Raw genomic sequence first — 48,618 nt, 5'->3', positions numbered from 1 at the left:
GGAACCCACACTCCAACTCAGCGCATAACCCACCCCGAAGGACACAAAACGATTACACCACTCCACAGGACTTGACCTCTGATGGTGGACGTGAGCGCGAAAAAGTTCGCCCTGCACGCCTAAAACACCCCAAAATCGGCGTTTTTGCGCTTGCTGGGAGAACTTTTTCGCGGAAGAGCCGCTGAAGGGGCTGTGCTGGGAGAACTTTTTCGCGGAAGAGCCACTGGAGGGGCTGTGCTGGGAGAACTTTTTCGCGGAAATGCTGCTGGAGGGGCGGTGCTGGGCGAGTTCTTTCGCGCCAATCGGCCCTGCGCCCAGGTCTTGTAGGCGACGTGGCGCACGAGGCTGGCTGCGGTGGGGGTTTTGCAGCATTAGAAGCTGGTTGGCGGCGTGTCGCCGGCGTGTCGTACCTCTAATGACGCCATTTCCCCCGTTTCGTGGCGGCCCGGCCGCGCCGAGCGCGGCAAGCGCGCGAGCGCCCTCTCGGCGGACTTCACCCCAGAGGGCGCGCAGGCGTTCTTCGACTACCACCAGCAGCAGAAGGAGAAGGAACATGAGCGCAGCGCTCGACAGGCTGAAGCAGCAGAACGAGCGCGAGCAGTCGTAGCAGCAGCTCGGCAGTCCGGAGACGATGGAGCTGTTGACCTCGATCCTCGCCGCCGTCGAGGCGCAGAACACGAGGATTGCCACGCCGGCCGAACAGCAGAAGAAGCTCGCGGGGTTCGTGAAGGTCATGGACGAGGAGACGACGAGGCGGGCGGAGCGGATCATCGCCGCGACGGCGAAGCTGGAGGCGCGACAGCTCTGGTCCGCCGCCACCGCGATGTGCCTCGTTCTCCTGCCGGTGGCCGTGGTCATCGCCGGTCTTTGGATGGGCATCGCCGGGCTCATCATGGGTGTTCAGTGGGCGCTGGACGTGGACGGGAGCGTGTGGCTCGGCATCGGCCGGTGGCTCGTGGTCGGCGCTGGCCTCGCCGGGGCCTGCTACGGGCTCTTCGTGTCCGTCCGCTGGGTTGCGGGTCTCGTGGAGACCTGGAAGGGCCGCAGGATGCCGAAGTGGCCCCGCTGGCGCAAGAGGTGATCACGCCTCACGAGGGCAAGCGCGCGCAGCGCGTGCGGCAGCGCGACAACTGGAGATTAGGTCAGCGACTGCTGTATAGTTCAGCGCATGCTGACCATTGCTTCGCGTCTCGACGTCATGAACCGGCTCGGCCGGGCCATGGCCGACCCGACGCGTTCCCGGATCCTGATGTCCCTGCTTGACGGCCCGAGCCACCCCGCCGTGCTCTCGCGCGAGCTGGGGCTGACCCGATCGAACGTGTCCAACCATCTGACCTGTCTGCGCGACTGCGGCATCGTGGTCGCCGAGCCCGAGGGGCGGCAGACCCGCTACGAGATCGCCGACCCGCACCTGGCCGCGGCGCTGACGGCACTGGTTGATGTGACCCTCGCCGTGGACGAGAGCGCGCCGTGCATCGACCTGGCCTGCTCGGTGCCGGGCTGCTGCGCCGCGAGCAGTTCGGGGGGCGCCTCGTGAGCGCCGCCTGCGGCTGCGACGAGCCGATGACCAGCCCCGCGGACGAGGCAGAGGAGACAGAGCGCCCGTGGTGGCGTGATCCCGGCCTGGTCGTGCCGATCCTCTCCGGCGTCGCGTTCGGCACCGGCCTGGCGCTGGAGTGGTCGGGGCTGCACATCGCGGCGCTGGTCGCGTTCTGGGCGGGCCTGCTGCTGGGCGCGTACACGTTCGTGCCCGGTGCGATCCGGAATCTCGTTGTGAAGCGCAAGCTCGGGATCGCGCTGCTGATGACGATCAGCGCCGTGGGCGCGGTGATCCTCGGCTACGTCGAGGAGGCGGCCGCGCTGGCATTCCTCTTCTCGATCGCCGAGGCCCTGGAGGACAAGGCGATGGACCGCGCCCGCGGCGGGCTGCGCGCGCTGCTGAAGCTCGTGCCGGAGACCGCGACCGTGCTGCGCGACGGGACCTCCGCCTCGGTCCCGGCCAGGGAGATCGCCGTCGGCGACGTGCTGCTGGTCCGCCCTGGCGAGCGGGTCGCGACCGATGGGCTGGTCCGCTCGGGCCGGTCGAGCCTGGACACTTCGGCGATCACCGGTGAATCGATCCCGGTCGAGGTCGCGCCCGGAGAAGCGGTGTCGGCGGGCGCGATCAACAGCGCCGGCGTGCTGGAGGTCGAGGCGACCGCCGCGGGCACCGACAACTCGCTGACCACGATCGTGGAGCTGGTAGAGCAGGCCCAGGCCGAGAAGGGCGACCGAGCCCGGATCGCTGACCGGATCGCCCGCCCGCTGGTGCCCGGCGTGATGATCCTCGCCGTCCTCGTCGGCGTGCTCGGGTCCCTGCTCGGTGACCCGGAGACCTGGATCACCCGCGCCCTGGTCGTCCTCGTCGCGGCCAGCCCCTGCGCGCTGGCGATTGCGGTGCCCGTCACCGTGGTCTCCGCGATCGGCGCGGCGACCAAGTTCGGCGTCGTCATCAAGAGCGGGGCTGCCTTCGAGCGCCTCGGCGGTATCCGGCACCTGGCCGTGGACAAGACCGGCACTCTGACCCGCAACCGGCCCGAGGTAACTGCCATCGTCGCCGCCCATGGGTTCGATGACGCGCAGGTGCTTGCTTGGGCTGCCGCCGTGGAGCAGCACTCGACGCACCCACTCGCCGCCGCCATCGCCGCCGCGGGCCGAGGAACCCCGGCCGCGCAGGACGTGGCCGAGGAGGCCGGGCACGGCATCGGCGGCCTGGTCGACGGCCGCAGGGTGGCGGTGGGCAGTCCGCGCTGGATCGACGCCGGTCCGCTCAAGGCCCGGGTCGAGGACCTGGAGGCCGAGGGGCAGACCTGCGTGCTCGTCACCGTCGACGGCTTCCTGGCCGGGGCGATCGGCGTCCGCGACGAGCTGCGCCCCGAGGTCCCCGAGGTCGTGCGGACCCTGCGCGACCAGGGCGTCGAGGTGAGCATGCTCACTGGCGACAACTCCCGCACCGCTGCTGCGCTGGCGAAGCTGGCCGGGATCGGCGACGTGCACGCCGAGCTGCGTCCCGAGGACAAGGCTCGTATCGTCGCCGGGTTCTCGGAGACGTCGCCGACCGCGATGATCGGTGACGGCATCAACGACGCGCCCGCCCTGGCCGGGGCGACCGTGGGCATCGCGATGGGCGCGACCGGCTCCGACGCCGCGATCGAGTCCGCCGACGTCGCCTTCACCGGCCACGACCTCGGCCTCATCCCGCAGGCTCTGCGCCACGCCCGCCGCGGCGGCAGGATCATCAACCAGAACATCGTTCTGTCCTTGGCGATCATCACTGTGCTGCTGCCGCTGGCGATCACCGGCGTGCTCGGCCTGGCAGCGGTCGTCCTCGTGCACGAGGTCGCCGAAGTCGTCGTCATCGCCAACGGACTGCGGGCTGCGCGTGCCCGCAAGCAATAGGTGTTCCGTCCAACGCCATAACTCAGACATGCGCTACGAGAACCCTCTCTACCTCGCCGAGTAGCCGGTCCCGTGCGGTTCGGTGACTGGGAGTAGGCGACTCGGTTATCGCATCTTGTCGGCTGTGATCGGGAGGGATGTGTCAAGAGTCGATCAGCGCCTCGTCATTAAGCCGGGGTGGGGGTATTGGAAAGCCCCACCCCGGTTTCACTTTTTGTGTGTGCTGACATACACTGGTCGGACACTATCCAAGCAAGACGATGAGGTCTTCACATAATGGCTCGACGCTCCAAGGGCGCGGTGTCAATCAATCCGCGCTCCGCTCAGAATATGTCCACGCGACCGGCAGATTTCTCGAAGAAGAAGCAATCAATTAGCCCGGCCAAGGTGTTTGGCGCCGTTGCGGCGCTGGCGTGCATAGTGACCTGCCTGTTCGTGCAGCTGCCCGGCCTGGACGTGGCCGGTACGCGCATGTTCGGTATCTTCCTGGCGGCGATTCTGCTGTGGGTGACGGAGGCGGTGCCCCTGGCGGGCACGGCGGTCCTCGTCATTTTCTTGGAGGTCTTGTTCATTTCGGACCATGCGCTGCTGAGCGTGGGTGAGGGTGCTCCGGCGTACACGAAGTTCTTCGGTGCCCTGGCCAACCCGGTCATCATCCTGTTCTTGGGCGGCTTCATGGTGGCTGACGGTGCCGCCAAGTACAAGCTCGATCGCGCCCTGTCGGCGGTTCTCCTCAAGCCCTTCATGGGCAAGCCGCGCCTGACGGTCATGGGCGTCATGCTGATCACCGCGATCATGAGTATGTTCATGTCGAACACGGCGACCACGGCGACGATGTTCGCCGTCATGATGCCCGTCATCATGGCTCTGCCCGAGGGCAAGGCGCGCACCGGCATCGCCCTGTCGATCCCCGTGGCCGCGAACGTCGGCGGCATGGGCACGCCGGTCGGCACGCCCCCGAACGCGATCGCTCTGGGCGCGTTGGAGAACGCGGGTGTGAAGGTGACCTTCCTGCAGTGGATGCTCGCGGCCGTCCCGCTGATGCTGGTGCTCCTGGCCCTGTCGTGGGCGTTCATCGCGTGGCGCTACATCCCCACGGACGCCAAGTTCAACATCGACACGTCGGCTCGCTTCGAGAAGTCGCGCAGCGCGATCATCTTCTACTCGGTCGCAGGCCTGACGATCCTCCTGTGGATGACGGAGTCGCTGCACCACATTTCCGCCAACGTCGTTGGCTTCCTGCCGGTCGTGGTCCTCCTCATGACGAAGGTCATGAGCGGCGACGACCTGCGCGCCCTCGACTGGCCGGTGCTGTGGCTGGTCGCCGGTGGTATCGCGCTGGGCTCGGGCGTGTCCGCCACGGGCCTCGACAAGTGGATGCTCGGCTCGATCCAGTGGGCCTCGATCCCCGGCGTCCTCCTGATCTTCGTGTTGGCTCTCGTGGGCTGGGTGACCTCGAACGTCATCTCGCACTCGGCGTCCGCGAACCTCTTGATCCCGATGGGTATGGGCCTGGCGACGACGGTGTCCACGAGCGCCGCCGAGATCGCCATCGTCATCGCCCTGGGCTGCTCGCTCGGCATGTGCCTGCCGATCTCGACCCCGCCGAACGCGATCGCGTACTCGACGGGCACGACTCCGACCCGCGAGATGGCGATCGTCGGCATTGTCGTCGGCGTCATCGGCATCATTCTCCTGGCGTTTGTTGCGCCGCTGACATGGGGATTCATCGGGGTGATGTGACGTGTCCGGGGACGAGGCCATGGCTGGTTCGGGGGACGCGCGCCCCCGGCCGGGGCTGGCCCACGGGTGGACGCAGGGGCCCGCGGCGGAGGATGCCTCGGTGCTGGCCCGTACGGATGTGCGAGCCGGCGGTCACCGAGTCGGCCACCCGATTCACCTGCTGGTGTGCGGCGACGATTCGCGGTCAATTGCAGCTCCCGTCACGAGGGACTTGGCGCACGCTTTCCCGGGCCTGTGCTTGGACCGCGTTGACGGGATCGAGGATCTGGCCGCATATGACGCGAGCCTGAATCCGGGCGATCATGTGCTCATGGGCCTGGTGACCTCTGAGGTCGCCGATATTGATGCGCTCATTGATCGGGCGGGGACGATCCCGGCGCTGCGTCGCATGCAGTGGGTCGTGGTCACGGATCGTTCGGAGCACCGAGACCTCGTGCGGTGCATACAGTCGGACGCGCTCGCTTCGGTGTTGAAGTCCCCGTGGACGGTGCCGCTGCTGGCGGGTCAGGCGTATTCGACGATGGTGCGCTACCTGCGCGGGTGCGGCTATTCGGAGAGGCAGATCCGCTCGCTGATCGCGGACCCACCGCCGTTCGCCGTGCAGGGCCCGCTCCTGGAGGGCTTGGACCGCGACGAGCACGAGGTCGTCATGGAGCTCCTCGCCGGCGTCGAGCGCGTGCTCGGCCAGCGGCCTCGGCTCATCGTCCCCGAGGGGATCCAGCTGGTGACCCAGGGCGAGCCGGTGGGCGCTGTCTACCTGGTGCTCGACGGGCAGGTGTCGCTGCACAGGGATTCGGCGCAGGGCGAGGTCTTGGCGCACCTGGCGTCGTCGGGCCCGCTCATCGGCCTCGTGTCGCTGGCCCGCGCGGAAAACGCGTTCTTCACGGGCGAGACGGCGACGGAGGTGACGCTTGTGCGCCTGACGACCGAGCAGCTCCAGATCGTCATCTCCGAGGACCCGTCGATCGGCGCGACCCTGACGGCGCTCGCGATCCGCTCGCTGACGCGCCGCCTCATGCGCGCCGAGGACCTTCACCTGCAAAACGCGATGCTCGCCGAGGACCTCGAGGCCCAGAAGGAGGCCCTCGCTGCCACGCTCGAGGACCTGCGCGCCACCCGCGCCGAGCTGGTCGAACGCGCGCGCTTCGCGATGCTCGGCGAGCTGAGTGCCGGCATCGCCCACGAGCTCAACAACCCGGTGACCGCCCTCGTGCGCGCCGCGAAGCACCTGCACGAGGATGTCGACGCGGCGCTCGCGGCCCCGGCCACGGCCTCGTCGAGGGAGGCGATGGCCCGAGCCCTCACGGCGCCGCCGCGCTCCACGTCGGTTGAGCGCGCCCTTATGAAGGAGCTGCTGCCCGTCGTCGGTGACCGCACGCTCGCGCGGCGCCTCGTGCGCGCGGGGGTCCAGGGGGCGGACGGCGCGCGTGCGCTCGCGCAGATACCGGGCGGCATCGACGCGTACGAGGCAGGGGCGCGCCTGGGCGGGTCCCTGCGCTCGGTGCTCGCCGCGGGCGATCGTGTCATCGAGCTCACCCAGTCCCTGAAGGGATACGCGCGCCCGGACGCCGAGGATCTGAAGCCGGTGGACGTGCGCGAGGGTATCGACGATGTCCTGCGGCTCACCGCCCACAGGGTGCGGGGTATTCGCATCGACTGCGACTACGAGGATGTGCCGCCCGTGCGCGCGCATCCGGCGAAGTTGCAGCAGGTGTGGACGAACCTCATCGTGAACGCGGCCGAGGCGATTGAGGATGAGAACGCGGACCTGGTCGCGGCAGCCGAGGCCTCGGGCGGCGTGCCCGAGCTGCCCGCGCGCGGCGAGGCCGAGGCCCGCATCCGCATCACCGTGCGCCCCACGCCCGAGGGCGTGAGCGTCACCATCCACGACAACGGCCCGGGCATCGACCCGGGAATCGTCGACAAGATTATGGAGCCCCACTTCACCACCAAGGCGGGGCGCGTCCGATTCGGCCTGGGCATGGGCATGTCCATCGTCCGAAGCATCATCGCCGATCATGGGGGCACCCTCGCGATCGACTCTCACCCGGGATCCACGATCATGCGGATCTCGCTGCCCGCCCAATCACACGAGGAGGAATCATGACCCTGACAATCCTGTCCCTCGAGGACGAAGCAGACGTGCGCGACGCGCTCGAACGCGATCTTGAACAGTTCTGGGACAAGATCCGGCTCGAAGTCGCCGAGGATGTCGACGACGCGTGGGCCGTCATCGACGAGATCGTCGAGGACGGGGACGAGCTCGCGCTGGTGCTGTCCGACCACCGTCTGCCCGGAAAGTCGGGCGTGGACTTCCTCGTGGAGCTCATGAAGGACGAGCGCTTCGGTGCGACTCGGACGGTCCTGGTCACCGGTCAGGCGGACCAGTCCGACACGATCCGCGCGGTGAACCAGGCGGGCCTGGACTACTACATCGGCAAGCCCTGGAACCCCGACGAGCTGCGCACAGTCGTGCGCGACCAGCTCACCGAGTACGTCCTGGAGACCGACGTGGACCCCCTGCCCTACGTGAGCGTGCTCGACGGCGTACGCATCATGGAGGCGATCCGCTAAACGGTATGCAAAGGGCCGCCGCGCTTGCCTTCATCGGTGAGCGCGTCGGCTCTTCGTGTCAGCAGTGGGCGTCTCAAGATGTCGGCTCGCACGACCACAAAGGGAGCGACTGCCAGTTATCTGGCGTGCCAGTCGCTCGCAGGGGGACAACGTCGGTGGCGGGGAATGTAGCGAGGACTGAGGGGAGGGCGGTTCCATCTCCCAGACCCATCGTGCGGGTGAGGTATTGGACGAGCGTGAGCTGATCGAAGCACTTGTTATTCTCGGCAGATAAGCCGACAATTCCGAGATCATGAGCGTTGCTGGGCAGCTTCGCTTTCCGCAGTGTTCTGTTAAACAGGCGTCCCTGGTGTGCGCAGATATTGCGGAGAATCCTGAGATTGTCGAGCCAGGAATTGACCTGTGATCGACTTAAGTGTAGAGAGTCAGCGATGCTGTCTTGGCAGTGAATTGGTGCCATTTCGAATAGCAGGGCAAGCTGTCCCCATTCAAGGATGTGAACTGCTACCCATATGGGCAGTTTACTTGCGTATTCACATTTATAGTGTTTGATGAAATCCTCTTGTGATCGACGGAGATTTCTATTGTAGGAGATAATCCATTTTCTATACTTATCGGTTTCGTGATTGTTTTCCTTATTGAAACCTGAGGGGCCTAGCTGAGGGGATGCAAGGTGGAGATAGGGGTCCTCTTTGCCAAGGGCGTAGCCGATGAGTGCACGTAATCCAACTTCGATCCGTGAGAGTTCTTGAAAAGTTGTCGCACGAAGTCGCTCATCGAATCTGTAGAGCGCTAATACCTGTTCTAGGTTTGTTTCGGGAGTGAATTGATCAGAGCGTGTCCGGCTCTTCCTATCGTATTGGCGAAAAGGGTATGAGTAGCCGGATAGTCTGTAGTAGCTGATTGACTCGAGTGCTTTCCGCGCTGTATCAATGTCATCGATGATCATTCCGCGTGATCGTAATATATCGATCTGTTCATCGATAGTTCGAAAAGGCTTTTCCATGGTTATGCGCCCTTGCATAGAAGAAAACCGGCCCTGGACCTTTCGGCGGAACCGGTGTTGATGACGATATTGTATCGTCCATTGGAGCCTTATGTCAATCAGGCATAGTTGTTCGGTGCCTCATAGAGGGCTATCACGCGGTGTCGCTGCTCGTGCCCTTCGCAAAAGAGAAGACCGGCTCTGGATCCCCGTGGTGGGGTAAGAGCCGGTTCTGGTAGCTGCCATTATAGGCGGCCCTTGCTGCGCGTGTCAGCCCTGGGGCTGCTCGCCCGGGTCGTTGCACATCGTGATGCCCTCGAAGCCGGCGGCGCCCAGCACCTGGAAGATCTCGTCGAGGAGGACCATCGGCTCGGCCGTGCCCGCCGCGAACTCGGGGTGGCGGATCTCGATGGCAGCCATGCCGCGCGGGTCCGTGACTGGCTCGGTGTCGAACTTCTCCGACAGCAGACGGTTCGCCTCCTCCAGGTCGGCGGGGGATCCGAACGCCCAGGTCACGGCCTTGTTGCCCGCACCCGTCGGCGTGCGATGAATGTACATGCGCGTCATGAGAATGTGGCGGCCGTAGCGCGGGAACATGTCGCCCACGCGGGTGAACAGGGCGATGTCGGCCAGCTCCCCGCCCAGCGACGAATCCACGAGCGCGTACGCGTACGCTCCGATGCCGCGCAGGGTGAGCGCATCCGCGAGGAGACCCATGACCTCGTCGTCGAAGGGCTCGGGCTGGAAGTACACGCCCTCGCCGACCTCCGGCGCGTCAGGGTCGAGCAGCGTGATGTTGAAGCCGGCGTCCGCCAGCGCATCCCGCACGAGCGCAACGTTGTGCTCCGGGAAGGGGTGCAGCGCGGCCGCGTTCGCGGCGATGCGCTCGATAAACACGTAGGTGGAAAAACCAAGCTCAGCCATGCGCCCATTCTAAGCGCGCGGCCAGCCGGGTATGCGACGAGGCCGTGGTCCCCCGGTCGGCGCCGGTCACCACAGCGCGAGGGGAGGCCACGGCCTCGTCAAGGAAGGAGAGTCAGCGCAGGCACAGGCCCTGCTCGTGGAGGACCTCCATGATGGGGGAGACGTGCGCGCCGCCCACGCCGATGTTGGTGGCGACCAGGTGGGTGAAGGACTCGAGGCGCGAGCCCGAGCGCAGGTCGTAGTACTCGGTGACCTCGCGGTCGTAGTCGGCCAGAGTCTCGGTGTAGGACTCGACGCGCGGGTACGTGTTCTTCGCGGTCATGACGGAGAGGGGCATGCGCGGCTTCTGGCCGGGTTCCTGGTCCGGGTGGCCGACGAGCAGGCCGACGATCGGGAACGTGAGTTCGGGAAGCTGAAGCACCTTCACGACCGGGCGCGGATCGGCGAGGATCGAGCCGAGGTAGACGGTGCCCAGGCCCATCGACTCGGCGGCCACGACCACGTTCTGCGCGGCCAGGAGCGCGTCCTCGAGCGCCGTGAGGAACAGGTTGAACGAGCCCAGGGCCTCCGAGGAGACGCCCTGCTCCGCGCGGATGCGGCTGTTGCGGTACAGGTCGGCGACGAAGATGAACAGGTCGCCCTTCGTGCCGCCCACGTAGGGCTGGCCGGAGGCGGCGCCGATCGTCTCGCGCACCTGCGGGTCGGTGATGTGCAGGACCGTGCAGGACTGCAGGAACGAGGACGTGGCGGTATGACGAGCCACATCCATCAGCGTGGTGACCTCTTCCTCGGTGAGGGGCTGGTCCTTGTAGGCGCGGATCGTGCGGTGCGCGAGCTGGCTCGCAATCGTCTCGTTTGTCATGCGTTCATTCTACGATTGGGGGCGTGAAACAGATAGAGCCTTTCGGTCCTTTTGCGCTGGCCTCAAACGTCACCCCCGTTGCCGTCCCCTCCCCGGCCGGCGAGCTGAGCGGCCTGCTGACCGGCCCGAGCGCCCCCGGCCTCGTCGACGGCACACCTGCTATCTCAGCGGCGTCGGCCCCGGACGCGGCGGGAGAGAACCGCGCGCTCCTTGTCCCCGGCTACACGGGCTCCAAGGAGGACTACGCGCCCGTCCTGCCCTTCCTGGGCGACGCGGGCTGGGACGTCCTCGCCTACTCGCAACGAGGCCAGGGCGGGTCCGCCGCACCCGCTGGCCTGGGCGCGTACGGGATGAGTGACTTTGTCAATGACCTCATCGCCGTCGCCGAGGCCTGGGCCGGGACCTCGGGCCGCGTGCACCTCGTGGGCCATTCCTTCGGCGGCATCGTCGCGCGCGCGGCCGTCATCGCGCGGCCCGACCTCTTCGCCTCCGTGACCCTCTTCTGCTCGGGTCGGGCCGTCTACGACTGGATGAACACCCTGCCTATCCTCGACCCCCTGCCCACGGGTCCCGGCGCGCGCGAGCAGGTGCTGCGCACCTACTTCCCCGACATGAAGTTCGACGAGCCGGGCGTCGGATGGGCGGAATTCCAACGCGTTCGCGCACTGGACACGGCCTCGGAAAACCTGGTGGGCATCGCCCGCATCCTCTCCCAGCTGCGCCCCGACACTCCCGCGCTCGCGGCCACGGGCGTGCCCGTGCACGTGCTGTACGGGGATCAGGACGAGATCTGGCCGCCTGCCTGGTACGCCGAGGAGGCCTCGGACCTGGGTGCGCGCGAGAGCGTCATCCGCGGTGGCGCGCACAGCGCCCAGCTGCAGTTCCCGCAGCAGTGGGCGGAGTTTGCCACCTCGTTCTGGGCGGATGTGGAGTCGGGGGCGCTGGTCTGGTCCATGTGATGCTCGAGGGTGTGACATCGTCCCAAAATCGCGCTTTGTGGCGAGTGCGTGTGAGTATGGATGCTTAGTATGGTGTTTATGAACAAGCGTTCCATCCTTACAGCAGTGCTGGCGCTCGGCCTGGGCATCTCCGCCCTGACCGGCTGCGCCACCGATTCCGATTCCGCTCACTCCTACGTGACCCCGAAGGACGTCAAGACGGTCGAGCGTCCCATCGCTCAGATCGACGAACACGGCATCAAGGTCCCCGAGAAGCGCGACCTGAAGATCAAGCTGGCCGACTCCGACAAGGCCACCAAGTGGAAGATCGAGGTCTCTGACCCCACGGCCCTCGAGGTCGGCAAGTCCGAGAAGAACATCGTCACCCTGCACCCGCTGCGTGCGCTGGGCGAGGACGACGCCCCGGTCACCGTGAGCCTGACCGATCCGGACGGCATCACGACCGACTTCAAGGTGACCATCACCGAGGGCGCCAACTGATTCCATACTGACAACGCTTCGGGCCCAGGATCTGCGGATCCTGGGCCCTTTGCGTTGTGTTGCGGCCGCTGGGTGTTGGACGCTACAGAGCGTCGATGAACTCTCGTAGGGCGCGCAGCGGCAACACCAGGTGGTTCTGTGCTCCCGGGCAGGGAACAAACTGTGAGCACTGGTTGAGGTAGAACTCGCGTGCGTGGTCGTTGGCGCAGTGGACCAGGAGGGCAGCGAATCCCACCTCATTACTGAGCTTGTAGGCTCGCAAGAGTGCGTCTTTGAGGAGAGCTGCGCCGATGCCTCGTCCCTGCGCGCGCTGATCGACGGCGAGTCGCGCGAGGAGGAGAACCGGGCAAGGCTCCGGGCGTTGGCCAGGTTTGAGGGCATCTGGGAGTGTGCTGCGCTGCACTGCCCCCATCGATAGGGCGTAGAAACCAAGTGTGTCGGGTTCCTGTGTTGTGACGAAGACGCGAGCGTTTCCGGCTCGGTGGTTTTGCCACGCAAATCGGTGGAACCAATCGTCTATCTCAGTGTTGCCCGATTGGAAGCGTGACCGGTCGTCCCTCCGCTCGAGAGGCCGCGGCTCTTGTAGGACTGATACGTACATCAGTTCTCGGAGGTGCTCGGTGCGTTCAGGTCGATGTGAGTGCCGAAGGGCGAGGGGCGATCAAAGAGTTTGCGCAGCTTGGGATCGTCCGTCGGCGAGGCCTCAAGGATTTCTTCGAAGCGGGCGTATTGTTCGTCGTCCATGAGGAAGAGGTGTTGGTCGGCGAGACGCCGCTGCGCCTCCAATGTGGCTGCGGAGAGGACAAAATCGCTGATGCTGCGAGATGTGTACGTGGCGGCGCTGCGAATGAGAGTGTTCTGTTCCTCGGTGAGGCGCAGTTCCAGACGCTGTGTCTTTGCAGTGCTCATGTCAGTTCCTCTTTCAGTCGTACGGACATTATCCGTACGTATAGACACCCTAGCATCTGAGGTTCGAGTGGGCTACCTCTTTCCCCTGGGATCTCTGCGGGAATGGACCACGCTGCGAGTGGATGAGAAGGGAGCGGCCAACGATGAGTTGACCGCTCCCCTTCAGGTTCCCGATGTCTCAGTGCAGGATGCGTGCCAGGAAGTCCCTGGTGGCCTGCTCGCGCGGGTTGTCGATGACCTGCTCCGGCGGGCCCTGCTCGACGATCTGGCCGTTCCGAAGGAACACGACGCGGTCGGCCGCCTGGCGGGCGAAGCTGATCTCGTGCGTCGCCATGAGGATGGTCGACCCCTGCGCCTTGATTTCGCGCACGAGGTCCAGGACCTCACCGACGAGCACTGGGTCCAGCGCTGCCGTGATCTCGTCCAGCAGGAGTAGCTCCGGGTTCGTGGCCAGTGCGCGCGCGATGGCGACGCGCTGCTGCTGGCCGCCCGACAGGCGATCCGGGAATTCCTTCGCCTTGTCCTTCAAGCCGATGCGGTCCAAGAGTTCCAGGCCGCGCTCGCGCGCGCGATCCTTGTCCCAGCCGTGCACCTTGCGGGCCGCCAGCGTCACGTTGTCCAGCACCGACATGTGCGGGAACAGGTTGTAGTGCTGGAACACCACGCCGATGCGCGCGCGGATCTTGTCCGCGTTCGCACGCGGGTCCGTGATGTCCTCGCCGGCCAGGAAGATCTGGCCGTCATCCACCCGTTCCAGCAGGTTGGCGCAGCGCAGCAGCGTCGACTTACCCGAGCCCGATGCGCCCAGGAGGACCACGACCTCGTGCGGGGCGACATCCAGGTCCAGCCCGCGCAGGACGACGTTGTCGCCGAAGCGCTTGACCACGCCGACGGCGCTCAGGACCGGGGTGGCGCTTTCCGAAACGAGGGGCGTTTCCTCGTACGTAGTGGGAACCGACATCAGACGGTGCCTCCCATCTGCTCGCGCTTACGCAGTCGGGCCGTGTACCAGTCCGACAGGCGAATGAAGGGGAACGACAAGATGATGAACAGCAGGCCGGCGACGACGTAGGACGTCATGTTGTAGGTCTTGGCCTGGACCATCTGCGCCGAACGGATCGCGTCGACCGCGCCCAGGACCGAGATGAGGCCGACGTCCTTCTGCATGGAAATGAAGTCGTTCATCAGGGCGGGCGTGACCTTGCGGATCGCCTGCGGCACGATGATCATGCGCAGCGTCTGCCCGTGGGACAGACCCAGCGATCGGGCCGCGTAACGCTGGGAGGGGTGCACGGAGTCCAGGCCCGCGCGCAGCACCTCGGCGACGTACGAGGAGTACGTGAGGATCAGCGCGACCGTGCCCAGGAACGCGGTCGGGATGCGCGTCGTCGGGTTGAGCGCGGGGATGCCGAAGCCGATCAGGTAGAGGACCACCAGGAAGGGGACGCCTCGGAAAATGTCCGTGTATGCGGCCGCCAGGAAGCGGATCGGGAAGAACACGGGACCGGCCAGCGTGCGCGCGGCCGCCAGCAGAGTCGCAAAGACGGCGACGCCCAGCACCGCGATCAGCAGGATCCGGATGTTGAGCCACAGGCCGGACAGGACCTGGGGGAAGGCCTCGACGAAGTACTTGCCGTTGAAGAAGGTGTTGCGGGTGGCCTCCCACCCGTCGGAGTTGACGACCACGGCGATGAGGACTCCCGTGACCACGATCGTGGAGACCAGGGAGATGAGGATCGACCGGACCGTCTGCTTGCGCCGATAAGCGCGCCGGCCACGCTCCACCGCCGAAACGGGGGGCGTGGCCAGCGCGTCATTCGAGTAGTCACTCATGAATGAGGCCTCACTTGAGGGTGGGCACGTTCTGTGCTTCGTTCAGCCACTTTTCCTGCAGCTCAGCGAGCTTGCCGGACGAGGCCAGGCGATCGACCGCTGCCGAGACCGTGGGGGTCAGCTTGGAACCCTTGGGCAGGACGATGCCGTATTGTTCGCCGCCCGTGGTGTCGTCGAACTGGCCGATGATAACGCCGTCATCGATCTGCGCGGAGACCATGTAGAAGGCGGTCGGCAGGTCGACGACGATCGCGTCCACGCGGCCCGTCTGCAGGGCCAGGACCGTGTCGTCGGAGGAGTTGAACATCTGCAGCTTCTGGGTGAGTCCGGGCTCGAGGTTCTCGGACGCGAACTGCTGAGACGTGGTGCCGGCCTGGACGCCGATGAGGACGTCCTTCAGGTCCGCGATGGACTTCGCGCTGGCGGCAGGGGAGCCTGCCTTGGTGATGATCGCCGAGGTGGTCGTGTAGTACGGGGATGTGAAGTCGACGGCGTTCTTGCGCTCGTCGGTGATGGAGAACTGCTGAATGTTCAGGTCCCAGTCCTTCGCGCCGGGGGTGATCGACGAATCGAAGGTGGCGCGCACCCACTGGACGTTGTCGGCGGTGTAGCCGAGTTCCTCGGCCAGGGCATAGATGACGGCCGACTCGTAGCCTTCGCCCGAGGACGGGTCGTTGTCCAGGATCCACGGCGAGTAGGCGGGGTCGGAGGTGGCGACGGTGAGCTTGCCTTCCGTCACGGTCGGCAGGGCGCCGGGGCCGTAGGTCTGCTCGGCGCCGGAGGAAGAAGAGGAGCTCGTGCCGCCCGTGCAGGCGGCCAGGCCGAGTGCCGCGACGGCGGCGACGGCAGCGAGGGAACGGACAGAGCGGCGCATGGGGCCTCCCAGTGACGTGAAGGAATCCGCCGGTGAAGGCGGGTCTGACTCGATGAGAGTATCGGTGCGCCGAAAGACGCGCTGGCATAGTTCCGATGCACGAAACATTAGAACGAGGCCTGGGCTGGGAAAACGTTGAAATCGTAAGGGTTTCAGGGTGGTGGGGGATGGGACACAGTGGCGTGCGGGTATGCGAAAGGGCCGGGCCGCACTGGCCCGGCCCTCCCGTCACGTCACTTCTGGAACTTGTCCTTCAGATCGGAGACGACCTCGGTCGCCTTGTCCTTGGCGGCCTCGACGGCCTTCTCGACGTTCTCCTCGCCGAAGGTTTCCTTGGCCTTCTCGAGGCCCTCTTCAGCCTGCTTCTTCAGATCTTCCAGACCCATGTTTCCTCCTTGGAACGAGCCGCTCGTATTGGTTGAGCGGATAGTCTCACCCTAATGTCCGGATCCCGTGGTTCGCGCGCTCAAGCCGCAGAACGTGGCGATAGTCCCGTGTACGCCCAGATCGTGGGCCCGTGCCCGACCAACGGGCCCGCAGGCCGGTGGGTCAGATCCCCTCGGCGAGCTTCCAGTCGTCGAATGTGAACTCGGGGGAGACGACGCACGTGGCCAGCGCGTAGTCGCCGCGGGCGAAGGTGCGCTGCCAGGTGCCGGCGGGTACGAGGATCTGTACGGGGTTCGCCGGATCGGAAGCCACTGTGCCGGACGGAGACCCCAGCGTGACGATGCGTGGGTCGGCGTTGGGCGCGTTGCCGCTGCCTCCCAGGTGTACCTCGAGGGTACCGGGGCCGGACCAGATCCACAGTTCGTCGGAGTGGACGAGGTGCCAGCGGGCCTCCTCGTCGCGGTCGAGGAGGAAGATGATCGCGGAGGCGCTGTGGCGGCTCCCGCGGGGCGTGTCCACGCGGGCGGGCGCGGTCCACGTGCGGCGGTAGTAGCCGCCCTCGGGGTGGGGCGCGAGGCCCATGGCGTCAATCAGCGGGGACACGTCGGTCATTCGAAGCTCCAAACGAAGGGAAAGGGAGGGTGAGCGACAGGGAAACGAAGGAGTCAGCGCGAGGCCGAGTAGCGCACGCGCCCGGAGACGATCGTCTCGATCACGTGACCGGCGCCGTGGCGGGCCACGGTGTCGATGGTGTCCACGATCGAGGTGACGGGCACGTCGACGACGCACATGTCGGCGACCGCTCCCGACTGGAGCTGGCCCAGGCGGTCGGGACCAGTCGCCAGCCCCATCGCGGTGGCACCGCCCAAGGTCGCGGCCTGCAGGAGGCGGCGTGCCAGATCCTGGTCCTCATACCCCTGTGCGCGCGCCAGGTCGAAGAGGAGAGCGACGTCCTCGAGCAGGTCGAGGGAGGGGGAGGAGGACAGGGAGTCCGTGCCCACCGCGATCATGTTGCCCTCGGTGAGGTAGGCGGCGACGGGAGGCGCATCCAGGCCGATCACACGATTCGAGCGCGGGCACAGCGCCACCGCCGTCTGGCGGGCGCGCAGTCGCCTGCGGTCATCGGCGCGCATGTACACGCCGTGCGCGACGTGGCAGTCGGGTCCGAGGACGCCCAGCTGATCGACGAACTGCGTCGAGGAGAAGCCGCCGCCGCGCGAACGCATCGCCGTGAACGACGAGGAATGCTCGCTCTTCCACAGGTCCGCGAGGTCGGTCGTGCGCGTCTCGGACCATTCGGCCTCGGAGTGGGATTCGCCCAGGTGAATGTGGATGCGCATGCCCCGGCGCCGGGCCATGTCGGGCAGGTCCAGCAGCGGCTCGGCGTCCAGGGAGTAGGGCGCGTGCGGGGAGATGCCCACGGCCGGAGGGGTCGGCATCGCGTCCAGAGACTCGGAGACTTCGCGTTCACCGCGCGCCCGCCACTCCTCGTTCGACCAGCTCATGACCTCCCAGTAGGCGACGCCGTGCAGGCCCGCGTCGTGCAGGGCCGAGGCCGCGGCTGCGTCCGTCACCACGTCGGCGGCAGCGGTCGTGCCGCTCTCGAGGAGCAGGCGCGCGCCCGCAGCCGCGTCGCCTCCCCAGTCCAGGCCGCCCGCGTCGTAGACCTCGTCGAAGGCGCGCGCCCAGTCGTCAAAACCGCGGTATTGTCCGGCTCCCACGGACGCCATGCCCGTGTACTGCAGGTGCGTGTGCGCATTGACGAGGCCGGGGAGCAGCACACCCTCAAAGTGGCGTTCCGTGAAGGAAAGGCCGCGCTGCGTGAGCGTTTCGACGACCCAGTCGCGCGCGCCCACGTGCTCGATACGCCCGTCGCGCACGGCAACGGCGCCGTCGAGGATCGAGGGGGCGGTGATCGGGATGACCATGCCGGCGGACCAGACGACCACGTCGCTCATGGGGGACCTTTCAGTGGGGGACGCTGACTAACAGTGTAGAAGTGGGGTAGGCATACCCGCCCCAGCGGTGGGCGTGAGCTGCGACTACGACAGGGACAGGGCGCCCAGCGCAGCTGCTGCCACCGCGTCGTCGGCCTCGCGCGGCAGGTCGTGCAGGCCGGGGGCCAGCTCACCTTCGCGGGTCAGGAGCTCGCGTAGGGACGCCAGCTGCACGCCGAAGCTCATGTCCATGATCTCGATGGGGTTGCCCTCGCCTGCCGTGTAGTTGATGCCTTCGCCGCGCTCGAGGACGCGCAGGGTCTTGCCGGAGGGGCTGGTCAGCGTCTGCACGTGCGGATCGCCCGACTCGGCCATGACCCAGGACGCGGCCACGGCCTCGTCGATGGACACCTCCCCGTCGACGCCACCGGCGACCGTGACGATCGCGCCGCCCGGGGCCGCCTCCAGCGCGCTCAGCGGGATCGTCGCCCGCTCGCCCGTCGCGGAGATCAGCATGCCGGCGCTCGCGGCTGCCTGCTCCAGCGAGGCCACGGTGAACCCGTCCATCGACGCCTGGAGGGCACGCACGGGGTCCAGCTCCACGACGGTCACGCGGGCGCCGAGCGCCGCGCCGAAACGCGCGCAGCCGCGCCCCACGTCGCCGTAGCCGATGACGACGACGCGCATCCCCGCGACGGGCGCGCCCACGCCGTCCGGGTCAATCAGGTCGAGGATCGTCGTCCAGCACGACTGGCCCGTCCCGTAGGCGTTGTCGAACAGGGTCTTCGAGCGTGCGTCGTTCGAGGCCAGGACCGGAATGCGCAGGTCGAAGGAACGCAGGGGGCGCAGCCCCGACGTGGTCTCCTCCGCCGCGCCAACCAGCGCCTCCAGGACACCCGGGCAGGCCTCCGTGTCGTGCGCCAGGCGGATCAGGTGCGAGCCGTCGTCCAGCAGGAATTCGCTGCGCTGGGCCAAAAACTCGCGCGCGAGCTCCCACTCGCGCTCGCGGGAGGCGCTCGAGTCCGCGAAGACGGGGATGCCGGCGTCGCGCAGGCGGGCAGCGACATCCTCGCGGGTCTCGGACGCCCAGCCGAAGACGCTGACGCGCGCTCCGGCCTCGGCGAGCATGAGGGCCAGCGCCGCGGTCTTCGGCTCCAGGACGAGGGAAAGCCCAACGCTCCGGCCCGCAACCAGGGGTGCCAGAGCCCGGGCCGCCGCCTCGGTGACGGGCATGTGGGCGCGCGCCCACTCGATGCGCCCCTCGTCGCCGGGGCCCGTGATGGTGCGCCCGTCGGGGGCGATGACCGCGCGGAACGTGCCTCCGGGTGCCAGGACCGTGATTGCCCCGGGCGTGGGGGCCGCGTCCTCCTCGAGCGCGAAGACGACCGGGGGCGAGGCCGGGGTGTCCTCGGAGTCAGCCAGTGGGCGCACGTGGGCACCGAACGCGCGCAGCAGGGCGGCCAGCGTCGGGTCGTCCGTCGCGAAGGAGCGCCCCGCGATGAGCATGTTCGTGGCCCGCGCGTAGGCGCGTAGCAGCAGCTGAGCGGCGAGCGGATCCAGGGCGCGGTTCATGCGTTAAACGTAGCAACTGCCGCGGCTGCGCGTCCCCGTGAGGGTGCGTGAGTACTCTGTGAGGGCCCCTCAAGTAGCTGCCCGCAGGTATGTAAAAGGGACCGGGCCCTGCGGCCCAGCCCCTTTCGTCGGATCACTTGCCGAGCTTGTCCTTGGCCTCGTCGGCCAGCTCGGTCGCCTTGTCCTTGGCTTCCTCAGCCTTGTCCTGGACGGCTTCCTTGGCCTCGTCGGCCTTGTCCTGGGCGGCGTGGGCGGCTTCCTTGGCCTTGTCCTTGGCCTCGCCAGCCAGCTCGGTCAGCTTGTCCTTGGCTTCCTCAGCCTTTTCCTTGGCCGCGTCGACGACCTTCTCGAGGCCTTCTTCAGCCTGCTTCTTCAGATCTTCCAGACCCATGGTGTTCTCCTTGGAGTAGTGCCGTTCCGACAGTCAGAACGGATACAACCGACCCTATCGGTTGTTGGCCCAGGTGGCCTGAGGTGCGGGCACACAGTCCCGCATGCTGGCGTCAGCGGGTGGATCAGTGCCGTGGAAGCGGGTGAATTCCGCCATTTCCTGCGATGTGTCGGGGGACTCTCAGGGGATAACCAGGGCAGCCCCTCATGGAAGTGAGATGCGCCTCGGGAATAACGTGGAGGCATGACAGAGAACAACGCGGGCCTGGTGACCCGAGCACTAACGAAGACATACATGCGTGGGAACACGCCCGTCCACGCGCTGGCAGGTGTCGACCTGACACTCCCGCAGGGCACGCAGGTGGCGATCATGGGTCCCTCGGGCTCCGGTAAGACGACGCTCCTGCACTGCCTGGCCGGCGTGCTGCGACCCAGCTCAGGGTCGATCACGCTCGACGGCGAGGAGATGACGACCATGTCGGAGCGCGTGCTCTCCGACCTGCGCCTGCGTCGCTTCGGCTTCGTCTTCCAGGACGGCCAGCTCCTGCCCGAGCTGCCCACGGAAGAAAACATCGCGATGCCACTCATGCTCGCGGGCACGCCCAAGTCGCAGGCCCTGAGTCGCGCCCGCGAGATCCTCGCGAACCTCGGCCTCGACGGCGCCGGCCCCTATCGCCCTGGCCAGCTGTCGGGCGGCCAGGCCCAGCGCGTCGCGATCGGTCGCGCGCTTGCCACCGATCCCTCGGTGATTTTCGCGGACGAGCCCACGGGCGCCCTCGACCAGGCCACCGGCGGCGAGGTCATGTCCCTCCTGACCAGCGCCTGCGCCACCACGGGTGCCTCCCTGGTCCTCGTCACCCACGACCCTGCTGTCGCCGCGCGCCTGCCGCACACGATCCACGTGCGCGACGGTCGCATCTCTCTTGAGGGACGAGGCACGGGCGCGCCCAGTCAGGGGGTGGCCCGATGAGCGCGGTACGCACCGCCGCCGGGGCGCTCCTGCGGTCGCGCGACCGGGCGACCTCCGTCCTCACGGTCGCCGCGTTTGCGCTCCCGCACGCGTTCCTGCTCGCGGTCACCGGCGGCGTCATGGCCTTTGGCGCGAGGGCTGCCGTCGCCGCGACGTCGGCCACGGCCGACGACCCCTCGAGCCTCGACGGGATGGCCTCCTTCTACGTGATGCTCGCGTACTTCGCGGCGACCCTGCTCATCGTCCCCATCATCTCGATGGGTGCGGCGGCCGCGCGCCTGGGTATGAGTCGGCGCGAGCGTGACCTTGCGGTCCTGCGCCTCGTCGGCCTCGCGCCGGGAAAGACGAAGCTCGCCTGCATCCTCGAAACATGCGTGTTTGCGGCCGTGGGCGTCGTCGTCGGCTCGATCCTGTACGCGGTGACGCTGCCCGCTTGGGGCGCCCTGTCCTTCCAGGGGCAGCCGATGGGAGTGTCCGAGATGTGGGTGGGGGTCGTGGCCCTCCTCGTCGAGGGACTCGCCATGATCGTCCTGGCCGCCCTGTCCTCGTGGCTGGCCATGCGCAAGGTCGCGATCACGCCCCTGGGCGTCGCGCGCCGCAGCCAGGCGGGCCGCGTGAGCGCGGTCGGCCCGATCATCGGCCTGGTCCTCCTCGTCCTGTGGCTGAGCGTCGGCACTCTCGCGATGAACCTGGGCACCGCGATCGGCATGGCCGTGTTCATGGGCTTCATGGGCGCGATCTTCCTCATCGTCAACCTGGTGGGCGTCTGGTCGATCAGCCTGATGGGCCGCATCATGGCGCGGGTCTCGCGCAGCCCCCAGATGATGGTGGCTGGGCGTCGCATGGCCGACGATCCGCGCGCCGTGTGGCGCTCGTTCGGGGCGGTGGCCCTCGTCGGGTTCCTCGTGGGCATCATGTACCCGGCGAGTGACGCGATCTCCATGAGCGGGGATTCTACGGACGAGGTCGCCCGCATCGTCATCGGCGACATCAACAGGGGCATGCTGCTCACCTTCGCGATCACCCTTGCGCTGGGGGCCGTATCGACCGCGGTCAATCAGTCGATCCGCGTCCTCGACTCCGCCGACCAGGTGCGCGCCCTGTCCTATATGGGTTCCCCGCGCGGCTTCATGGATCGCAGCCGCCGCCTCGAGGTCGCGATCCCCGCGTTCGTGATGATCGTCGGCTCGATGCTGCTCGGCATGGTGTTCATGTCACCGATGCTTGCGTCGGGTGCCGGAAAGGGCTTCCTCATTGCGCTCGCCTCAGCGATCGTCGGCGTTGTTCTCATCGTCGTGGCCTCCGAGGCGACCGTTCCCCTGCGTCGTCGGATCCTCGCGGGCGTGCGCGAGGGGCGAGAGTAGTTCGCGCCATCTGCGCAGGTTCCGGCCCCGGCCTCGTCCCCCTATCGACGAGGCCGGGGCCGGCCCGTATTCACACGGACAATCTCGGATACAAAAGTATGTGACGCGCGCCTCATGAGTGCTAGAATTACGCCATTCAACCGCATGAATTCAACGGAGAGACCGTGTATCACTCGCCTTCCCAGTACTCGCACGCTGGGGGAGTCGGCGGTGCCGCGCGAGGAGCCCAGGTCACCAGGCCATCCGCTCGGCGTCGCCGCCCCGCGCCGCCCTCGTACCCGCCGACCGTGCGCCCGCAGACGCGCGCCGCCCTTGACGAGGAAATTTTCGCGCTGCAAACGCCCGCCCGATACTCGCTGCCCATGGGGGCGCGTCGCCTCCCGCGCTTCAGCGCCTTCGTGGCTGCCGCGCTGCTCATCGCGGCCGGTGGGCTATGGTGGTGGATCTAGTCGCCTCTCTTGCTTCCGCAGCACATGCCGTGTGAGGCAGCGTGAGGTTGCCCCGGCCTCGTCCCAGGCCACGCGCACCCGCGCCCCCAGTCGGGCACAATGGATCCATGACGACCCCCACCCCCACTGACCCCGCGCGTTACGCGGGCGCCGACCTGCGCCTGGCCGCCGTCGACATGGACGGCACCCTCCTGGACGACGACAAGAACTTCCCGCCCGGCATGGACGAGCTGCTCGACCAGATGGACGCGCGCGGCGTCACTTTCGCACCCGCGTCCGGCCGCCAGGTGTGGACCCTCATCGACATGTTCCCCGGGCGCCCCGGCATGACCGTCATCGGCGAGAACGGCGGCATCGTCATGCGCGACGGTGTCGAGGTCTCCTCCAGCCCTCTCGACGCCACCACCATGCGCGAGGCCGTCCGCCTCGTGCGCGAGGCCACCTCCGGTCCGGATGGGATCGACGGCGGCCTGGTCATGTGTGGCAAGCAATTCGCCTACGTCGAGCGCACCGATGATCGCTTCGTCGACGGCGTCATGCCCTACTACCACCGCACCAAGCGCGTGGACGATCAGATCGCCATCATCGACGCCATCGAGGCTGGGCAGATCGACGACGCGATCGTCAAGCTGGCCGTCTACGTCATTGGCCCGGTTGAGCCGCTCGCGCAGGCCACCCTGGCGCACTTCGCCGACACGCACCAGTACGCGATTTCGGGTGCGAACTGGGCGGACCTGCAGATCCGAGGCGTCGACAAGGGGAGCGCCGTGCGCGACCTGCAGCGTTTCCTCGGCGTGGATCGCTCTCAGACCGCGGTCTTCGGCGACGCGGGAAACGACCTGTCCATGATGAGCGAGGGGGACCTGTCCTTCGCGATGGCCAACGCCTCCCAGGACGTCGTCGAGGCCGCGCGCTTCGTCGCGCCTTCCAATAACGAGGCCGGGGTCGCCCAAGTCCTGCGCGCCCTCCTCGGGTAACGCGCCTTGCATGGGGTTGTCCTCTCCGTTAATCTCAACTCTTGAAATACCTGTTGGACGGAGGACACTGTGAGCACGCCCGAATACGCACAAGGTGGAGGCAGGCCGCAGCAGGCTGGCCCCGCGCAGCCAGCGTCGCAGGGGGTTCCTCAGGCGGGTGTGTCGTATCCGATGGGGCCCCAGCAACAGGTTCCGGAAAAGATCAGCAGGCTCTCCTTCATTTTTGCGATCATCGGTCTGGGTGTCCTGGTTCTGTCACTCCTGTACTGCGCCTATATCGTTTTCACCGCTGTGCACAGTGACCATCCCGAAGGCGGGGGCTTTGTATGGATCATCCCCTTCGTTGTGTACATGTGCGTCCTGCCGCCCATCAATCTTGCCGGGCTGATTCTCGGTTTCCTGAAGGTGGGGCCCTCGGTATCCGGCCGACAGCGGATGTGGAGCCTGCTCGGTATCGGCCTGAATATTCTTCCCTGGGTGATCGCTGCCGTTCTTCTTGTCTGGATTCGTACGTCAGTCTTCCCCGGTACTGCTGGGGCCCTACTGGCCTTCGGATGACTGTTGTATGTGAATAACGCTCATGAGACGGAGGAAGTAAATGAGTGAGCCTTATCCTCAGCAGCCTGCGGGGCAGCCCGCGGCTCCCGCAGCTCCTGGAGTGGCCGCGCAGCCTGTGCAGCCCGCCCCTCAGGTTGTGTCCCAGGCGGGAGCATCCGCGCAGCCGGCAGCTCCCGCGCAACCGGCGCCGCAGGGGGTGCCCCACATGGGCCCCGCGCAGCCAGTGCCCCAGGGATTTGCGCCGGGCTATGCGCCCGTGCCCCAGGGGCCTGTGAAAGTGCGGGTTAACTACCTCTCCCTCGTCATGGGAATTGGTGTATGGGTGTTCATCGCGCTGTTAGTGCTGGACGCGTGGGTAGAGATGCACTCACCGGACGCGTCCGCGAGCGGGAACGATATCTTCGGCTTCTTTCCTCTTTTTGTGCTGGGCTTCGGCGGTCCGTTGAACCTCATCGGTGTCATCGTCGCTTCCTCAAGAGCGAAGGAGAAGCCGGCGAAATGGAAGCTCAACAGGCTGGCAATTATCCTCAATGCGAGCCCGTACGTCATCTTTTTCGTTATCATGTTCGTCGGCCTGGCCGTGGCACCGTTTTTCTCGTAGGTCGTTGGCGCACGCCCAATGATGGCGTGTGCTTGTGTCTGACGAGGCCGTCGCTGCGATCACTGAATATTCTCGGTAGCGTGTCGCGGCCACGGCGCCCCTTCGATGCTGTCGAGGCCTGACGTGATCACTGGGAGGAGAATGCCATGAACGACTGCAGCGTTCCCGCAGGTGGGCCTCGCGAACGTACGTTGCGCCGGATGTGCAGGCTGTCCCTGTTCTGCATATTCGCGGGACTCGCGGTCATGATCGGTGGCTTTATGGTCCGATCAGCCTCGGTTTTTGATGAGATGAGCGCCAGCGCGAACCTCGTCATTCCCGGGGACTCAGCGGTGATGAGCGACGGCGAGTTTATCCGTTCCCTCCTGCCCGTCGCCGGTGCCTCTGGGATCGTTCATCTCGTCGGTGTTATCGCCGGGTTAGTGGGACGAACGCGAGCCGAGGGTCGCAGGGAGCTCGGGCGCTGCGCGCTGGGAGTGGGAGCGAATGCCTTCCTCCTTGCCTGTGCCTGCGTCATTCCCGCGGTGGGCATTGTCGGCGATCCGGGTGGCCTCGTCCCCGTCCTCGTCGTGTGCGGCGTTGCGGTCCTGGCCGTGTGCGGGTCCCTGTTCGAGCGTCTCTTGAGCAGTGCGGGCGCGAAGTCGGTGGGTGCGGGGCTCGCGGGCATACTGGCGATGGTCGGGGCGCTGATTGTTGGCCTGTTCGCGATGCTTCACGACCTCGCGATGGCGCCGGGGGATCCGTTCTTGCCCACGCTGATCGTCGTCGCCGTCTGCTTCTACATGTCCGTCCCGGCGGGCATCGTTCAGCTGACGGGCTTGATCATGGGAATACGGGCACGTCGGCGCGCTGACAGCGAGGCTGAGCGGGCACTCGCCACGTGGGGAATAGTCCTGAATGTGCCCCTGTGCTGGTGCGTGCTTTTCCTCCCCCTGCTGGTTCTCATCTGAAGCTGTCCGGCGCTTTGCTGGCGATGGCCGAGGTATCGTCTTTTCGTTGCAATATCAAGCCTGCCCTCGCCTGACGAGGCCGTCGCTGCGCGCTTGTGGGGTGAGTGCGTTTTGCGTGGGGGTTGTCTTGTCGTTAGTCTCAATTCTTGAAAGACTTTTCGGCAAGGAGGGGTGTGGGGTTTCTTCACAGTCTCGTTGCCGCATGTCGGTGCACTAGAGGAGGAACTAATGAGCACGCCTTATCCTCAGCAGCCTGCGGGGCAGTCCGCAGTTCCCGCGCAGCCCGCAGCTCCGGCGCAGGCCGCGCAGCCTGTGCAGCAGGCGCCGCAGGGGGTACCCCAGGCAGGAGCGCCCGCGCAGTCGACAGCTCCCGCGCAGTCGGTGCCGCAGGGTGTACAGGGGTATTCGATGGCGCCTCAGGGGGGTGCGCCGGGCTATGTGCCCGTGCCTCAGGGGCCTGTGGTTCAGAAGGTGAATCGGCTGTCGATCATCCTGGGTGTTGTCGGATGGGTCCTCATCGGCTTGACGATACTGGCCATGTGGCTGGCTATTCGAGCCTCCGCCTCTGATCCTGATCCGAGCGGCAAGGAAGTGATCGGTTTCTTGCCCCTATTTGCTCTGCCATTCTTTGGCTCGGTGAACCTCGCCGGTGGTATTTTCGGGATCGTGGGGGCCGTCGGAAAGCCCAAGACACTCAAGCTCAACTGGCTGGGAATCCTCCTCAATGCGAGCCCGTACGTCATTTTCACAGTCCTCATGTTCTTGCTGCCGGTGCTCCTTGGTCGCTGAGCTGTGGGTCGTCCCACGCGTCGATGACGATTGTTGGCGTACGCCCAACGATGGCATGCTCGCAAGGGCGTATGGATGAGCGCATGTGCCATATTGCCGCGATGGTCAACTCATGAAGGGGTAGCAGTGACAACACCAGATCCTCACGTTCCGAACATGAACACCTTTCCGGGTGGACAGAGTCAGGGTGGACAGCCCGCAGTGCAGGCGTATGCTCCCGTGCCGCAGGTTGTGCCCCAGGCGGGAGTGCCCGCGCAGCCTGTATATCAGGGGGTGCCGACGGGCTATCCGAATGCGGGGGCCCGGCCGCCGCGTCGGTCAGGAATGAAGATCAGCGGCATCATCTTGTTGGTTTTTGCGGCCATTATCCTGGTGTTGTCGGTTGCTGTCTGTGTGGGGATCGAGTTCATTCCCGGCGACCATGGGGACAGTGGAGATGGACTCGCCTGGCTCGGTGTCATGGTCCTCCTCTATGTGGTGCCTTTTGCGTTGATGCTGGCGATCTGCGGCCTCATGTTGTTCTTCGCTGGACGACAGAAAACGCGGTGACCGACGAGCGCAGGGTGGCCCAGGTGTCACACGCTCTCCTCGGGCAGCCCTCCTTGCGTGCAACCCACCTCTCCGATAATCTCAATTCTTGAAATACTTTTGGGGAGACGACGTCGGCTCCCTGCGATGATGAAGGGAACGCGTTATGTCGAATGGACAGCGACCTGTCGTTCCGCCACAGGCTGCGGGTACGTACCCTCAGCCCGGCTATCCGCAGGGTGTCCCGGTGCGTCCGCCCAATCCCTCGGCCCTCGCACGTAAGGCGCTCGCGTGCGGAATCGCCGCATGGGTCGTCTCGGTCCTCACCATCGTGGGCGCTGTTGCCCTCGTGCTCACCGCGCGCGCGATGCGTGATGCCAGTGGACTCGGGTGGATCGGCTTCGTCGCCCCAATGGTGATCCTCCCCGTTCTCATCGTCCTGACCGTCATGGGATTCAGCGCTGGGGCTCAGGGTATGGCCTACGCATCCACCCCGCGGGAATTCAAAATGAGCAAGCTCGGTAAGCATCTGAGTGTCACTCACTGGATACTGCTGGCGCTCGCCTTCGGGGCCGAGTGTATTCGGGAGATGGCCAACTAGTACATGCGTCGTCCCGGGTAGTACATGTGTGAGGAGTAGACGATGACTGTGGTGAGTGACGAGTCGTTGGTTCCTGCCGTCTCGGCGCAGGTTGGCACTCCCGCTCCTCGGGGGCAGGGGACGAGGCATTGGTTGGCCGGTCTCGGAGGCTCAACGATCGCTTCCCTGTTCCTGGGTGGCGCCGGGTGGGTTCTCGTTCTCCTCCTTGCCGCCGGGAACCTCCGCGTGTCGATTCTCCGGCAGACTACCGCGGAGGGCTACCTTGATGACGTCGGCTTCGGCTACGTGATCGTTGCGGGCATCGCGGTTCTCTTCCTCAATGGCCTGGTGGGAATCCTCTGTGCACTCATCGGTACTGCGAGGGCGAAACAGCCGAGTGGTCGCTGGTGGAGCCTCTACGCGATCCTCTTGCACGTGAGCCCGTGGCTCCTCTTCGCGTTGCTCATCAAGGTGGGAGCGGCGATACACTCCTGACTGAATGCGTTGCACGTACGTGTGCGCCTGCCGTTGATGGAAGGACAGACTGTGACAACACCAAATCCGTACGTTCCCGACCCGAACGCCTCTCCCATGATGCCTGCACAGCAGTCGCCCTACCAGCAGCAGGGTGGCGTTCCTGCTCAGGGTGTGCCGCAGCCAGACATGCAGCAAAACTGGCCTGCGCAACCGGTCGCGCAGGGCTACCCGCAAGGCGGGTATGTGAGCTCCGGCTATGGTCCCGTAGCCCCCGTGAAACCTCGCAAGTCGTTCAAGGCGGCGGGCATTTTGTTCGGAGTGGGCTTGCTGCTCGCGCTCTCGCCCTTCATTGCCGGGGCCATCATTGAGCTCATTCCGGGCAACCATGGTGACGGCGGAGACGGCATGTACTGGCTCGCTGTCGCAATGATCTTCTACATTCTGCCGATCGGCCTCATCCTGATCGTCGCCGCCATCATCACCGCAATCGTCATTGCCGCAATGAACTCCTCGACACAGGGCTGAACCGCCTGCGCCGGGTTGGTGTGTGGAAGGGGTACAGCGGGGGGCCGCAACGCAGTGCGTCGCGGCCCCCCGCAGCAAGAACCTCTCAGAAGGTCAGGCTCACTCGCCCGCCTCGAAGGTGGCCTTCTCAGCCTCGGTGTCCGGCACGAAGGAATCCGTGTCCAGATCCGCCCAGTACTCCTCGGCCCACGGATCCTCGATCGGCTGCGAACGCTTCCACAGGATGTAGCCCGCACCGGCAACGGCGCCCACCAGGGCCGTCAGGCCGAAGGCGCGCAGCACGCGGCACTTGCGGCGCTTGCGGGTGGGCGTCGCGAGGGCGACGGCCGAAGCCTCGGACGCGCGGCGAGCGCGATCCGACAGCGAACCGCGAGCCTGCAGGGCGGCACCCGCCTGGTTCACGGCGAGGGAAGCGCGGGGCAGGTAGTCGTCCACGAGGTGCTCGCGAGCGTTCTCGATCGCCGGACCGGCCTGCGCGGCAGCAGCCTGCGCGCGAGCGGCAGCGTTCTCAATCGCGGGGGTCGCGTGCTCGATCGCGGAGTTCAGCGCGGCCTGGGCGCGAGGCGCGGCCCAGTCGACGCCCTGGCCAGCCAGATCAGCGGCGCGCACGGCAACCTTGCCGGCGTAAATGGCAGCGGCGTCGCGAAGCTGCTGGGACGATGCACGCAGCTTATCTGCATCGAAAGTCGGCGAAGTAACCATGATGTCTCCGATTCTGTCCACAATAAACAGGGGCGCGGACGCGCCACTCACCCCTATTGTGCTACAACGGGCTGTGATCTGCAGCCCACCGGCTCCCGTGACGTGCGCGACGGACAGGAAACCCCCAGGAAAAGATGCGACCATTGGTCTCATGAAAGCTATTCTTCACACCTCCGCTGGCGACATCACCGTCGAACTGTTCCCCAACCACGCCCCCAACACGGTCAACAACTTCGTGACCCTGGCCAAGGGCGAGCGCGAATGGGTCGACCCGAAGACCGGCCAGAAGACCTCCCGTCCCCTCTACGACGGCACCATCTTCCACCGCGTCATCCCCGGCTTCATGATCCAGGGCGGCGACCCCCTCGGCACCGGCACCGGCGGCCCCGGCTACCAGTTCAACGATGAGATCCACCCCGAGCTGAACTTCAACGACCCCTACCTGCTCGCCATGGCCAACGCCGGCAAGCGCATGGGCAAGGGCACCAACGGCTCCCAGTTCTTCATCACCGTGGCCCCCACCCCGTGGCTGCTCGGCAACCACACGATCTTCGGCAAGGTCGTCGACGAGGAGTCCAAGCGCGTCGTCGACGCCATCGCCACGACCCCCACGGGCCTCCAGGACCGCCCCGTGACGGAGCAGGTCATCAACTCCATCGAGATCGTCGACTGACCCTCTCCCCTCATCATCGACGAGGCCGGGGCCGCCCCCCGCTGCTGCGCGCAGTGACCGGGATGGCGCTCCCCGGCCTCGTCCCTTACCCCGCCGAAAGGGAAGCTATGAGCATGCCGAGCTACGGCCAACGCTCTGACCCGCGCGCCGCTCCCGAGTGCCCGCGCCACCCGGGCGTGCGCAGCGTCGACTACTGCAAGCGCTGCAACCGCCCCATGTGCGTGGACTGCGCGATCCCCACCGAGGTGCGCTCCATCTGCGTGGACTGCTCCTCCTCGAAGAAGGGGTGGATGCGTTCCCCGTCGCGCGCGGCCGCCGCTGGCGCGCCGGTCGTCACCTACGCGATGATGACGATCTGCGTCCTCATGTACGCCCTCACATGGGTGTTGCCCTCTCTCATATCCTCGCTCGCCCTCGTGCCCGCGCAGCTGATGGCCCACCCGTGGACGATCCTCACGGGGGCTTTCCTGCACGGCGGCCTGTTGCACATCCTGTTCAACATGCTGTCCCTGTACTGGGTGGGACGCGCGATCGAGCCGGTGATGGGCTGGTGGCGCTTCCTCACCGTCTACCTGGTGAGCGCGCTGGGCGGCTCCGCTTTCATCCTCGCGTGGTGCCTGATCCAGCCCACCGAGATTTTCGTCAGCACGGTGGGCGCGTCCGCCGCCGTGTTTGGGCTCTTCGGCGCGGTGTTTGTCCTGCAGCGCCTGGGTGGGTCCGACACGACCGCGATCCTGACCCTGCTCGGCGTCAACCTCGTGTACGGCTTCGTGGTCAGCGGCATCTCCTGGCAGGGGCACATCGGCGGGGCGATCGCTGGCGTGGCCGCCACGTGGGTTTTGGTGCGCCTGGCACGCCCGCGCTCGGGCGTCACGGAGGCCGCGCAGAATCGCCGCCAGGCGCTCGCGGCCCTCGGCATGATCGCGGGCATGGTCGCGCTTTGCGCGCTCGCTTTCCGCGTCCTGTACGAGGTCTACGGCGCGTGACGCGTTCACGACCGACAGGCGCGTCGCATCTAAGGATGGCCTAACATAGGGAGGGTCCGGCAAAGCATGCCGGACCCTCCCTCATGCTTCCCACAGGAGAGACCATGACCAGCCCCTGGGACCTGTACGACCAGCTCATCGACGAGATCCCCGCCGACATCACCGTCACGGCGATCCACACCGACGGCAAATGGCGTCGCGTCGCCTCCAGCGAAGACGGCGTCGGCATGGCCTTCGGCATGAACGTCCAGTCCCGCCCGCGCGCCACCGAAGACCCCTCCGACCTCGTCGGACGCCCCCTGCGCGACGTCGCGGCCCTCGCCAAGTCCTGGAACTTCGAAGACGCCGGCATCGGCATGGCCGCCGTCAACGCCTACCACTCCCACCCCGTGCGCGCCCTCGCCCACGGTTTCCGCCCCTGCAAGGAAAACAACTGGGCGCGCACGTTCCATCCCTACGCGCCCCTCGTCGCCGGCAAGCGCGTTGCCGTCATCGGACACTTCCCCTTCGCGGCCGCCGCCATGCCCGATGCCGCCGAGCTCACCATCCTCGAACGCAACGTCTTCGACGGCGACTACCCCGACTCCGCCTGCGAATACCTGCTCCCCGAGATGGACTACGTCTTCATCTCCGGATCCGCGTTCGTCAACAAAACCATGCCGCGCCTCCTTGCGCTCTCCTCCGACGCCCACACCGTCGTCCTCGGCCCCTCCGCCCCGGCCTCACCCGCGATCCTGCGAGCCGGCGCCACGACCGTCATGTCCTTCGCCAGCGCGCACCCCGCGCGCCTCGAAGACGGCCTCGCCGGACGCTCCCTCCTCGGCATGTACGACGCGGGCATGAGAGTCGAACTCAGTCGCCCATAACCCGGCAGCTGCACTCGGGACCCGGCGACTCCGCTTCGACCCGACAGCCAGCCCCGGCCTCGTCGATAGACATCGATACAAACAGTGGGGCGTCCCGGCCGCAGCCGGAACGCCCCACACTCACACTCACTGGAGACGGCAGGCTCGCGCCCACCGCGCCCCCGTCAACGCCAACGCAGCGTCATCAGGAAGCCCACCATCATCGTGCCCAAGCCCACCGCGATGTTCCACGCGCCCAACTTCGGCACCGGGTACGTGCCCGACGAAATGTAGTAGACGACAACCCACAGCAGACCCAGAATCATCAGGGTCACGAAAGCGGGCGCCCACCAGGCCGGGCTCAGCGGAATACCGTCAGTCCAGTTCTGGATATCGGTATCGTCCTCAACCTCATGCCCATTCTTCTTACGCTTCTTGGATTCGGCCACGTCGGGTCCTCTCTGCTGGCCCGCGCGGGAAGAAAACCGCCCGGCGGTGATGAATTAGTCGCAACACTAGCGTAGTCTCGGACGTGGAAAGTGCCAAAGCGCAGCGCCACGGGAGGGGGAGAGATGCGCCCACGCAGCGTCCGCCACATCGCAGGCGTCCTCGCCGTCACCGTCGCCTCCGGACTCCTGTTCTCCGTCTCCGCGCTCAACGAACGCAAAAACCCCGCCGCCACCTCCGACCTGACCACCCTCGTGCGTAACCGCCAGGAACAGGTCAAAACCCTCGACAATGAGGTGTCCGAGCTCGACGCGCAGGTCCAGAGCTTCTCCTCCGCCGACCCCCAATCCGGCGCCCCCGACGAAGACGCGTTCACCGCACGCTCCAACCGCCCCGTCTCCGGACCCGGCGTCCAAATCACCCTCTCCGACGCACCCCCCGGACAGATCCCCGAAGGCGCAACCCCCAACGACCTCGTCATCCACCAGCAGGACATCGAGGACACCATGAACGCCCTGTGGAGCGGCGGCGCCGAGGCCATGACCGTCCAAGGCGTGCGCGTCACCTCCCGCACCGTCATCCGCTGCATCGGCAACGTCATCCTCGTCGACGGCACCAGCTACTCGCCGCCCTATGTGATCCAAGCAATCGGTGATCCTGCCACCCTGCGCGCGACGGTTACTGCAAACCCACGTATGGTGAATTACCAGGTCTACGTGACAAAGTACGGCCTCGGGTGGGACATGCAGACCAAAGACTCCCTGAGCTTCGCGCCCGCCACCACCTCGCAGACAGTCAACTACGCAACCGTGGAGGAAACGAATGGGTGAACACGTCGCCCCAGCCTCGCCGACAAGCAAAAAGCGCTCCAACATCTTCTGGAACATCGTCGGTGTCATCGGCGAACTGCTCATCACCTTCGCGTTCATCGTCGGCCTCTTCTCCGTCTGGCAGCTGTACTGGACGACCTACGAAGTCTCCGGGCAGGTCTCCCAGACCATCGCCTCGTACGAAGACAGCCACCAGCCCGCCAAGCGCACCCTCGGCGAAGTCCGCACCGACGACCCGCCCGAGTTCACGCGCGAAGTCGGCGACGGCGAAGTCTACGGCCTCATCCACGTGCCCACCTGGGACTGGATGAAGATCCCGCTCGCCGAAGGCACCACCTCCTACGTCCTCGACCAGGGGTGGGCCGGCCACTACGACACGACCACCCAGCCCGGCGGCGTCGGCAACTTCTCCGTCGCCGGCCACCGCCGCACCTACGGCAACAACTTCCGCTGGATTGACCGGCTCACCCAGGGCGACAAGGTCGTCGTGGAAGTCGACGACCACTACCTCGTCTACTCCATGGTCTCCTCCGAGATCATCGACGCCACCGACCCCACGCAGATGCGCGTCGTCGCCCCCGTCATCGACGACCTCTCCTGGTCCGAAACACCCACCGAGCGCTGGATGACCATGACCACCTGCCACCCCGAATACGGCAACTGGCAGCGCTACATCGTCCACCTCAAGTTCGAATCCTGGACCCCCAAGGACACGGGCGTGCCCGCCGAACTCGTCGACGAACCCACGAACTGAAGGACCCCACATGTACGCATGGATCTTCCGCCACCTGCCCGGCCCCACCTGGTTCAAAGTCATCGAATCCCTGGCCCTCATCGGCGCTGCAGTCGCCGCCCTGTTCACCTGGGTCTACCCCTGGGTCCAGTCCTACCTGGAACTGGGACAGTCCTCCGTCGGCGGCGCCTGAGCCGCACGCTTCTGGAAGGGACGAGGCCGGGGCCACCCCGGCCTCGTGCTGTATCCACGTGTGTGGGCCGGGTTTCCGCTGTCCGTGTCCGCGCGCCCGGAGAACGGACAGCGCCCGCGCGCCCAGTCGGCGAGCGCCCTACCATGGATGCCGGAGAAGGGGCCCCGGCCTCGTACATGAAAGGACCTGCGATGGCACGAATCCTCTGCGTCGACAACTATGACTCGTTCGTCTTCACGATCGTGGGCTACCTGCGCCACCTGGGCGCGGTCGTGGACGTTGTGCGCAACGATGTCGTGGATCCCGCGTGGTTCGAGGCAGGCTACGACGGCGTCCTCATCTCCCCCGGACCCGGCGACCCCAAGAGCGCCGGCGCCTCCCTGCAGACCATCGCCGACTGCGCCGAGCGCAAGATCCCGATGCTGGGCGTGTGCCTGGGCCATCAGGCCCTGGGCGAGCTCTTCGGCGCGACCGTCGGGCATGCGCCCGAGCTCATGCACGGCAAGACCTCCGTCATCACCCACGACGGGCGCGGCGTGTTCGAGGGCGTGCCCTCGCCGCTGACCGTCACCCGCTACCACTCGCTGACTATCGACCCGGCGACCATGCCCGACGAGCTCGAGGTCTCCGCGAGCACCGAGTCCGGCATCATCATGGGCGTGCGCCACCGCTCCCTGCCCCTTGAGGGCGTCCAGTTCCACCCCGAGTCCGTCATGACCCAGTCCGGGCACCTCATGTTCGCCAACTGGCTGGCCGCCTGCGGCGACGCCGACGCGCGTGAGCGTGCCGTGTCCCTCAAGCCCGTCGTCGCCGAGCGCTTCAAGCTGTAGGGTCTGCGTTCTGGGGGTTTTGCACTACATGGGGGCCTGAGGGCGTGCCTCGCCGGCGTGTCGAAGCGTCGTGTCGTGCAAAAGCCCCCGTTCGGCGTGAGCTCCTTGAGGAGCGTGTGCGATAGCGCTTGTTGTTTAGCGGTGTGACGCCAGAATTTGCATGGTGCTGACCAGGCGCGGCCACGAAAGTTCTTGTTGCTTTGTGGTGTGACACCGTTTAGGGAGTGTTACACCCTTTCTGAGCTGGTGCAATGCTCCCTAAGTGGTGTAACGTTCCCGATCTGGTGCCGCAGATGTACTTGTTGGCGTGAACATCCGGATAGGTTACGAGCATACGGATAGGTTATGCGTATGCGGATAGCTTATTAACCTATCCGGATGCCGATAACCTATCCATATCGTCATAACCTATCCGCGTGGGATACCGGCTGTCTGGGGTGAAGCAGTGTTGCGAAACCTATTGGCGAAGGGCGCTGACTGTTGGCGAGGGCGGGTGTTTTGGCGGGCGCGTCTGGCACGCTATTCGTGGTGGAAGCGAGCGATGCGTCTCAACCAGTATGGCTCGCGTGGCCCAGCAACAATGCCACCGGTTCGCTCATGTGCGTTGCGGAGGCAGCCCCGCGCATACAGTGAGGCCCGCGCTCGCCAGGAGAAATCCTGCGGCGCGGGCCTCATCAATCGCCGGGTCAGTCGCTAGCCGGTGTTAGCCGCTAGTCCGATCAGTTACTCACCCGATCAGTGACCGCTCGGCTCGATACCGTCACGCGGACCCGACCCGCGGGAGCCTCAGTGGCCGTTCCCGTTGTTGCCGTTATTGTTGCCGTTGTTGCCGTTCTGGGTGCCCTTCGCGACCTTCAGCTTCACGGTCGAGTTCTTGTCGACCTTCGAGCCCACGCCGGGCTCGACGGACAGGACCTGGCCGGCGGGCTGGTTGCCCGAGACTTCCTCGACGGTGACGTTCAGGCCGAGAGCCTTGAGCTGCGCCTCGGCGTCATCACGGCCGATGCCGACGACGGAGGGGATCTCCACCTGGGCGGCCTTACCGTTCGACACGGACACGCCGACGGTGGAGCCCTTCTTGACCTTCGTGCCGGTGGCCGGGTCCTGATCGACGATGCGATCCTTGTCCTTCTCGGAGTCGACGCTCGTCACGTTACCGAGTTCCAGGCCGACGGCCTTCAGGGCGCTGCGCGCCTGGTCCTGGCTCATGCCGGACAGGTCCGGAACATCGACCTGGTCAGAACCGGAGGACAGGTAGGCGCGGATCGTCTGGCCGGCCTTCACCTTCGAACCGGGGGAGGGGTTGGTCTGCGCGACCTTGCCCTCGGGGACGGTGTCGGAGGCGACCTTGCTGTTGTCGAGCTCCCACTTCAAGCCCAGGGCCTCGATCGCCTTGCGTGCGTCGTCAGGGCTCATGCCGACCAGGTTGTCCGGCAGGGTCACGGAATCGGGGCCGGAGGAGATGGTGACGCGCACGGTCGCGCCCTTCTCGGCCTGCGTGCCGGCTGTCGGATCGGTGGAGGCGACGGACCCCTCGGCCACGGTGTCGGAGGCGACCTTGTCGGGGTTGAGTTCCCAGGTGAATCCGGCCTGCTCGATCTGGGTCTTCGCCTCGGCCTGCGTCAGGCCGACAACGTTGGGGACCGCGATCGTCTCGGCTTGTGCGGCGCCGCGCGTGAGGGCCCACACCGAGCCGCCGATGAGCAGCAGGGCGATGACCACGAGGGTCGCGATGATCGCCGTGCGGCGCTTGCGTGACTTCGCGGCGTCGTCATCCGCGTCCGCGGTGGCCACGGGGGGCAGCGACGTGGAGGTCGCGGCCATCGCCGGGGCGGGGGTGCGGTTGGCGACGGCTGCCATCGGCATGGTTGCAGCGGTCTGGGCGCTAGCCGCACCGGCGGCGGGCAGCACCTCGGTGGCCCACGAGTCCGCGGGCGGTGCACCCACGTCGAGGCCTCGGGCGACGCGCTGCAGGTCCGCGAGCATCGCGGCCGCGCTCGGGTAGCGGTCCTCGCGGTTCTTCGCCAGGGCCTTGAGCACCACGCGGTCGAGGGAGTCCGGGATATCGGACAGGATCGACGAGGGCGTGGGCGGGATCTGCTCGACGTGCTGGTAGGCGACGGCGACGGCGGAGTCGCCCTTGAAGGGCGGGCGGCCGGTCAGCAGCTCGAAGAGCACGACACCTGTCGAGTACAGGTCGGAGCGGGCGTCCACGGCCTCGCCTCGTGCCTGCTCGGGGGAGAGGTACTGGGCGGTGCCGACGACGGCGTTCGTCTGCGTCATGGTGGCCTGCGAGTCGGTCAGGGCGCGGGCGATGCCGAAGTCCATGACCTTGACCTTGCCGTCCGACGTCAGCATGATGTTGCCGGGCTTAATGTCGCGGTGCACCAGGTGGTTCGCGTGCGAGTACTGGAGGGCGGACAGGACGCCGGACACGATCTCGATGGCCTCGTTGATCGGCACGGCCGTGCCGTCGGAGATGAGGTCCTTGACCGTGTGCCCCTCCACGTACTCCATGACGATGTAGGGCACCGCGATCGAGCGGCCGGACGCGTCTTCGATGATTTCCTCGCCGGTGTCGTAGACGGCGACGATGTTCGGGTGATTCAGCGACGCCGCTGACTGCGCTTCGCGGCGGAAGCGCGCCTGGAAGATCGAATCCTGTGCCAGGTCGCGTCGCAGCATCTTGATGGCGACGACGCGCGACAGACGAGTGTCGAAGCCCAGGTGGACCTCGGCCATGCCGCCTCGCCCGATGAGCGAGCGGACCTCGTATCGGCCAGCTAGACGGTGGGCCATGGGCTCTGCCATGTCCTAACCTCCTCGATAATGTGTGCTCCCGCACTTGGATGAATCAGGGAGCCAAGCATGTGTTTGATCGTAATAGCTGTGAGCGCGATGAGCCCAATCACGATGATTGCGACGATGACCGCGCGAATAATCTGCCTGGATGCTGGGACGGGTGGTGCGACCACGCTGCGCGAGTAGGCGGTTTTGGCCGGCGGCCGCGTCCTGTCTGCCGATCGGGCGTCGAGGTCGTGCCAGCGCGGTCCGCGCGTGGTCTTCTCGGGTCGAGGCTCGAACACGGATCGGCGTGGACGAGACGACGGCTTGGTGGCCCGAGGCTGGGGGACGGTGCCGTACACGCGCGGCGTTCCACCGTTCGTGGGGCGCGCCGACGAGGCCGTGGCTGCCTTTTGGTGGCGGGGCTGCTCGGTGCGCTGCTCGGTGCGGGTCGGCTGGGGGATGGCGGGGGCGCTGCGTTGGGCGGCCTTGCGCTGTGCCTGTTCGGCTTCGCGCTGTGCCTGTTCGGCCTTGCGCTGTGCCTGTTCGGCTTCGCGGCGTTCGCGGGCTTCGCGCAGTTCGCGTTGGCGCTGCTCCTCTTCGCGTGCGACGCGTTCGCGGCGCTGCGCCTCGGCGGCGTCCTCGGCCTGACGGGTGGCTGCGCGTTCACGCAGGCGCTGCGCGAGGGCGGCTCGGCGGTCATCCGAGGCCGGGGAGGCCTGGTCGGACTCGGGTGTGACGGGCGGCGTGGGGATGGGTGCCTGGGGACGCTGTGCGCTCTCGCTGGGCTGAGGGGCCTGCTCGGCACGCGTGGGTACCGCGTGCCGCGGCGCCGAGGCCGACGTCGGCTTGGTGGCGGGCGCAGGCACAGATGCCGGGGTAGAGGGAGCGGCGGGTGCCGTGGCGGTGGAGCGGGTCGGAGTTGGCGCCGAGGCGGGTGCCTGAGGGGCGACCGGAGGGGCCGGGACTGCCGCGTGGCGCCCGGTCGAGGTCAGCGAGCGGACGGCACCGGACACCGCGGGTGCATGCTCTCCGGTGGTCTCGGGGTGCAGGCGACGAACCCGGGTCGGCGCGGAAACGGGGCGTGCGGTCGGAAGGACCTCGGCCTCGTCGAGGATGCGCGGAACCGACGCGTGGCGGCCCGTGATGGGAATCGCCGAGGAGGAGGGCGCGATCGTGGTCGCCTCGTCCAGGACGGGGACGGCGGCGTGGCGGCCGGTCGTGGTGCGCACCTTGGGGGTCAGGCCTGAGGGAGGTTGCAGCATGTCCTCGGGGAGCGTGCGGCGCGTGAGGTGACGCACCGGCGCAACGATCGGCACGGAGGGCTGGACGGGCGTGCGGACCTCGGCCGGGCGCTGCGCGGCCTTCGGCAGGGGGAGAGGCCGGGGAGTCACGGAGATCCCCATGGCCTTGGCGGCCGCGGCGATCTCGCGCACGGCGGCAGAGCCAGATTCGGGGCGCTTCGCGGGGTCCTTCTCCAGCAGGTGCAAGATGACGTCCGCGAGCGGCTCGGGGACAAAATCCGGGAGCGGGGGCACCGGGTCGTTGACGTGCGAGAACGCGATGTCCACCTGCGTTTCGCCGGTGAAGGGGCGGCGCCCGGCCGCGGCCTCGTAGGCGATGACGCCGAGGGCATACAGGTCGCCGATGGGGGTGGCGATCTCGCCCATGGCTTGCTCGGGCGGCAGGTACTGGGCGGTGCCCATGACCATGCCCGCGGCCGTCAGGTTCACCTGGCCGGTGGCGCGCGAGATGCCGAAGTCCGTCAGTTTCACCATGCCGTCAGGGCGAACAAGGATGTTCGCGGGCTTGATGTCGCGGTGCACGACGCCAGCGCGCGCGGCGGCGCCCAGGGCCATCGCGACCTGCACGAGGATCGGCATGAGGTACTCGGGCTCGATGCGCGAGCCGCCGCGCAGGTAGTCCGTCAGCGGGTAGCCGTCGACGAGCTCCATGATGATCCAGCCGATACCGTCCTCCTGGCCCGAATCCTGCGTGTTCGCGATATTCGGGTGGGAAATCGACATCGAGTTGCGGGCCTCGAGGCGCAGGCGCGACAGGGAGAGCTCCTCGCCCGCCAGCTCGGGGCGCAGGACCTTCGCGGCGACGATGTGTCCGCTGACCCGGTCTCGGGCTTTCCACACCTCGCCCATGCCGCCCTGTGCGATCGGGGTGAGCAGCGTGTAGCGCCCGCCGAGCACTCGCCCGGCGCCGGATGTCATGCGTGGCGCGCTCACTTGAGCCCCGCTTCCAGGACAGCGCGAGCGATCGGGCCGGCCACGTCGCCACCGTGCGGGGTGGGGTTGGTGTCGTCGCCCTCGACGAGGACCGCGAAAGCGATCTGCGGGTTGTCGGCGGGCGCGAAGCCGATGGCCCACGCGTTTGCGCGGTTGCCTTCACCGGTCTCAGCAGTGCCGGTCTTGGCGGCGACGGCCACGTTCGGCAGTGCCATCGTCGTGCCGGTGCCGTAGGGCTGGGAAACGACGGCTTCCATCATGGCGCGCAGCTTCGAGGCCGTCTCCGCGGAAATCGGGCGGCCGCCGTCGGTCGGGCTGTTCGTGCGCACGACCTGGTTGTCGGCGTCCACGATCGAGTCGATGAGGTACGGGGTCATCATCTGGCCCTGGTTGGCGACCGTCTGGGCGATCTGGGCCATCTGCAGGGGCGTCGTCTGGACCGTGTACTGGCCGATTGAGCTCATCGCGAGCTGCGCGGGGTCTGCGTCGGAGGGGAAGACTGAGGGGGTCACCGCCAGCGGGATCTGGGAGTCGCGCCCGAAACCGAATCGGTTCGTCACGTCGACGAGCTGCTGGGTCGTCAGCTGCTCGGAGGCGAGCACGAAGGTCGTGTTGCACGAGCGGGCGAAGGCCTCGGTCAGCGTTGGGTTACCGTCACCGCAGGTCGAGGACTCGATGTTGGACACCTCGGTCGCGGTGCCGGGCAGGGTCGTGGACACCGGCGACGGCATGCGCGTGTCCGGCTCGGCGACACCGTTTTCGATGAGAGCGATCGTCGTGAGGACCTTGAAGGTGGAACCGGGCGCGTAGCGCTGCGAGATCGCGCGGTTGAGCAGCGGATTATTCGGGTCCGAGGAGAGCGCCGAGAACGCGTCCGACACAGCGTTCGCGTCGGAGGAGGCAAGCTGGTTCGGATCGAACGTCGGCGCCGAGTACATCGCGAGGACCGCGCCGGTCTTCGCATCGAGAGCCACGACGGCACCCTTGCGGTTCCCGAGGGCCTCGGCGGCGGCCTTCTGCATCTGCGAGTTCAGGGTGAGCTCCACGCCGCCGCCCTGGCGGTTCTGGCCCGTCAGGAGGTTGCGCAGGCGCTGGCCGAGCAGCGTCTGCGACTGGCCGTCCAGGACGTCCTCTTCGGCGGCCTCGATACCCGTCGACGCGTTTCCCACGGACGAGAAATAGCCCGTGACCGGCGCATACAGCGGACCCTCGGCGTAGGAGCGCACGTAACGCTTGGAGTCCTGTTCGCGCTCGGACGAGGCGATGGCCGTCTTGTCGACGATGATCGGGCCGCGGTCGGTTTCCGCGGCGTGCAGGATCGTGCGCTGGTTGCGCGCGTCGGCGTTGAGCGAAGACGCGGAGATGAACTGCGTATTCGTCACGCCCACGCCCAGCAGGGCGAACATGATGAGGACGATGATGAAGATCTTGCGGATCTGGTTGTTCACGGTTTACTCACCCACTCCCACGGCTGGCTGGATGCCGGAATTCCACGGTGCGGGGGTCGAGGCCGGGCGGCGAGCAGCGTCGGATACGCGGATCAGCAGGGCGACGGTGATCCACGAGGACACCATCGACGAGCCGCCGGCCGCCAGGAACGGGGCCGTCAGGCCGGTCAGCGGGATGATGCGCGTGATGCCGCCGAGCACCACGAACAGCTGGATGGCCAGCGAGAAGCTCAGGCCGGTGGCCAGGAGCTTGCCGAAGCCGTCACGCACCGTCAGCGCCGCGCGCAGGCCTCGCTGGATGAGGATCAGGTACAGGACCAGGATGGCGGCCATGCCGGTCAAGCCCAGTTCCTCCGCGAAGGAGGAGAGGATGAAGTCGGAGTTCGCCAGCGGCACGAGCTGCGGGTAGCCGCGGCCCCAGCCGGTGCCCATGAGGCCGCCGGAAGCCTGTCCGAACAGGCCCTGGACGAGCTGATAGGACCCCTGGTTGTAGATGTCGGGATCGAGGGCGTTGAGCCAGATGTTGAAGCGCGTCTGCACGTGGGCGAAGGACTTGACCGCCACGAGGACCGCGGGCACGAACAGAGCAAAGCCGATGACCAGCCACGACACGCGGTTCGTGGCGACGTATAGCATCGCGACGAAAAGGCCGAAGAAGAGCAGCGAGGTACCCAGGTCGCGCTGCAGGACGAGGATCGCGATGCCGATCAGCCACACGACCATGATCGGGCCGAGGTCGCGGGCGCGCGGCAGGCGCATGCCGAGGAACTTGCGGCCGCCGATCGCCAGGTTGTCGCGGTTCGTCACGAGATATCCGGCGAAGAAGATCGCCAGCGTGATCTTCACGAGCTCGCCGGGCTGAACGGAGATGGGACCCAGGTGGATCCACACGCGCGCGCCGAAGGTCTCCTGGCCCAGGCCCGGGATCATGGGCAGGAGCAGCAGGAACAGTGAGAGTGCGCCGAAGGTGTAGGTGTAGCGGCGCAGCATGCGGTGGTCGCGCAGCGTGATCAAAATGACCGCCGCGATAACGATCGCGATGCCCACGAAGAGGGCCTGGCGGAAACCAACCACGGCCTCGTCCCTGCGGGCATACGACAGGTCGAGGCGGTAGATCATCGCCAGCCCCAGGCCCGTCAGCGCCACCGCGACCGGCAGGATCACGGGGTCAGCGTAGGGCGCCAGGAAGTGCACGCCGACCTCGGCGATGATGGCGATGGCCACCAGGACGCCGACCTGCGTGAGCAGGTTCGCGGGGATCTCCCCCGTGTAGTTCAGCGACGTCAGCACGTAGCCGGCGATGCCGACGGCCAAGGCCAACCCCATGAGGGTCAGCTCCAGGAATCGGCGAGGCCGGGCCGGCGCGATCGATACGGTAGCCATTAGGAGGCGCCCCCGCTCTGCGCCCCGGACTGGGACGCGCCGGATTGGGACGTCCCCGACTGAGGCGTCGACGACGAGGACGAGGAGGACGACGAGGCCGCGTTCTCGGCCGCGGAGCGCTTGAGGCCCTCGATGTAGGAGTCAATGTCGGCGCGCGAGGAACGCAGGACCGGCGTGTCGAGGCGCTGGCGATCGACGGGTGCCAGGTCGGCGAGGGACACGCTCGAGACCTCGACCGCGTGCGAGAGCTGCCACGGGCCGATCGACTGGGGGATGCCCTGGTAGATGACGACGTAGCCGTCCTGGCCGATCGCGTAGTACTGGGTTTGCGTCCACTTCCACGACATCCACGAGGCCGCGACGACGAGGACCGTCACCAGCGAGATGAACACCGGGGTCCACCAGGAGGAGCGGGGCTTGAGCTCGATGGGGGCCTCGTCCTCGTCGGTGGGGGTGCCCGAGGACGAGGAACCCAGGGCAGCCGCGCGGGCTGCCGCGCCTTCGCCTCCGCGGGACTTAGCGTTGCGGTCGATGGCCGCGGCGCCCACGATCTGCGGGGGAGCGGGCGGGAACGTGCCGGCGGGGACGATGTCCGCGATGACGCACGTGATGTTGTCGGGGCCGCCACCCAGGAGCGCCAGGCGGATCAGCTCTTCGGCGCACTCGCCCGGATCCTTGATGTCGGCCATGACCTGGCCGATCGTCTCGGGGGAGACGAGGCCGGAGAGGCCGTCGGAGCACAGCATCCAGCGGTCGCCGACGACGGCCTCGCGGATGGTTTCGTCGGGGGCGACGTCGGCCTGCGCGTCGCCGAGGATCTTCAGGACGACGTTGCGGTTGGGGTGGTGCTCGGCTTCCTCGGGCGTGATCTGGCCGGTGTCGACCAGGTATTGCACGAAGGAGTGGTCGGTTGTGACCTGCGTGAGCGTGTCGCCGCGCAGCACGTAGGCGCGCGAGTCGCCGATGTGGACCATGGCGAGGCGGTTGCCGCTGCGCATGAGCGCGATGCAGGTGGTGCCCAGGCCTTCGAGGTCGCGGTCGCGGCTCGAGCGGTCGGTGAGCTCCTCGTGCGCGTCGAGGAGTGCCTCGCGCAGGAGGGGGAGCATCGAGTCGGCCGGGTGGGAGTCCGTGTCGAGGGGGACGAGGTGCGCGAGGGCCACGGAGGAGGCGATGTCGCCGCCTGCGGGGCCGCCCATGCCGTCGGCGAGGACGAGGAGGTTCGCGCCGGCGTAGCCCGAATCCTGGTTGTTGGAACGGACGAGGCCCACGTCGGAGCGGGCAGCGTAGTGGAATTGAACCGCGTTTCCTGACATATCAACCCACCAATTCGAGAGTCGTCTGGCCGATTCGGATGACGTCACCGATCTTGAGCTGGCGCGGGGTGCTCAGTCGTTCGTCGTCGATGAAGGTGCCGTTTCGGCTGGAGAGGTCTTCGATCCACCAGCCATCGGACTGGGGGGTGAGCGCCGCGTGGCGGCTGGAGGCGTACTCGTCTTCGAGCACGAGGGTGCAGGCGGGTGAGCGCCCGATGACGATGGGGGCCTCGCCGAGGGGCAGCATGGTGCCCACGAGCGGGCCGCCGGTCACCAGGAGATCCTTGGGGGCCAGCGGGTTGGAGGACGTGCGCTTCTTGTCCTTGCGCTTGTCGCGGGAGGCTTTGCGGCGTGACGTCGCCTTGTCGCGTCCCTTGCCGCGCGGGGTGACGACGGTGCCGAAGATGTCGCGTCGCAGCGTGTTGACGGCCGCGAGCACGAGGAGCCACAGCAGCACCAGGAACCCGATGCGGAAGACGGTGAATGCGAGGTCGGTGGTCACTTCATTAAACTCCGCTCTGGTCTGGGTGGGTCCAGAAGAGGATCTTGGTACGTCCGATGACGATTTGGTTGCCGTCGAGCAGGGTCGCTGCGTCGATACGGTGCCCCTCGACGAAGGTGCCGTTGGTGGAACCGAGGTCGGTGGCGATCACGCCGGTGGGGGTGATGCGCAGTTCGAGGTGACGGCGCGAGACACCCGAGTCGTTGACGACGATGTCGGCCTCGGAGCCGCGTCCGATGACGGTCACGGGCTCGGTGAGGAGCCATTTTTCGCCGTCGACGTCGATGATGGGGTGCTCGGGGGATGCGGACGAGGCGGTGGCGGGTGCCGCGGGTCCCCTGCGGTTTTCGGCGTCGACCTTGAGGGTGCCGCTGGGTTCGGAGGCGTCGGCAATGAATTCGATCGTCACGGGGCCGAGGAGGGAGTAGCCGTTTGAGGAGGCGTGCTCGGTGGCCTGCTGGGCGAACTCGTCGGCGAGGACGTCAAGGGATGCCTCGAGGGACGTGAGGTCGGTGCGCGAGGCGTAGACCGCGAAGTGGTTCGCGGCGATGATGCGCGAGGCGGAGACTTCCTGGACGGATTCGTCCATGGCGCGGCGGATCGCCGTGGTGATGTCCACGGGCTTGATCCCCGACCGGAACACGCGCGAGAAGGCGCCGTTGACGCCTCTCTCGACGGCGCTCTCGAAGCGGTCGAAGATGCTCATAGTCGTGCTCTCCTCATTCCCCCGCGCTGTGCGCGACGTACGTTCGTTGTGGAAGCGAGGCCGCTCCCAGTCACAGTCTAACGGGCGTAGGAAGTGCTGTGGCCTCATCTGTCGGGATGTTTCCGATGTGCACAGGCTCGTTCTTTCTTCTGTTTGCGCGCTATGCCGGGGAATACTCGGCAATGGTGCGACTGTGACTTCTGGTGCAAATGTTACATATGTGACGATAAGTGTGTGCGAGCAAACAGAGTGTGGACACTTGCTTGGTTGGGTCGGCGGTCTGAGCGGTGGCGTGTTGCCTGTCGATGGGGACTCTGTGGGACGCTTGGTCGCCCCCGCATGTTGTGCAGAGCACAAGTGTTTTCTCTTTACCACGCGGTGAGTGTGCTCATATGTCTGTCGCCGTATTGATGGGTGATGGGCCGTAGGTCCCGTTAAGTGTGCGCGGTCAGCTTGATTGCTTAGTTGTTGTGTGAGGTGGGCGCGATTGACTCGCAGCGTGGGTCAGTGTGCGAATTTCTGTCCGTGAGTGTGGGCATGAATAAATACTGACCTAGGGGGTCGTGCAGGAACTAGGTCCCATTGTTATGGTGAGTCAGTGACCATATCAACGTGGGGGCAGTATGACACTCACTGACATGCAGGGTGGCGTCCAGAGTCAAGGCGCTGCCGACCGAGACGACCATCCACCGGCGGGTGGCCACCTAGCCGACCGCACGGTGCGACAGTCGCGCCCGCGTCGCATTGCCATGCGTGGAATCATCGCTGCCGCGCTCGCCGGACTCGCCCTCTCCGGCCTCGTGATGGTGCCCGGAGCCGCACGGGCCGAGGCTCCCCTCGAGACCCCCGGCGCCGACAGCATCACTTTCAACCGATCCGAAGGTCGAATCGGCAAGGCCGTCCTCAACGACTCCGGCACGGATCGCACCACCGTCGTCGCCGACAACTCCTACTTCGGCATCGTGCCCGGCATGACGGTCTACAATTCCGCCGACCCCAACCAGCGCTCCGTCGCGTATCGCGCGGGATACTCCCAAGACTGGCTCGATGCAGATACGGCGAAGAGCGGCGATTACTGGTCCTACGTCACCCGAGGCGTCGCCTGGGACTACCACCTGGCTGCCTACTACCAGTACCCCTACTACGGCGAATACACGCCCGACGCGATCTCGACCTCAACGACGAGCGCGCTCGGCTACAAGCCGAACAACCCCGGAACCGTCCCGCTCAACAGCACCTTCCTGATCGGGGCCGTGCGTCACAACAACTACCCGATCTACTCCCAGATCCACTGGGTGCACGCGTCCTTCGACATTCGTATCGGTGATCTCGAAGAATCCTTCCCCTTCGATCAGCAGGAAACTGACAACGACACGGACACGACGGCCGTGCGACGCAAGGGAGGCCCCTACGAATGGGTCTCCCGCGCCTCCGCGCCGCGCACCTGCCCATCGAGCGCCCCCTACTACGCGCTTGCCCGATCCGATCGCAACTGGCACTGCTTCAAGAAAGTCGGTGAAGGAAAAGGCAGATACGACATCTACACGGATCAGCCCCAGTACTACCCGGGCTCGGCAGGCAAGCCCGACCAGACACCTCAGTCAGATGACATTCTGACGATCACGAAGACCACCTCGGACCAGACGATCACCGTCAATGGGATCCCCTACCGCCTCGTCCTCTACGGATTCGTGCCCAACGCGGACGGTAACTGCCCTGCCACCCCGCCCGCCGGCTCGACCCCTGTCTCCACCTTCACGACGAAGGAAAGCCAGGCGTCCTTCGGCTGCCTCTACGGCTCTTTCAGCCAGGAGCGCTACGTGCGCGTCGCGAAAGCTGTTACCTCGGACTCCGAACAGGTCGGCGACGCGATTCCCCCGTTCACCTTCACGACGATGGGCGTGGGTGACTGGGCCGCGCCCACGGGAACCCCGCTCACCACGAGCGTGACGGCCGACGGCTTCGTCGGGTGGAACTCCTTCGAGGACGCGAACCTGACCCCGACCGCATACGGCGAGGCCGGGGCGGTGTCCTCCGGCTACAGGGCCTTCATGCCCGGCTTCTCCCAGTTCATCATCGCCGAGACGGGGCCGCGAATCGCCGGCAGGTTCCCGTTGGCTTTTGGTGCGCCGGGGCGTTTTGGCCCCTGGAAGACCAGCGATGACCCGAACTCCGCGCAGTGGAGCCTCGTCGATGTGACCTGCCTGAACGGCGTGGGCGAGCGCGTGAATGTCACCCGCGACGCTGACACGGGTGGTGTGGACTTCTCCCAGGTCGCCCCGGCCTCGTCCCCGGCGGCCCTGCCGATCACCTGCACCTTCACCAACCGCGAGCAGGTGCCCAAGCTGCGCATCCAGAAGGACCTCGAATCCGTGGAGGGAGCGACGACGGACGACATCACCGTCACCTACCGCATCACGGCCACGAACGACGGCACCCTCGCGGGCACGACCGGGCGCCTCACGGACACGCCGAACTTCGCGCCGGGCCTGACCGTGCGCTCCGCTACCGTCGCGACCAGCGTTGATGCTCTCGCCAGCGCGACCGAGCAGGGGGCCGCCGCCTCCTACGTCCTCACCGAGGGTGCGACCGTCGAGCCGGGCGCGTCCTCCACGTGGTACATCCGCATGAAGGTCACGCGCGACAGTGCGGCCGCCGGGTACTCCGAGGCCCTGCTCGAGTGCGCCTCGTCGAACGACCGCCTCACCCCGGGCCACGGCCTCTACAACGCGGTGACGGGCGCCTACGATCACGACGGCGAGGCCAACAACGAGGCCTGTGCGCCCGCGCGCCCCCGCCCGATCCGCATCGAGAAGGCCGGCACGCAGCCGGTCGGCACCCCCAACGACGACGGCACGTATCCGCTCGACGGAGCGGCCTTCGCGATCTACGACAACGAGGCCTTGGCTGGCACCCCGGTTTCTGTTCTTGATGGCGGGTCGCGATTCGTGACCGCGCCCCTCGAAACCGGTAAGAGCTACTGGCTCGTGGAGACGCGCGCGCCCGCCGGGCATGCGCTGCTGCCCCGTCCCGTCGCCTTCCATATCGAAGTCGGCACGGACGCTGACGCCACGACCGTCATCAAGACGGACTTCGGTGCCGACGAGGGCTTTAGCTCCGTGCGCGTCCTGCCCGCTTCGGGCAGCCTGCCCGGGGATCGCACGCCCGGCATTCGCGTCGTCGATACCCAGGTCGGCGTACTCCCCAAGGCCGGGTCCATCGGCATCTACCCGCAGCTCGCGGGCGGAGCCGCCCTGCTCGGCCTCGCCGGCGCGTGCGCGTGGCGAGGCCGGCAGGAGCAGGCCGCGTAACGCACGCCGCGAGACATAATGATGTGGGTGCGCCCGCCATCTGGCTGGCGCACCCACATG

At 66.7% G+C, this 48,618-nt stretch carries 51 protein-coding genes; 28 read left to right on the top strand and 23 right to left on the bottom strand.

Annotation, left to right across the window (positions count from 1 at the left end; all coding sequences use genetic code 11):
- Positions 1–555: hypothetical protein (locus QP415_RS08040; protein ID WP_285099647.1), on the bottom strand; the 555-nt coding region annotated here is incomplete at its 3' end.
- Between the two features lie 76 nt (positions 556–631).
- Between QP415_RS08040 and QP415_RS08035 the strand changes: the two genes are divergently transcribed.
- From QP415_RS08035 to QP415_RS08010, 6 genes are all read left to right on the top strand, one after another.
- Entirely contained in the window at positions 632–1,081 is a 450-nt protein-coding gene (locus QP415_RS08035) for a hypothetical protein (protein WP_016460714.1), read from the top strand.
- An 87-nt stretch (positions 1,082–1,168) separates the two neighbouring features.
- Positions 1,169–1,537 carry a Cd(II)/Pb(II)-sensing metalloregulatory transcriptional regulator CmtR gene (gene cmtR / locus QP415_RS08030; RefSeq protein ID WP_016460715.1) on the top strand — a complete coding sequence of 123 codons (369 nt, stop codon included), beginning with the start codon at positions 1,169–1,171 and terminating at the stop codon, positions 1,535–1,537.
- Positions 1,534–3,438, top strand: coding sequence for a heavy metal translocating P-type ATPase (locus tag QP415_RS08025; protein WP_285099646.1), 1,905 nt, complete (start codon positions 1,534–1,536; stop codon positions 3,436–3,438). The genes cmtR and QP415_RS08025 overlap by 4 nt, the downstream gene beginning before the upstream one ends.
- 330 nt (positions 3,439–3,768) lie before the next feature.
- A complete protein-coding gene (locus tag QP415_RS08020) occupies positions 3,769–5,181 on the top strand; it encodes an SLC13 family permease (protein ID WP_048676398.1) in 1,413 nt (470 codons plus the stop codon).
- 1 nt (position 5,182) lies between these two features.
- On the top strand, positions 5,183–7,288 hold the full coding sequence (locus tag QP415_RS08015; RefSeq protein WP_442953472.1) for a sensor histidine kinase: 2,106 nt from the start codon (positions 5,183–5,185) through the stop codon (positions 7,286–7,288).
- Positions 7,285–7,755 (top strand): response regulator, encoded by a 471-nt coding sequence (locus QP415_RS08010; protein ID WP_016460719.1) that lies wholly within the window; start codon positions 7,285–7,287, stop codon positions 7,753–7,755. Before QP415_RS08015 ends, QP415_RS08010 begins: the two co-directional genes overlap by 4 nt.
- Positions 7,756–7,828: 73 nt before the next feature.
- Here QP415_RS08010 and QP415_RS08005 read toward each other — a convergent pair whose 3' ends face one another.
- From QP415_RS08005 to QP415_RS07995, 3 genes are all read right to left on the bottom strand, one after another.
- Positions 7,829–8,704, bottom strand: a complete 876-nt coding sequence (locus QP415_RS08005; RefSeq protein ID WP_285099645.1) for an Abi family protein — start codon at positions 8,702–8,704, stop codon at positions 7,829–7,831.
- Positions 8,705–9,010: 306 nt separating this feature from the next.
- Positions 9,011–9,664, bottom strand: coding sequence for a hypothetical protein (locus QP415_RS08000; protein WP_285099644.1), 654 nt, complete (start codon positions 9,662–9,664; stop codon positions 9,011–9,013).
- A 112-nt stretch (positions 9,665–9,776) separates the two neighbouring features.
- A complete protein-coding gene (locus QP415_RS07995; RefSeq protein WP_285099643.1) occupies positions 9,777–10,526 on the bottom strand; it encodes an NADPH-dependent oxidoreductase in 750 nt (249 codons plus the stop codon).
- A 23-nt stretch (positions 10,527–10,549) separates the two neighbouring features.
- Here QP415_RS07995 and QP415_RS07990 point away from each other — a divergent pair, with 23 nt between their 5' ends.
- Positions 10,550–11,485 (top strand): alpha/beta fold hydrolase, encoded by a 936-nt coding sequence (locus QP415_RS07990; RefSeq protein ID WP_016460723.1) that lies wholly within the window; start codon positions 10,550–10,552, stop codon positions 11,483–11,485.
- Positions 11,486–11,545: 60 nt separating this feature from the next.
- Positions 11,546–11,965, top strand: coding sequence for a hypothetical protein (locus QP415_RS07985; protein WP_048675601.1), 420 nt, complete (start codon positions 11,546–11,548; stop codon positions 11,963–11,965).
- A gap of 82 nt (positions 11,966–12,047) precedes the next feature.
- Here the strand turns inward: QP415_RS07985 and QP415_RS07980 are convergent, their stop codons facing one another.
- The 10 genes from QP415_RS07980 to QP415_RS07935 all read right to left on the bottom strand — a co-directional run bounded on the left by QP415_RS07980 (position 12,048) and on the right by QP415_RS07935 (position 19,868).
- Positions 12,048–12,566: a GNAT family N-acetyltransferase gene (locus QP415_RS07980; RefSeq protein ID WP_016460725.1), complete on the bottom strand. Its 519-nt coding sequence runs from the start codon at positions 12,564–12,566 to the stop codon at positions 12,048–12,050.
- Positions 12,566–12,874, bottom strand: coding sequence for a type II toxin-antitoxin system TacA family antitoxin (locus QP415_RS07975; protein ID WP_048675598.1), 309 nt, complete (start codon positions 12,872–12,874; stop codon positions 12,566–12,568). Before QP415_RS07975 ends, QP415_RS07980 begins: the two co-directional genes overlap by 1 nt.
- Before the next feature lie 178 nt (positions 12,875–13,052).
- Positions 13,053–13,835: an amino acid ABC transporter ATP-binding protein gene (locus QP415_RS07970; protein ID WP_048675596.1), complete on the bottom strand. Its 783-nt coding sequence runs from the start codon at positions 13,833–13,835 to the stop codon at positions 13,053–13,055.
- Entirely contained in the window at positions 13,835–14,707 is an 873-nt protein-coding gene (locus tag QP415_RS07965; RefSeq protein ID WP_048675594.1) for an amino acid ABC transporter permease, read from the bottom strand. Before QP415_RS07965 ends, QP415_RS07970 begins: the two co-directional genes overlap by 1 nt.
- Before the next feature lie 10 nt (positions 14,708–14,717).
- Positions 14,718–15,581 (bottom strand): ABC transporter substrate-binding protein, encoded by an 864-nt coding sequence (locus tag QP415_RS07960; protein WP_048675592.1) that lies wholly within the window; start codon positions 15,579–15,581, stop codon positions 14,718–14,720.
- A 233-nt stretch (positions 15,582–15,814) separates the two neighbouring features.
- On the bottom strand, positions 15,815–15,967 hold the full coding sequence (locus QP415_RS07955) for a hypothetical protein (protein WP_003797040.1): 153 nt from the start codon (positions 15,965–15,967) through the stop codon (positions 15,815–15,817).
- A gap of 163 nt (positions 15,968–16,130) precedes the next feature.
- Positions 16,131–16,580, bottom strand: coding sequence for a cupin domain-containing protein (locus tag QP415_RS07950; protein WP_048675590.1), 450 nt, complete (start codon positions 16,578–16,580; stop codon positions 16,131–16,133).
- Between the two features lie 53 nt (positions 16,581–16,633).
- Positions 16,634–17,926, bottom strand: a complete 1,293-nt coding sequence (locus QP415_RS07945) for an amidohydrolase family protein (RefSeq protein ID WP_048675587.1) — start codon at positions 17,924–17,926, stop codon at positions 16,634–16,636.
- Between the two features lie 84 nt (positions 17,927–18,010).
- The gene (locus QP415_RS07940; protein ID WP_285099642.1) at positions 18,011–19,477 is read right to left on the bottom strand and encodes an adenosylhomocysteinase; all 1,467 of its coding nucleotides are present in this window, start codon (positions 19,475–19,477) and stop codon (positions 18,011–18,013) included.
- Between the two features lie 133 nt (positions 19,478–19,610).
- On the bottom strand, positions 19,611–19,868 hold the full coding sequence (locus QP415_RS07935; RefSeq protein ID WP_016460734.1) for a hypothetical protein: 258 nt from the start codon (positions 19,866–19,868) through the stop codon (positions 19,611–19,613).
- Positions 19,869–20,111: 243 nt separating this feature from the next.
- On the opposite strand from QP415_RS07935, the gene QP415_RS07930 reads away from it, so the two are divergent.
- The 12 genes from QP415_RS07930 to QP415_RS07875 all read left to right on the top strand — a co-directional run bounded on the left by QP415_RS07930 (position 20,112) and on the right by QP415_RS07875 (position 28,635).
- Entirely contained in the window at positions 20,112–20,837 is a 726-nt protein-coding gene (locus QP415_RS07930; protein ID WP_285099641.1) for an ABC transporter ATP-binding protein, read from the top strand.
- Positions 20,834–22,201 carry an FtsX-like permease family protein gene (locus QP415_RS07925; RefSeq protein WP_285099640.1) on the top strand — a complete coding sequence of 456 codons (1,368 nt, stop codon included), beginning with the start codon at positions 20,834–20,836 and terminating at the stop codon, positions 22,199–22,201. The genes QP415_RS07930 and QP415_RS07925 overlap by 4 nt, the downstream gene beginning before the upstream one ends.
- Before the next feature lie 164 nt (positions 22,202–22,365).
- On the top strand, positions 22,366–22,650 hold the full coding sequence (locus tag QP415_RS07920; protein WP_285099639.1) for a hypothetical protein: 285 nt from the start codon (positions 22,366–22,368) through the stop codon (positions 22,648–22,650).
- Between the two features lie 107 nt (positions 22,651–22,757).
- A complete protein-coding gene (locus QP415_RS07915; protein ID WP_285099638.1) occupies positions 22,758–23,627 on the top strand; it encodes an HAD-IIB family hydrolase in 870 nt (289 codons plus the stop codon).
- A 69-nt stretch (positions 23,628–23,696) separates the two neighbouring features.
- Positions 23,697–24,185, top strand: coding sequence for a hypothetical protein (locus QP415_RS07910; RefSeq protein WP_285099637.1), 489 nt, complete (start codon positions 23,697–23,699; stop codon positions 24,183–24,185).
- A gap of 205 nt (positions 24,186–24,390) precedes the next feature.
- Positions 24,391–24,786, top strand: a complete 396-nt coding sequence (locus QP415_RS07905; protein WP_285099636.1) for a cell division protein FtsW — start codon at positions 24,391–24,393, stop codon at positions 24,784–24,786.
- Between the two features lie 146 nt (positions 24,787–24,932).
- Positions 24,933–25,736: a hypothetical protein gene (locus QP415_RS07900; protein WP_285099635.1), complete on the top strand. Its 804-nt coding sequence runs from the start codon at positions 24,933–24,935 to the stop codon at positions 25,734–25,736.
- 228 nt (positions 25,737–25,964) lie between these two features.
- Positions 25,965–26,525, top strand: coding sequence for a hypothetical protein (locus tag QP415_RS07895; protein WP_285099634.1), 561 nt, complete (start codon positions 25,965–25,967; stop codon positions 26,523–26,525).
- A gap of 156 nt (positions 26,526–26,681) precedes the next feature.
- Positions 26,682–27,074 (top strand): iron transporter, encoded by a 393-nt coding sequence (locus QP415_RS07890; protein WP_285099633.1) that lies wholly within the window; start codon positions 26,682–26,684, stop codon positions 27,072–27,074.
- A 145-nt stretch (positions 27,075–27,219) separates the two neighbouring features.
- A complete protein-coding gene (locus tag QP415_RS07885; RefSeq protein WP_048675558.1) occupies positions 27,220–27,654 on the top strand; it encodes a hypothetical protein in 435 nt (144 codons plus the stop codon).
- Positions 27,655–27,696: 42 nt separating this feature from the next.
- The gene (locus QP415_RS07880) at positions 27,697–28,128 is read left to right on the top strand and encodes a hypothetical protein (RefSeq protein ID WP_048675556.1); all 432 of its coding nucleotides are present in this window, start codon (positions 27,697–27,699) and stop codon (positions 28,126–28,128) included.
- A 51-nt stretch (positions 28,129–28,179) separates the two neighbouring features.
- Positions 28,180–28,635, top strand: a complete 456-nt coding sequence (locus QP415_RS07875) for a hypothetical protein (RefSeq protein WP_048675553.1) — start codon at positions 28,180–28,182, stop codon at positions 28,633–28,635.
- A gap of 99 nt (positions 28,636–28,734) precedes the next feature.
- Here the strand turns inward: QP415_RS07875 and QP415_RS07870 are convergent, their stop codons facing one another.
- Complete coding sequence (locus tag QP415_RS07870; RefSeq protein WP_193393959.1) at positions 28,735–29,337, bottom strand: hypothetical protein; 603 nt, start codon at positions 29,335–29,337, stop codon at positions 28,735–28,737.
- Between the two features lie 151 nt (positions 29,338–29,488).
- Between QP415_RS07870 and QP415_RS07865 the strand changes: the two genes are divergently transcribed.
- The 3 genes from QP415_RS07865 (at position 29,489) to QP415_RS07855 (ending at position 31,862) form a co-directional block, all read left to right on the top strand.
- Positions 29,489–30,010 carry a peptidylprolyl isomerase gene (locus QP415_RS07865; protein ID WP_016460748.1) on the top strand — a complete coding sequence of 174 codons (522 nt, stop codon included), beginning with the start codon at positions 29,489–29,491 and terminating at the stop codon, positions 30,008–30,010.
- A 107-nt stretch (positions 30,011–30,117) separates the two neighbouring features.
- Positions 30,118–30,996 carry a rhomboid family intramembrane serine protease gene (locus tag QP415_RS07860; RefSeq protein ID WP_285099632.1) on the top strand — a complete coding sequence of 293 codons (879 nt, stop codon included), beginning with the start codon at positions 30,118–30,120 and terminating at the stop codon, positions 30,994–30,996.
- 104 nt (positions 30,997–31,100) lie between these two features.
- Positions 31,101–31,862: a Rossmann-like domain-containing protein gene (locus tag QP415_RS07855; protein WP_285099631.1), complete on the top strand. Its 762-nt coding sequence runs from the start codon at positions 31,101–31,103 to the stop codon at positions 31,860–31,862.
- Positions 31,863–32,026: 164 nt separating this feature from the next.
- On the opposite strand, the gene QP415_RS07850 is transcribed toward QP415_RS07855, so the two are convergent.
- A complete protein-coding gene (locus tag QP415_RS07850) occupies positions 32,027–32,290 on the bottom strand; it encodes a cell division protein CrgA (RefSeq protein ID WP_016460751.1) in 264 nt (87 codons plus the stop codon).
- Positions 32,291–32,413: 123 nt separating this feature from the next.
- Here QP415_RS07850 and QP415_RS07845 point away from each other — a divergent pair, with 123 nt between their 5' ends.
- The 4 genes from QP415_RS07845 (at position 32,414) to QP415_RS07830 (ending at position 34,874) form a co-directional block, all read left to right on the top strand.
- Positions 32,414–33,118: a DUF881 domain-containing protein gene (locus tag QP415_RS07845; protein ID WP_016460752.1), complete on the top strand. Its 705-nt coding sequence runs from the start codon at positions 32,414–32,416 to the stop codon at positions 33,116–33,118.
- A complete protein-coding gene (locus QP415_RS07840; RefSeq protein WP_048677541.1) occupies positions 33,111–33,872 on the top strand; it encodes a class E sortase in 762 nt (253 codons plus the stop codon). Before QP415_RS07845 ends, QP415_RS07840 begins: the two co-directional genes overlap by 8 nt.
- Before the next feature lie 10 nt (positions 33,873–33,882).
- On the top strand, positions 33,883–34,044 hold the full coding sequence (locus tag QP415_RS07835) for a hypothetical protein (RefSeq protein WP_003791609.1): 162 nt from the start codon (positions 33,883–33,885) through the stop codon (positions 34,042–34,044).
- 143 nt (positions 34,045–34,187) lie between these two features.
- The gene (locus QP415_RS07830) at positions 34,188–34,874 is read left to right on the top strand and encodes a glutamine amidotransferase-related protein (protein ID WP_198008381.1); all 687 of its coding nucleotides are present in this window, start codon (positions 34,188–34,190) and stop codon (positions 34,872–34,874) included.
- 786 nt (positions 34,875–35,660) lie between these two features.
- Here the strand turns inward: QP415_RS07830 and pknB are convergent.
- Genes pknB through QP415_RS07795 form a run of 7 tightly spaced genes read right to left on the bottom strand, consistent with a single transcriptional unit; the run spans position 35,661 to position 45,247 of the window.
- Positions 35,661–37,685, bottom strand: coding sequence for a Stk1 family PASTA domain-containing Ser/Thr kinase (pknB, locus tag QP415_RS07825; RefSeq protein WP_285099630.1), 2,025 nt, complete (start codon positions 37,683–37,685; stop codon positions 35,661–35,663).
- Positions 37,658–39,880 (bottom strand): serine/threonine-protein kinase, encoded by a 2,223-nt coding sequence (locus QP415_RS07820; RefSeq protein ID WP_285099629.1) that lies wholly within the window; start codon positions 39,878–39,880, stop codon positions 37,658–37,660. Before QP415_RS07820 ends, pknB begins: the two co-directional genes overlap by 28 nt.
- 11 nt (positions 39,881–39,891) lie before the next feature.
- On the bottom strand, positions 39,892–41,343 hold the full coding sequence (locus tag QP415_RS07815) for a peptidoglycan D,D-transpeptidase FtsI family protein (protein ID WP_285099628.1): 1,452 nt from the start codon (positions 41,341–41,343) through the stop codon (positions 39,892–39,894).
- A gap of 3 nt (positions 41,344–41,346) precedes the next feature.
- Positions 41,347–42,726 (bottom strand): FtsW/RodA/SpoVE family cell cycle protein, encoded by a 1,380-nt coding sequence (locus tag QP415_RS07810; RefSeq protein ID WP_285099627.1) that lies wholly within the window; start codon positions 42,724–42,726, stop codon positions 41,347–41,349.
- Positions 42,726–44,039 (bottom strand): PP2C family protein-serine/threonine phosphatase, encoded by a 1,314-nt coding sequence (locus QP415_RS07805; protein ID WP_285099626.1) that lies wholly within the window; start codon positions 44,037–44,039, stop codon positions 42,726–42,728. The genes QP415_RS07810 and QP415_RS07805 overlap by 1 nt, the downstream gene beginning before the upstream one ends.
- Before the next feature lies 1 nt (position 44,040).
- Entirely contained in the window at positions 44,041–44,541 is a 501-nt protein-coding gene (locus QP415_RS07800; RefSeq protein WP_016460760.1) for an FHA domain-containing protein FhaB/FipA, read from the bottom strand.
- A 4-nt stretch (positions 44,542–44,545) separates the two neighbouring features.
- On the bottom strand, positions 44,546–45,247 hold the full coding sequence (locus tag QP415_RS07795) for an FhaA domain-containing protein (protein ID WP_016460761.1): 702 nt from the start codon (positions 45,245–45,247) through the stop codon (positions 44,546–44,548).
- A 623-nt stretch (positions 45,248–45,870) separates the two neighbouring features.
- On the opposite strand from QP415_RS07795, the gene QP415_RS07790 reads away from it, so the two are divergent.
- Positions 45,871–48,558 carry a SpaA isopeptide-forming pilin-related protein gene (locus tag QP415_RS07790; RefSeq protein ID WP_285099625.1) on the top strand — a complete coding sequence of 896 codons (2,688 nt, stop codon included), beginning with the start codon at positions 45,871–45,873 and terminating at the stop codon, positions 48,556–48,558.
- Positions 48,559–48,618: the final 60 nt, after the last annotated feature.

Source organism: Pauljensenia sp. UMB3104, from assembly GCF_030217285.1.
In the GTDB taxonomy this organism is placed as follows: Bacteria; Actinomycetota; Actinomycetes; order Actinomycetales; family Actinomycetaceae; genus Pauljensenia.
The sequence above is the reverse complement of the archived record's forward strand: the minus strand, read 5'-3'. Positions and strand labels throughout refer to the sequence as shown.

Bases quoted from the DNA above. Each gene is read 5' to 3' on its own strand.
- QP415_RS07970 (WP_048675596.1), bottom strand. From the start codon at position 13,835: ATGTCGGTTCCCACTACGTACGAGGAAACGCCCCTCGTTTCGGAAAGC.
- QP415_RS07865 (WP_016460748.1), top strand. From the start codon at position 29,489: ATGAAAGCTATTCTTCACACCTCCGCTGGCGACATCACCGTCGAACTG.
- QP415_RS08020 (WP_048676398.1), top strand. From the start codon at position 3,769: ATGTCCACGCGACCGGCAGATTTCTCGAAGAAGAAGCAATCAATTAGC.
- QP415_RS08010 (WP_016460719.1), top strand. From the start codon at position 7,285: ATGACCCTGACAATCCTGTCCCTCGAGGACGAAGCAGACGTGCGCGAC.
- QP415_RS07795 (WP_016460761.1), bottom strand. From the start codon at position 45,247: ATGAGCATCTTCGACCGCTTCGAGAGCGCCGTCGAGAGAGGCGTCAAC.
- QP415_RS07870 (WP_193393959.1), bottom strand. From the start codon at position 29,337: ATGGTTACTTCGCCGACTTTCGATGCAGATAAGCTGCGTGCATCGTCC.
- QP415_RS07905 (WP_285099636.1), top strand. From the start codon at position 24,391: ATGGGCCCCGCGCAGCCAGTGCCCCAGGGATTTGCGCCGGGCTATGCG.
- QP415_RS07845 (WP_016460752.1), top strand. From the start codon at position 32,414: ATGCGCCCACGCAGCGTCCGCCACATCGCAGGCGTCCTCGCCGTCACC.
- QP415_RS07965 (WP_048675594.1), bottom strand. From the start codon at position 14,707: ATGAGTGACTACTCGAATGACGCGCTGGCCACGCCCCCCGTTTCGGCG.
- QP415_RS08000 (WP_285099644.1), bottom strand. From the start codon at position 9,664: ATGGCTGAGCTTGGTTTTTCCACCTACGTGTTTATCGAGCGCATCGCC.
- QP415_RS07950 (WP_048675590.1), bottom strand. From the start codon at position 16,580: ATGACCGACGTGTCCCCGCTGATTGACGCCATGGGCCTCGCGCCCCAC.
- QP415_RS07930 (WP_285099641.1), top strand. From the start codon at position 20,112: ATGACAGAGAACAACGCGGGCCTGGTGACCCGAGCACTAACGAAGACA.
- QP415_RS07830 (WP_198008381.1), top strand. From the start codon at position 34,188: ATGGATGCCGGAGAAGGGGCCCCGGCCTCGTACATGAAAGGACCTGCG.
- QP415_RS07980 (WP_016460725.1), bottom strand. From the start codon at position 12,566: ATGTACGTATCAGTCCTACAAGAGCCGCGGCCTCTCGAGCGGAGGGAC.
- QP415_RS07935 (WP_016460734.1), bottom strand. From the start codon at position 19,868: ATGGGTCTGGAAGATCTGAAGAAGCAGGCTGAAGAAGGCCTCGAGAAG.
- QP415_RS07955 (WP_003797040.1), bottom strand. From the start codon at position 15,967: ATGGGTCTGGAAGATCTGAAGAAGCAGGCTGAAGAGGGCCTCGAGAAG.
- QP415_RS07890 (WP_285099633.1), top strand. From the start codon at position 26,682: ATGAACACCTTTCCGGGTGGACAGAGTCAGGGTGGACAGCCCGCAGTG.
- QP415_RS07900 (WP_285099635.1), top strand. From the start codon at position 24,933: ATGAACGACTGCAGCGTTCCCGCAGGTGGGCCTCGCGAACGTACGTTG.
- QP415_RS07790 (WP_285099625.1), top strand. From the start codon at position 45,871: ATGACACTCACTGACATGCAGGGTGGCGTCCAGAGTCAAGGCGCTGCC.
- QP415_RS07855 (WP_285099631.1), top strand. From the start codon at position 31,101: ATGACCAGCCCCTGGGACCTGTACGACCAGCTCATCGACGAGATCCCC.
- QP415_RS07975 (WP_048675598.1), bottom strand. From the start codon at position 12,874: ATGAGCACTGCAAAGACACAGCGTCTGGAACTGCGCCTCACCGAGGAA.
- QP415_RS07995 (WP_285099643.1), bottom strand. From the start codon at position 10,526: ATGACAAACGAGACGATTGCGAGCCAGCTCGCGCACCGCACGATCCGC.
- QP415_RS07820 (WP_285099629.1), bottom strand. From the start codon at position 39,880: ATGACATCCGGCGCCGGGCGAGTGCTCGGCGGGCGCTACACGCTGCTC.
- QP415_RS07895 (WP_285099634.1), top strand. From the start codon at position 25,965: ATGAGCACGCCTTATCCTCAGCAGCCTGCGGGGCAGTCCGCAGTTCCC.
- QP415_RS07985 (WP_048675601.1), top strand. From the start codon at position 11,546: ATGCTTAGTATGGTGTTTATGAACAAGCGTTCCATCCTTACAGCAGTG.
- QP415_RS07940 (WP_285099642.1), bottom strand. From the start codon at position 19,477: ATGAACCGCGCCCTGGATCCGCTCGCCGCTCAGCTGCTGCTACGCGCC.
- QP415_RS08005 (WP_285099645.1), bottom strand. From the start codon at position 8,704: ATGATCATCGATGACATTGATACAGCGCGGAAAGCACTCGAGTCAATC.
- QP415_RS07960 (WP_048675592.1), bottom strand. From the start codon at position 15,581: ATGCGCCGCTCTGTCCGTTCCCTCGCTGCCGTCGCCGCCGTCGCGGCA.
- QP415_RS08035 (WP_016460714.1), top strand. From the start codon at position 632: ATGGAGCTGTTGACCTCGATCCTCGCCGCCGTCGAGGCGCAGAACACG.
- QP415_RS07885 (WP_048675558.1), top strand. From the start codon at position 27,220: ATGTCGAATGGACAGCGACCTGTCGTTCCGCCACAGGCTGCGGGTACG.
- QP415_RS07840 (WP_048677541.1), top strand. From the start codon at position 33,111: ATGGGTGAACACGTCGCCCCAGCCTCGCCGACAAGCAAAAAGCGCTCC.
- QP415_RS07880 (WP_048675556.1), top strand. From the start codon at position 27,697: ATGACTGTGGTGAGTGACGAGTCGTTGGTTCCTGCCGTCTCGGCGCAG.
- QP415_RS07860 (WP_285099632.1), top strand. From the start codon at position 30,118: ATGAGCATGCCGAGCTACGGCCAACGCTCTGACCCGCGCGCCGCTCCC.
- QP415_RS07925 (WP_285099640.1), top strand. From the start codon at position 20,834: ATGAGCGCGGTACGCACCGCCGCCGGGGCGCTCCTGCGGTCGCGCGAC.
- pknB (WP_285099630.1), bottom strand. From the start codon at position 37,685: ATGGCAGAGCCCATGGCCCACCGTCTAGCTGGCCGATACGAGGTCCGC.
- QP415_RS07945 (WP_048675587.1), bottom strand. From the start codon at position 17,926: ATGAGCGACGTGGTCGTCTGGTCCGCCGGCATGGTCATCCCGATCACC.
- cmtR (WP_016460715.1), top strand. From the start codon at position 1,169: ATGCTGACCATTGCTTCGCGTCTCGACGTCATGAACCGGCTCGGCCGG.
- QP415_RS07915 (WP_285099638.1), top strand. From the start codon at position 22,758: ATGACGACCCCCACCCCCACTGACCCCGCGCGTTACGCGGGCGCCGAC.
- QP415_RS07810 (WP_285099627.1), bottom strand. From the start codon at position 42,726: ATGGCTACCGTATCGATCGCGCCGGCCCGGCCTCGCCGATTCCTGGAG.
- QP415_RS07835 (WP_003791609.1), top strand. From the start codon at position 33,883: ATGTACGCATGGATCTTCCGCCACCTGCCCGGCCCCACCTGGTTCAAA.
- QP415_RS07805 (WP_285099626.1), bottom strand. From the start codon at position 44,039: ATGTCAGGAAACGCGGTTCAATTCCACTACGCTGCCCGCTCCGACGTG.